Source organism: Amycolatopsis australiensis (assembly GCF_900119165.1).
In the GTDB taxonomy this organism is placed as follows: domain Bacteria; phylum Actinomycetota; class Actinomycetes; order Mycobacteriales; family Pseudonocardiaceae; genus Amycolatopsis; species Amycolatopsis australiensis.
The window spans coordinates 5406015-5459606 of the sequence record NZ_FPJG01000006.1; the positions used below are offsets into that span (position 1 = coordinate 5406015).

Below are 53592 nucleotides of genomic sequence, written 5' to 3' on the forward strand. Positions count from 1 at the left end.
GGCGCGACGGTCAGCGCGATGTTCCAGGCCCACACGTTCGAGGACCGCGTGCTCAAGATCGACCACGTGCACGTCGGCGCGCACTCGACCCTCGCCAACGCCACGGTCCCGTTGTACGGCGCCGACATCGGCGAGCACGCGTACGTCGCCCCGCACAGCGTGATCATGAAGCAGGAGCACCTGCGGCCGCGGCTGCGCTACGCGGGTGTCCCGACGCAGGAGCAGAAAGCGCCCTCGCGACGGTCGAATCCGGAGCCGGTGACGCACCCGTTCCGCCAGGCCCGCCGCGTCAAGGTCCCGGAGCCGCCGACGCAGGCGTTCTGGCGGTTCGAACGCACCTTCACCGTGCCCGGCGAGCAGCCGAGGGAGCCCCGCGGAGCCGCGGGACCCCCTCGGTAGGCCTTGCTCGAGGCCGGCGTCAGCTGGTCCGGTTCGCCCACCAGGCGCGCCCGGCCTCCGGCAGGGTCGAGATCGGGTCGTAGTACGGGTAGCGCCGCTGCAAGGCTTCCGGGTCGTCGCGCTCGATGCCCGTCCGGTAGTTCTTCGTCCAGTACGAGATCCCCAGCTCGCGGTCGTATTCGGCCAGCTGGTGCACCCACCGCTTCCCGACGTACGGCACGTCGCACACGATGCGCGGGGTCGCGTAGCCGGGCAGGTAGCCCATGATCGCGTGCTGCAGCTCCTGGGCCTCCCACACCGCGACCCGCCAGTGCTCGGCGTTCGGGATCATGTCGCACATGTAGAAGTAGTAGGGGAGGATGTTCGCCTCGCCCTGCAGCGCGAAGCACAGGTCCAGCAGCGCCGACGGTGTCGCGTTGACCCCGCGCATCAGCACGCCCTGGTTGCGGACGTCGCGGACCCCGACGTTCAGCGCCGTCTGCGCCGCCTCCGCCACCAGCGGCGTCACCGACTGGGCGTGGTTGACGTGCGTGTGGATCGCCAGGTTCACGCCGCGGCGCTGGGCGGTCACGGCGACCCGCTCCAGGCCTTCGACCACCTTCGGCTGGATCCAGTGCTGCGGCAGCGCCGCCAGTGCCTTGGTCGCCAGGCGGATGTCGCGGACGGTGTCGATGTCCATCAGCCGCATCAGGAACGACTCCAGCTGCGGCCACGGCACGTTCGCGACGTCACCGCCGGAGACGACCACGTCCCGCACGCCCGGGGTCTTCTTCAGGTAGGCGATCATCGCGTCCTGGCGGTCGACCGGCTTGAGCGTGAGCTTGTGCTTCTCGACCTGCTCGGTCGAGTTGCCGACCAGGTCCATGCGGGTGCAGTGCCCGCAGTACTGCGGGCAGGTCGAGATCATCTCGGCCAGCACCTTGGTGGGGTAGCGGTGGGTCAGGCCCTCCACGACCCACATCTCGGCCTCGTGCAGCGAGTCGCGCTCGGAGTGCGGGTGGCTCGGCCACGTCGCGTCGCGGTCGCTGCGGACCGGCAGCATGTAGCGGCGGATCGGGTCGGCGTAGAACGCCTCGGTCACCTTGGCCGGGTCCGTGCCGGCGGTCGGCGCCATCGTGTTGAGCATCTGCGGCGGCAGCAGCATCGACATCGTGGCCATCTCGCGCTGGTCGGCGAGCAGGTCCGCGTAGAAGCGCTCCTCGAGCAGGTCGCCCATGAGGGCGCGCAGCTGCTTGACGTTGCGGACGCAGTGCACCCGCTGCCACTGGGCGTCACGCCACTCGGCTTCGGTCACGTCGTGCCAGCCCGGGAACCGGCGCCAGTCGGGTTCGACCAGCTCGGCGCGGGCGTACTCGTAGGGCTGGTCGACAGCGGCGGCAGGCGTCACAGGTTCCTGGATCGCAGTCACTTGTACTCCTAGTCGTCGGGAACGCGTTAAAATATCCTGTCATATCGTCCTGACGGAGTAAATCTTCCTGCGTGTCGGCGTGGCTTCCCCCGGGTGGCGGCAGCCCGGCGGAGGCGGGGCAGACTCAGGGGCGTGACGCACGAACACACGACGCTCCTGCTCGGCGGGCGCATCTACACCCCCGCCGGCCCGGACGCCACGGCGATGGCCGTCACCGGCGGCACCGTCGTCTGGATCGGCCAGGACGCCCCCGCCCGCGCCCTGCACCCCGGCGCCGAAATCGTCGACCTGCACGGCGCGTTCGTCGCTCCCGCCTTCGTCGACGCCCACGTCCACGCCACCGCCACCGGCCTGCACCTGACCGGCCTCGACCTCACCGGCGTCCGCGACCGCGCCGAGCTGCTGGCCCGCGTCCGCGCCGCCGTCACCCCGGGCCAGGTCCTGCTCGCCCACGGCTGGGACGAGAGCGGCTGGACCGACCCGCGCCTGCCCAGCCGCGCCGAGCTCGACGACGCCGCCGCCGGCACGCCCGTCTACCTCAGCCGCGTCGACGTCCACTCCGCGCTCGTGTCCACCGCGCTCGTCGAGCTGGCCCCCACGGCCCGCGAGGCCGACGGCTGGTCGCCCGACGGCCCGCTGACCCGCGCCGCCCACCACGCCGTCCGCGCGGCCGTGCGCGCCGCGATCACCCCGCGGCAGCGGGAACGCGCCCAGCGGGCGTTCCTCGCCGAAGCCGCCGCGCACGGCATCGTCAGCGTCCACGAATGCGCCGGCCCCGACATCTCCGGCCGCGACGACCTCGCCGCCCTGCTCGCCCTCGCCGGCCCGGACACCCCCGAGGTCGTCGGCTACTGGGGCGAACCGGGCGCCGTCGACACCGCCCGCGAACTGGGCGCCCGCGGCCTGGCCGGCGACCTGTTCGTCGACGGCGCCCTCGGCTCCCACACCGCCGCGCTGACCGAGCCCTACGCCGACCACACCGGCTCCGGCACGCTCTACCTCGACGCGCACCGCATCGGCGAGCACCTGGCCGCCTGCACCGAAGCCGGGCTGCAGGCCGGCTTCCACGTCATCGGCGACGCCGCCGTCGCCGAGGTCCTGGAGGGCTTCCGCCTCGCCGAGAAACAGGTCGGCCGGCGCGCGCTGGCCGCCCGCCAACACCGCCTCGAGCACGTCGAGATGATCACCGCCGAGCAGGCCCGGCAGCTGGCCGGCTGGGGCGTCGTCGCCTCCGTGCAGCCGCTGTTCGACGCGCTCTGGGGCGGCCCGGAAGGCATGTACGCCGAACGGCTCGGCGCCGGCCGCGCAGCCGGGCTCAACCCCTTCGCCGCCCTCGCCGCCGAGGGCGTCCTGCTCGCCTTCGGCTCCGACGCCCCCGTCACGCCCCTGGACCCGTGGGCGAGCGTCCGCGCCGCCGCCTACCACCGGACACCGGGCGCGGGCCTGTCGCCGCGAGCGGCGTTCACCGCCCACACCCGGGCCGGGCACCGCGCGGCCGGGGCCAACGACGGCGTCACCGGCAGCCTCGTCCCGGGCGCGCCGGCCCACTACGCCATCTGGGACGCCACCGACCTCGTCGTCGCGACCCCGGACAGCCGCGTGCAGCGCTGGTCGACCGACCCGCGCGTCGGGGTGCCGCCGCTGCCGCGCCTGGAACCCGGCGCCACCCTCCCGCGCTGCCTGCGCACGGTCCGCGCGGGTGCGGTCCTCCACGACGCCATCACCTAGAGTCTCAGCCGTGGCAGTCACCGTCGCGGACCCCGAGCCGGGCACCCCGCACCACCCCGCGCGTCCCCGGCGGTTCCCGCGGGCCTGGCTGCTGCGCCTGGCCGCGGCGCTGGTGTCGGGGTTCGCGTACTACCTGAGCTTCGCGCCGCGCCCGCTGTGGTGGCTGGCGCCGCTGGCGTTCGCCGGGCTCGCCCTCGTGCTGCGTGGCCGCCGCCGTTTCTGGGGCGCGTTCGGCCACGGCTTCGCCTTCGGGCTGGCGTTCTTCCTGCCGCTGCTGACGTGGCTGCTGGACTTCCTGGGCCCCGACTTCGGGCCGTGGCCGTGGCTGGGCCTGTCGTTGGCACTGGCGCTCTACTACGGCCTCGCCGGCGGTCTCATCACGCTCGTCGCCCGCCTGCCCCTCGGCCCGCTGTGGGGCGCGCTGGTGTTCGTCGCGCTGGAGACCCCGCGCGCGTGGTTCCCGTTCGGCGGCTTCCCGTGGGGCCGGGTCGCGTTCAGCCAGCCCGAAGGCGCCTTCCTGCCCCTCGCCTCCATCGGCGGCGCCCCGCTGGTCGGGGTCGCCGTCGTCGGCACCGGCTTCGGCCTGGCCGCGCTCGCCGCCCGGCTGCGGGAGACACGCAAGCTCACCCGCCCGGCCGTCGTCGCCGCGGCCGGGACCGTTCTGCCTCTCGTCGCCGGGCTGGCGCTGTGGCCCACGATCGGCACCGGCCCGCAGGACGGCGAGCTGACCGTCGCCACCGTCCAGGGCAACGCCCCGGACATCGGGCTGGCGCTGCAGGGCGAACGCGACGTGCTGCGCCGCAACACGATCGCCGAGAGCGAACGGCTGCTGCAGGACGTCCGCACCGGCAAGGTGCCCCGGCCCGGCCTGGTGCTGTGGCCGGAGAGCGCCACCACCGTCACCGGCCCCGACCCGCAGGTCGACGGGCTCGTCGCCGGCTTCGGCGTGCCGGCCCTGGTCGGCGCGCTCTACGAGCTGCCGGACGGGCACCTGCAGAACTCCGTGATCGTCTGGGACCCGCGGACCGGGCCCGGGCAACGGTACGCGAAGCAGCAGCTGGTGCCCTTCGGCGAGTACGTGCCGGCCCGCAAGGTCGCCGAGCTGGTCACCCCGTTCCTCGATGCCGAGACCGTCGACATGGTCCCGGGCGACGGCGCGAACCAGACCATGGCCGTCGCCGGAACCCGGGTCGGCACGTTCGTCTGCTACGAGGCGGCGTTCGACTACCCGGGCCGTGACGCCGTCCGCGACGGCGCCGAGCTGCTGGTCGTGCCCACCAACAACGCCTGGTACGGCCGCAGCGAGATGAGCGTGCAGCAGCTGGCGATGTCACGGCTGCGAGCGGTCGAGCACGGCCGGGCCGTCGTCGTGTCGGCGGTCTCCGGCGTGAGCGCGATCGTCGCCCCCGACGGGACGGTGACCAGCTCAACGGGCCTTTTCACGGCGGACTCCCTGGTCGGGCGCGTGCCGCTGCGGACGCAGACTACGCTGTCGGATCGACTCGGTGCGTGGACGGAGTACGGGCTGCTGGCACTGGCGATCGCCGGGGTGGCCGGCGGGCTCGTGCTCCGTTTTCGCACCCGGCGCGCCAGCGCCGGCACGGCAGCAGGGGAAGCGGCGGACTGAGACGCCGCGGATATCGGAGGAAGACGGATGTCGCAGGCGCCGCGGGGGGCCCGGGAAATCGAGCCGGTGCTGGTGGTGATCCCGACCTACAACGAGCGGGAGAACCTCGGCCCGATCCTGGACCGCCTGCACAAGGTACTCCCGGACGTGCACGTGCTCGTGGTGGACGACGGCAGCCCCGACGGCACCGGTGAGCTCGCCGACGAGCGCGCCGCGGCCAACGACCGCGTCCACGTGCTGCACCGGACCGAGAAGGCCGGCCTCGGCGCCGCCTACATCGCCGGGTTCCGGTGGGGCCTGGCCCGGGAGTACAACACGATCGTCGAGATGGACGCCGACGGCTCGCACGCGCCCGAGGACCTGCCACGGCTGCTCGACGCGGTCGGCGACGCCGACCTGGCCATCGGGTCGCGGTACGTGCCGGGCGGTGCGGTGGTGAACTGGCCGCTCAACCGCCAGGTCCTCTCCCGCGGCGCCAACATCTACTCGCAGCTCGCGCTGGGCATGCGCACCCGCGACATCACCGCCGGGTTCCGCGCCTACCGGCGCCCGGTGCTGGAGAAGCTGGCGCTGGACGAGGTCAACTCGCACGGCTACTGCTTCCAGATCGACCTGACCGTCCGCACGGCCGACGCCGGGTTCGAGATCGTCGAGGTGCCGATCACCTTCACCGAGCGCGAGATCGGCGAGTCCAAGATGAGCGGCTCGATCATCCGCGAGGCGTTCCTGCGCGTCGCCACCTGGGGTGCCGAGCGCCGCTGGCAGCAGCTGCGCCGCTTGCTCAAGCGGCGCTGAGCCGCGCGGTCACGATCCACGTCCGGGCACCCAGCAGCACCCCGTCCGCGGTTTCGTGCGCGGCGAAGGCGTCCCGGAGCCGGCTGACGGACTGCTCGTCGCCCTGGGCGAGCAGCTGCTGCACGTCCTTGAGGCCGAGGGCGAACTCGCACGCCGTCGCGGCGTCGGGTCCGTAACAGACGGGGTCGCGCAGTCCGGTGAACTCCACACCGGTCAAGCCGGCACCCTCCAGCAGCGCCCGCGTGCGGGCCGGGTCGCCGAGCGAGAAGTGCGGGCCGGGCGGGGGAGCGACCGCGCCCGGCGCGATGGCGTCGCGGAGGATCGAGTACCACTCGTTGCGGTGCCGTTCCTGCCACACCAGCAGCACCAGCCGCCCGCCGGGCCGCAGCGCGCGGGCGAGGTTGGCGAACGCCGCCGCCGGATCGGCGAAGAACATCGCCCCGAACCGGGACAGCACCACGTCGAACGCGGCGGCCGGGAACGGGTGGGTCTGGGCGTCGGCCACCTCGAAGGCCGCCCCGCCCAGCTCACGGGCACGCGCGATCGCCTGCGCCGAGACGTCGACCCCGAGCGCGGTCGCGCCCGCCGCCGCGGCTTCCCGGGTGGACTCGCCGGTACCGCAGCCGACGTCGAGGACGTCCTCACCCGGCCGCACGGCGGCCGCGGCGCGGAACCGCTCGTTGTGCCGGCGCACCTCCGCGTCGAACAGCGCCGCGAACCGGACCCGGTGCTCACTCATCCCGGCTTCTCCCGCCATGGGGCCATCATGGGGCCATCATGGGGGCGATGACGACCATCGTGGCCTTCCACGCCCACGCCGACGACCCCGTCCTGCTCACCGGCGGCACGCTGGCCCGCGCCGCGGCCGACGGGCACCGCGTGGTGGTCGTCGTGGCCACCGACGGCCTGGACGCCGAGTACCCGACCGCGCGGTGGCGGGAGCTCGAGGCGAGCGCGGCGATCCTCGGCGTCCGGCGGGTCGTGCACCTCGGCTACGCCGACAGCGGGCACGGCCCCGCCCTGTTCCCGGACCCGCCCGGACGGCAGCGGTTCGCCCGCGCGGACACCGAAGAGGCCACGCACCGGCTCGCCGCCCTGCTGCGCGCGGAACGGGCCGACGTGCTGCTCGGCTATGACCCCAACGGCGGCTACGGCCACCGCGACCACGTCAAGGTCCACGAAGTCGCCCGGCGCGCCGCCCGGCTGACCGGGACCCGGCTGCTGGAGGCCACCCTGCCGCGGGACGTCGTCCTGCGGCTCGTCCGGGTGATCGGGGCCCTGCGGATCCCGCTGCGGTACGACACCGGCGCGCTGAGCCGCGCCTACAGCCCCTCGGCGGCCATCACGTACCGGTTCGACGTGCGGCGGTTCGCCGCGCGGAAGCAGGCGGCGCTGGCCGCCCACGTCTCCGACGTGCGCGGCACGGGACGGCTGTCAGCGGTGCTGCGGGTGCTCGTGTGGCTGCCGGCGCCGGTGTTCGGACTGGTCGCGGGCCGCGAGTGGTACGTCGACGTCACGCGGGCAGGATCGGCACACCCCGCTCTGCAAGTTTCTGCACGTTCTCCTCGGCGGCGTCGGTGATCACGCCGGCGACGTCGGCGAACGGCAGGACGGTGAACCTCGACGCCGCGCCGATCTTCTCGGCGCTGGCCAGGACGTAGGTGTCCGCGGCGCGCCGGGCCAGCGTGCGTTTCATCGCGGCCTCGTCGGCGTCGCCGGTGGTGAGCCCGGCGTCGGGGTGGACGCCGGTCACACCGAGCAGGAAGACGTCGGCGCTGACCGCCTGGGCGGCCTCGGCCGCGGCGGCGCCGCAGGTGACCGCGGAGTGCCGGAACAGGCGTCCGCCCAGCAGGAAGACCTCGATGCCGGCGTGTTCGAGCAGGGCGACGGCGACCGTGGGGCTGTGCGTGACGACAGTGGCCTCGAGGTCGCGCGGCAGGACCTTGGCGACGGCGAGGGTGGTGGTGCCGCCGTCGAGGATGACGGTCGAGCCGGGCCGGACCAGCCCCGCGGCGACGGCGGCGACCCGGTCCTTGCCGCCGACGGCGATCGAGGTCCGGGACGCGTAGTCGGCGACGGCGGGGGAGACGGGCAGTGCGCCGCCGTAGACACGCTGGCAGAGCCCGGCCGCGGCGAGGTCGCGCAGGTCGCGGCGGATGCTGTCCTCCGAGACGCCCAGCTCGGCCGCGACGTCCTTGGCCAGCACCTTGCCGTCGGCGGCCAGCCGGGCGAGCAGCAGTTCACGGCGTTCCCCGACCAACATGCACAATCCTCCTTGTTTCTTCCGAGTCATGCACATTATGGTCGGGTCATGACCTCTCCGACAAGGCTGGACCGCAACCCGCGGGTCCGGATCACCGACGTCGAACTGCTGTCGTCGGCCTGGTACGTGCTGCGCCGCACGACGTTCGACTACCAGCACCGCGACGGCCACTGGACGACCGAGCAGCGGGAAACCTACGACCGCGGCAACGGCGCGACCGTGCTGCTCTACGACCGCGCGGGCGCGACGGTGCTGCTGACCCGTCAATTCCGCTACCCGGTGTACGTCAACGACCACCCGGACGGCATGTTGCTGGAGACGGCGGCGGGCCTGCTGGACACCGACGACGCCGAGACGGCGATCCGCCGCGAGGCGCAGGAGGAGACGGGCGTCCGCATCGGCGAGCTGGAACACGTGTTCGACGTGTACACGAGCCCGGGCTCGGTGACCGAGCGCCTGCACTGCTACGCGGCCCCCTACGACCCGGCCGACCGCGGCACGGGCGGCGGCCTCGCCGAGGAAGGGGAGGACATCGAGGTGGTGGAGCTGCGTTTCGAGGACGCGATGAAGATGATCGGGACCGGCGAGATCGCCGACGCGAAGACGATCATGCTCCTGCAGTGGGCCGCCCTCCACGGGCCCTTCCGTCCGACGTCCTGATCGGCTGGAGCGGGCGACGCACCGGAAGCCGGCGCCCATTCGCGTACCCCAGCATTCGGAGAGGGGCGGCGCTCGCGTGCCGTCCCTGGGTGGTCGGCCCCAACGCTCCAGGGGGCCGGGTAGGCGAAAGGCCCCCGCGGGGGGAGGTCGCGGGGGCCTTTCCGTTGTGGTGGAAGCGGTGGCTACGGGCCGACGCCCGGAGGGTTCACGCGGACCGGGAGGTCCGGCGGCCCTTCAGCTCGGCGAGACGTTCGTTGAGCAGGTCCTCGAGCTCCGGGATCGTGCGCCGCTCGAGCAGCATGTCCCAGTGCGTGCGCGGCGGCTTGACCTTCTTCTGCTCGGGCTGCCCGCCATCGACGATCTCCGACTCACTCCCGTGCAGGCGGCACTCCCAGACCGTGGGGATCTCGGCGTCGTCGGAGAACGGCACCTCGAACTCGTGGTTCTTCGGGCAGGCGTAGCGCACGGTGCGGCGTGGGGCGAGGTCGTGGTTGCGGTCGGTCTCGTAGCTGACCGCTCCCAGCCGGCTTCCACGAAGAACACGGTCGGCCATGATGGGGTCCTTTCAGTCAGCTCCGGGTGGAGCCAGGGTGATGCTCACCCTATGCAACGACCTGGGGGCCCGGAGGATTCCCGGGACACCATGTCCTTGCTCACGATGAGCTGCGTCACCCAACGGCATCAGCTTCCTCTAGTAGGAGGCGTTTCGCGCTCCGGCGTGACGTCAATACGGCCTTCTTAGTGCGGATATCCCCCGGATGGGCTACTGGCCCTTGTCTCAGGTCAACCGTAACTGACCGTGACGACCAGTAACCGGCCCCAAGTCACCCGCTCGAAAGTGGCGGCGACACAATACCTGATAACGCACAGTAGCATTTTCGGCCTCAAAACCGGCCAAAGCTGAAGATTCAACTACGGATTGTTCGGTATCTGCGACCACGACGGTGTCCCCCTCGCGCACCACCTCGCCGTCGACGACCCGCGCGTTGAACCGCCCCGGCAGCCCGCACCAGCACAGCACCTCCACCTGAACCGGCTGCAGCTCGTCCGCCAGTTCGAACAGGCGAGCGGCTCCCGGGAACAGCCGGCTCCGGAAGTCCGTCGCGATCCCGAAGCAGTAGACGTCGATCTCGACCTCGTCGGCCAGCTCCGCCAGCTGGTCGACCTGCCCGGGGGAGAGGAACTGCGCCTCGTCCACCACCACGTAGTCCACGTGCTGCCCGCGCGCCCACTCCCGCCGCACCAGCTCCCGCACGTCGGTGTCCTCGCCGACCTCCACCGCCTGCCGCGTCAGCCCGATCCGGCTCGAGATCTGCGGCGCGCCCGACCGGTCGTGCCGCACCAGCACCAGCCCGCGCCGGCCCTGCCGCGCGTGGTTGTGGTCGATCTGCAGCGCCAGGGTCGACTTCCCGCAGTCCATCGGCCCGTAGCAGAACTTCAGCCTGCCCACCGGCGGCGTCCCGCGCCGCGAACCGGCCGCGGGAACCGACGACAGGGCATCGGTGGGGTCAGGGCCGACAGCGTCGTTCACCAAGGTCACGACGCCCGACCCTATCGGGCCGCTACAGCACCTCCGGCGGACGGTTGCCCGCCGCCACGATCGCCCGCCGCACCGGCACCAGCCACACCAGCACCAGCCCGGCCGCGAAGAAGATCACCAGCGCCACGATGGCCAGCCGGAACGACCCCGTCGCCTGTCCCACCCCCGCGAACACCAGCGGCCCCAGCCACGACGTCCCGCGCTCGCCCACGACGTAGAGCGAGTAGTACTGCGCGTCCTTGCCCACCGGGATCATCTGGCTGAACAACGACCGCGACAGCGCGTTCGTCCCGCCCAGCACCAGCCCGATCCCCACCGCCACCGCCACGAACTGCAGCAGCTGCTTCGGCTGCACGAAGTACGCCCCGGCCAGCACGACGATCCACAGCACCAGGCTGCCCAGGATCGTCCGCTTCGCCCCGACCCGCCGCGCCACCAGCCCGTGCAGCGTCCCGCCCAGGTACGCCACGAACTGGATCACCAGGATCGTCACGATCAGCACGCTGTCGCCGAACCCCAGCTCGTCCTTGCCGTACTGCGCCGACACCGTCACCACCGTGTTGATCCCATCGGTGAAGACCAGGTAGCTGCCCAGGAACGCCAGCGTCAGCGGAAACGCCTTCGCCGCCACGATCGTCTGCCTCAGCTCGGTGAACCCCGCCCGCAGCACCGACGCCCCGGGCGCGACGTCCACCGGAGTGTGGCGACGGGGGAGCGCCCGCACCGCCGGCACCGTGAACACCGCCCACCACAGCCCCGACGTCAGGAAACAGATCTGCACCGCGAGACCCTTGTCCACCCCGAACGCGTCATGCCCCAGGTAGAACCCCAGCTGCAACGCCAGCGCCAGCCCGCCGCCGAGGTAGCCGAACGCCCAGCCCTTCGCCGAAATGTCGTCCCGCTCGTCCGGCCCGCCGATGTCGACCAGGAACGAGTAGTAGATCACCAGCGAACCGCCGTACCCGATGTTCGCCACGACGAACAGCACCACACCCAGCTGCCAGTCCGAGCCCGCCAGGAAGAACATCGCCGCCGCCGCGGCCGCCCCCAGGAACGCGAACCCGCCCAGAATCCGCCGCTTGTTGTGGCTGCGATCAGCCACCGCACCCGCGATCGGCAGCACCAGCACCTGCACCACCGTCGCCACCGACAGCAGGTACCCCCACACCGAACCGGCGGGGAAGTGCAGCCCGAACAACGTCACGTCGCAGTTGTGCAGCGTGTCCGCCCGGCCCGCCGCGTCCGTGCACGGACGGTCCCCGTTAAGGGTGAAGTTCGTCTTCGCGTCCGCCGCCGCGATCGAGCTCATCGACAGCGCACCGAACACCGTCGTCGTCGACGAATAGAACGGCGAATTCGCCCAGTCGTAGAAATACCAGCCCCAGCGCTCGCGCCTGGTCGAGCGCGTCCCGGCCAGCGTCATCCACGGCTCCTCACCTCGGAAAGTTCCAGGTCAGCGCGGACACTACTGGCCCGTGACGACACCGGTGAGCCACCCGCCGAAACCGTGTCCGGTTCGTCGCCACGTGATCAACCCCCACTTCCGGGCGAATCACGGTCCACCGCCCACGGCGTGTCGCTCACCGGCCCGGAAGACGTTTCATGTGAGACTGGAGCGCTCAGTGTGTCTCTTGTGGTCAAAGAGGCACACTCCTACTGTGCTCCCATGATCCAGAACCGGAGACGCGCCACCGCGAGAGTCCTGCTCCTCGTCTTCGCCGCCATGGGTCTGCAGCTGACCGTCCCCGCCATCGCCGCCGCCGACCCCACGCCGGCCACCTGGGCCAAGCTGCGCATGTGCGAATCGAGCGACCGCTACACCACCAACACCGGCAACGGCTACTACGGCGCCTACCAATTCGACCTGCCCACCTGGCGCAGCGTCGGCGGACAGGGCCGCCCCGACCAGGCCGCCCCCGCCGAACAGGACTACCGCGCCCTCTACCTCTACCGCATGCGCGGCTGGCAGCCCTGGCAGTGCGCCGGCATGCTCAAGCTCGCCGCCGACGCCGACGCCCGCAGCAAACGCATCCCCACCTACGCCGAATCCGCCTACATCGGGGGAACACCGACCCCGCCCGGCAGCGGCGCCAAACCGCCCTGGCCCGGCGTCGTCTACTCCTACGGCGACTGCGCCGCCCCGCTCAAGGCCTTCCAGCTCCGCATGAACGCCTTCGGCTACGGCTTCACCGGCACCGGCTGCTACTACGACAAGACCCGCACCGCCGTCCTCGACCTCCAGCGCGCCAACGGCATCAAGGACAGCGGCCTGCTCGGCCCCAAGACCTGGGACGCCGCCTGGAACGGCAAGCCACCCCGCTGACCCCTCACCCCTCCTGCGACCGCCGCCAGGCACCCCGCTCGATCAGCACCTCACGCAACAGGTCCGGCCGATCCGTCACGATCCCGTGCACCCCCAGGTCCAGCAGCATCCGCATCTCCGCCGGATCGTCGATCGTCCACGTGTGCACCTCGATCCCGGACCGCCCCGCGATCGACAGGAACGCCTTGTCCACCACCCGCAACGCCCCCTGCCGCACCGGCACCTGCGCCATCGCCCCCAGCACCAGCCGGCCCAGCGGCAGCAACGGCAGCTTCCCGCGCGCCCACAACGCGAACGCCGACCGCGGCCCCATCGCCGTCACCAGCTTCGGCCCCGCCAGCTTCCGCAACCGCACCAGCCGCGCATCCGAAAACGCGGCCGCCGCCACCCGGTCATGTGCCTTCGTCCGCTCCAGCACCTCGACGAACGGCTCCACCGCCCGATCGGCCTTCACATCCACGTTGAACCGCGCGTCCGGCAGCTCCTCCAGCACGTCCTCCAGCCGCGACAGCGGAACCTTCCCACCCACCTTGACGTGCTTCAGCTGCGCCCACGTCTGCGCCGCGATCGGCCCCGACCCGTCCGTCGTCCGGTCCAGGTTCGCGTCGTGGTGCACGACGACCACCCCGTCCGCCGTCGCGTGCACATCCGTCTCGAGGTAGCGGTACCCCTCCGCGCACGCCCGCCGGAACGCCGGCAACGAATTCTCCAGCCCCTCCAGCTCGTCGAGGTGCCACCCCCGGTGCGCGAAGGCACGGGGAACCGGATCGGCCAGGTACGGAAACGACGCCTGCATCCCCCAAGTGTGCCCTTCCGGCATGACCCCGGCATGAGCGGACGATGGCCAGCTAGGGTCTCCCGGGTGAGGGAAGCCGCCGAACTGACCCAGCTCGAACCCGCCCCCGCCCGCCGCGGCGCCCCGAAGCACTGCGGCTGGTGCGGCCGCCGCCTGCCCGAAGCCGGCAACGTCGGACGCCGCCGCCGCTACTGCGGCCAATCCTGCCGCCAACGCGCCTACGAACGACGCACCGCCCTGCAGCGCAGCGGCCTCCCCGAAGACGCCGTCGTCCTCTCCGACACCGAAATCGCCGCCCTCCAGGACCGCCTCTTCCAGCTGCGCTGCGCCGCCGAAGACATCGTCACCGCCGCCGACGACGGCGCCGACCCCCGCGAACTGCGCGGACTCGCCCAGGAAATCGCCCGCGCCGCCAAGGACCTCGAACAGCTGCGCTGACCACCCGCACGGGGGAGAAGCAACCGCTCAGCCCAACCCGTCCAGCGCCCGGTACGTCCGGTTGCTCGCCGCCGCCGCCCGCTGCTCCCGGCCCGTCGCCTCGATGTAGTTCTGGCTCGTCGCCAAGCTCGCGTGCCCCAGCAACGCCATGATCTCCGACGCCGTCGCCCCGTCCTCCGCCAGCCGCGTCGCGAACGTGTGCCGCAACGCGTGCAGATTCGCCCCCACCGGCACCCGGTCGTGCAACCCCGCACCCCGGTAACACGACTTCACCAGGTACTCCAGCGCACCCCGCCCGATCGGCTCACCCGCCCGATCCAGCAGCAACGGCGAACCAGGGGAGAACCGCGCGTTCGGGAACCGCACCCGGCACGACTCGCGGTACCGCTCGATCAGCTCCGCCAGCACCGGCTGCACCGGAATCGACCGATCCCGGCTGCCCTTGCCCTTCACGTGCAACCGCAGCTCACCGGCGCGCCCCACGAGCGAACGCGCCGTCAACGCGCGCATCTCCGCCGCCCGCAACCCGGCCACCAGGCCCAGCGCGATCACCAGCACGTCCCGTTCCGGCCACGGGTCCCGCGCCCGCCGCGAACCCGCGGCCGCCGCCGACAGCAGCTGCTCCGGGGTTTCCTCACCGCGCAACGGCTTCGGCGTCAACGCCGGCGTCCGCGGCCGCGCCACCGCACCCATCGGATTGCCCTCCAGCAACCCGTCCGCCACGCAGAACGTCAGGAACTGGTTCCACGTCGACCAGGCACGCAGTACCGAACTCTTCGCGTGCCCGTCCGCGAACGCGCCGAACGCCGCCCGCAGCGCCGGACCCGTCAGGTCCGCGACCTCCAGGTCCTCGGCCGGGCGGCCCAGCTCCGAAACCAGGAGAGCGGTGATCCCGGCAAGGTCCCGGCGGTAGGCGTCGGTCGTGTGCGGGGAGTCCTTGCGGGGACGGCGGGCGGCGAAGAAGGCTTGCTGGGCCTCGGAAACCTTCATGTGGATCTTGTACCGCACACCACCGACAATTCCGGGCCCCGGGTCCACCGCAGCATTTCATGCATAATGTTGATTATGCATGAAATGCCTGGTTAGCCCGGTTTCCGTGCTCGGGGGATCCGGGACCGCTCGGGGCCGCCGGATCGAGTCGTTCGAGCCTCTCTGAGGCCGTCTTTGCGGGGATGCGCACGCATGTTCGAGCAGACCCAGGAGACTTGCCTGTCCAGCCGGGCTGGCTGGCCGGACCGCAGTGTGCCGGAGGCTTCGCCGTATCGCCGACGTTCGGGCTCGGGATCACTCAGCCCGATTTCGTCACAGTGACGTTTTATGGCCGGGTGACAGCGCCTCGGGTCCTCCGCTCCAGGGGACGTCCCGACGGCTCGCTCAGGGCAGCTTCCAGGCGGAGAGGCCAGCGGCCGGCGAGGAAATCTCAGCAGGAGCCGTCCTGGCGAAGCGGAAGATCCCTCCGTCGTCAGGAAGGATCTTCCGCCCCTCTCGGCTCGCGCCGCAGCACGTGCCCGAGTGCCGATAATGGACATTATGTTAAGTAACGTCAGTGCCAGTCGCTGATCATCACGTCCCGCGGCGACGGGGCGCCTTCCCCGGTCTCGACGAGCTGCTTGAGGCTCATCAGGTAGATCGCCCACTTGGTGCTGCAGTGGTGCATGAATTCGACGACCTCGCGCCAGCCTTCGTGCTTGAACAGGACGATCGTGTAGTCGTCGCGCTGCTCGATGACCCAGCGGATCGTCGTGCCGATCCACTCCGGTGGCCCGTCGACGACCTCCCACCGGACGAGCCGGCCCGGGTCGAGCTCGGTGACCTTCATGTCGAAGCCGCCCGGGATGAAGCGGAACGCGATGACGCCGCCGAGCCCGGTCTCCCCTTCGGTCTTCTCGGTCCACCAGCCGGCGAGGCCGTCGATCGTGGTGAGGGCCTCGTAGACCTTCTCCGGTGTGCTGTCGCGGATGCCGATGCGGTGCAGGATGTCCATGGTCTAGCGGTTCCTTTCGATGGTTTCGGCGATGCGCTTGATGCGGCGGAGCCGGGCGTCCCAGGCGTTGCCGACGTCGGTGAGCTGGGCGACGGCGCGGGCGAGCTGGGTTTCGTCCACGCGGAACTGTTTTTCGCGGCCCGTGGTGCGGGCGTGGACGAGCCCGGCGCGGTCGAGGACGGCGAGGTGCTTGGCGACGGCCTGGCGGGTCACCGGGAGGTGTTCGCTGAGGCTGGTCGCCGTGGCGGCGCCTTGGCTCAGCAGCAGGTCGAGCAGGCGGCGGCGGGTGGGGTCGCCGATGGCCGACCAGAGGTCGTCGTCGACGGCGGTGCTCACCGGGTGGCTCCGACCCCGGTGGCGTAGGCGGGCAGCCGGGACAGGAAGTGGTCCCAGCCGTCGGCGTGGTCGGCGTACTCGGCGGCGATCTTGGCTTCGTCCCAGCCGCGTTCGCGGTAGCCGCTTTCGGTCATGCGCAGGCGGGTTCCGGTGCCGTCGGCTTCGAGTTCGAAGACGACGAGGAACGAGTTGCCGGGCGCGGCGGTCTCCCCTTCGGGGTGGGTCCAGCGGAAGGAGAAGAGCTTCGGCGGGATCGCGTCGACGACGGTGAACTGGACCCACTGGCCGCCGAAGCCGATGCGGCCCGCTCCCCCGGGTTCGACCGGGTACTCGGCTTCGTCGGGCCACCATTCGCGGACGTGCTCAGGGCTGCTGACGACGTCGAAGACCACTTCGGGGGTGGCGTCGATGTGGATCTCGCGTTCGAGGGTGCCGTGGTCCATGCGGTCTCCTTGTGCAACGTTTGGTTGCGTTTCACGTTAGCTCAGGCGGCGGAGATGTGCAACCTTCAGTTGCACGAAGGTCTTTCTGGACCCAGGCGACGTCGTGCCAGGCGCCGTGCTTCCAGCCGACGCGGCGGTAGACGCCCGCCGGCTCGAAGCCGAGCGCGCGGTGCAGTCCGGCGCTGGCTTCGTTCGGGAGGGTCATGCCGGCGAAGGCTCGGCAGAACCCCTGTTCCTGCAGCCGCTGCAGCAATGTCTCGTAGAGGGCGCGGCCGGCGCCGGTGCGGCGGCGGCCGCGTTCGAGGTAGATGCTCGTTTCGCACGACCATCGGTAGGCGGCGCGTTCGGCGAAGCGCTGGGCGTAGGCGTAGCCGGCGATGTGGCCGTCGGTTTCGAGGACGAACCAGGCGTGGGCGCCGGCGATGCGGCGGGCCATCTCGGCGACGCCGGGTGGCTCGGTTTCGAAGGAGATGACGGTGTCGGTGACGTAGGGCGCGTAGAGGGCGGCGCAGGCGGCGGCGTCGCTGGGGGTGGCGTCGCGAATCATGGCTCGCATGGTAGTCATACTGGTTCCTATAGTATCCAGATTTATGACCGATCCATTGACGGCCCGGCTGGCCGCCACCGTGCACGCCGCTCGCGCGTCCCGGGGTCTCTCCTCGGCGGCTCTGGCCGAGCAGTCCGGGGTTTCGCGGGCGATGATCGGCAAGATCGAGCGGGGTGACGTGCAGCCGACGGCGGCGTTGCTGGCGAAACTGTCGGCCGCGCTGGGCATGACGTTGTCGGAGCTGATCGCGCGGGCGGAGGGTGACGAGCGGCGGCTGGTGCGTGCGGCGGAGCAGCCGGTGTGGGTGGATCCGGACACGGGCTATCGCCGTCGGGCCGTCTCCCCCGCCGGCGGGCGTCCGCTGGAGCTGGTGGAGGTCGAGCTGCCCGCCGGCGCGGAGGTGCCGCTGGCCGCGGGGACGTATGCGTTCCTGCACCAGCAGATCTGGGTGCTGGCGGGGCACCTGAGGTTTCGCGAGGGCGGGCAGGTGCACGAGCTGGACGCCGGGGACTGCCTGCAGCTGGGTGCGCCGGCGGACTGTGTCTTTTCGAACCCGGGGCCGTTGCCATGCCGGTATCTGGTGGCGTTGGTCAAGCATGCGGCCTGACGAGGCAGCCGTTGACTGAAGCAATGAATCAGTGCTTCACTTCTTGGCGTGCCCTACCGCCGCACCGCGAAAGTCCAGGAACGCCTGGACGCCCAGCGCGAGACCATCGTCGCCGCGGCGACGCGCCAGCTGGCCGAACACGGCTACAGCGGCTGTTCGGTCGCCGCGGTCGCCGAGCGTGCCGGGGTCGCCGTGGGCAGCGTCTACCGCCACTTCCCCACCAAGGCCGAGCTCGTGGTGCACGTGTTCCGGGAGGTCGTGACGCGGGAGGTGGAGGCGGTCCGGGCGGCGTCCGCGCGGCCGGGTGAGCCGGCCGAGCGGGTCCTGGCGGTGTTCGAGACGTTCGCCCAGCGTGCGCTGAAGGCGCCTCGCCAGGCGTATGCGCTGCTGGCCGAGCCGGTCGACCCGTTGATCGACGCCGAGCGGCTGGAGTTCCGGCGGGCGTTCACCGAGGTCGTCGCCGAGCACGTCGCTGCCGGGGTGCGCCAGGGGGCGTTGCCGCCGCAGGACGGCCGGTTGACCGCGGCGGCGCTGGTGGGTGCCGCCGCCGAGGTTCTGATCGGGCCGTTGACCAGCGGGAACGCTGGTGACGTCGCCGAGCTTCGCACGTTTGTCGTCCGCGCTCTAGGAGGTTCCGATGCCCGCCACGCATGAGGTCACCAACCAGGTTCCGCCGTTCGCCGGTCATGACGTGGCGGACGATCCGGCGTTGCTGTCCGGGCTGGAGCGGGCGGGTGCCGGGTGGGCGGCGGCGGAGGTGCACGAGCTGGGCCGGCTGGCCGGGAGCGAGCAGGCCCAGGAGTGGGGCCGGCTGGTCAACGAGAACGAGCCGGTGCTGCGGACGCACGACCGGTACGGCCACCGGATCGACGAGGTGGAGTTCCACCCGTACTGGCACGAGCTGATGAAGGTGGCGGTGTCGCACGGGCTGCACGGCGCGCCGTGGCGGGATTCGCGTGCCGGGGCGCACGCGGCGCGGGCGGCGAAGTTCTACGTGTGGGGCCAGGTCGAGGCCGGGCACAGCTGCCCGATTTCGATGACGTACGCGGCGGTTCCGGCGTTGCGGGCGAATCCGGAGCTGGCGGCGCGGTACGAGCCGCTGCTGGCGGCGACGGAGTACGACTTCGGGTTGCGTGAGCCCAGCGGCAAGCGTGGCTTGATCGCGGGGATGTCGATGACCGAGAAGCAGGGTGGCTCGGACGTCCGCGCGAACACGACGACGGCGACGCCGTCGGCGGACGGCAGCTACACCCTGGTCGGGCACAAGTGGTTCACGTCGGCGCCGATGTCGGACATGTTCCTGACGCTGGCGCAGGCGCCCGGCGGGTTGTCGTGCTTCCTGCTCCCCCGTGTCCTGCCGGACGGCTCGCGCAACGCGATCCGGCTGCAGCGGCTGAAGGACAAGCTGGGCAACCGGTCGAACGCTTCGTCGGAGGTCGAGTACGACGATGCGGTCGGCTGGCTGGTCGGCGAGGAGGGCCGCGGGGTGCGGACGATCATCGAGATGGTGAACAACACGCGGCTGGACTGCACGCTGGGCAGTGCGTCGGGGATGCGGCTGGGCGCGGTGCGCGCGGTGCACCACGCGACGCACCGGCGTGCGTTCGGCAAGGCGCTGGTCGATCAGCCGTTGATGGCGAACGTGCTGGCGGATCTGGTGGTCGAGTCGGAAGCGGCGACGACGGTCGCGATGCGGCTGGCGGCGGCGGGTGACAAGCCGGGTGACGCGCAGGAGCAGGCGTTCCGGCGGCTCGGGCTGGCGGTGTCGAAGTACTGGGTGTGCAAGCGGGCGCCGATGCACGCGGCCGAGGCGCTGGAGTGCTTCGGGGGCAACGGGTACGTCGAGGAGTCGGGCATGCCGCGGCTGTACCGGGAGGCGCCGTTGTCGTCGATCTGGGAGGGGTCGGGCAACGTGGCGGCGCTGGACGCGTTGCGGGCGATGGGCAAGCAGCCGGAGTCGGTGGCGGCGTTCTTCGCCGAGGTGGAGCAGGCGGCCGGTGGCGACGCGCGGCTGGACGACGCGGTGGACCGGGTGCGCAAGGAGCTGACGGACCTCGGCGGGATCGAGTACCGGGCGCGGCGGCTGGTCGAGTCGCTGGCGTTGGTGCTGCAGGGATCGTTGCTGGTGCGCCACGGCCACCCGGCGGTGGCGGACGCGTTCTGCGCGTCCCGCTTCGGTGGCGACTGGGGTATCGCGTTCGGGACGCTGCCACCGGGGGTGGACACGGGCGCGATCGTCGAGCGTGCGGTGGTGGGCTGACTTCAGCCCAGTGCGTCCAGGGCCGCGGCGACCGCCGCGGCCCTGAGCTGCTCGACGGGGGCGTCGGGGAACTGCATGCAGACGTCCTGCAGCCCGCCGAGGGCGAGGATGGCGCGGGCCTGTCGCTCGAGGGTGGGTTCGGGGCCGCAGATGAGGGCCGTCAGCCGGGTGCGCCAGCCGAGGGCCTTGTCGATGAGCCCGAGGTCGGCCAGGGTCGGCATCTCCGCGAGCAGCATGATCACGTCCGCGCGATGGCGGTAGTTGAAGTCGAAGAACCCTTCGATGAGTTCGCGGACGGGTGCGTCGCCGCGGGCTTCCTGGGCGAGGAGGAACTGCTCGCCGTCGTCGAGCATCGGCTGGACGATGCTGCGGACCAGGTCGTCGCGGGACGGGAAGTGGTAGTAGAGCGCGGGCTTGGTGATGCCGAGGCGGTCGGCGATGTCCTGCAGGCTGGTGCGCTGGACGCCTTGGCTGGTGAACAGGTCGCGAGCGACGTCGAGGATGCGCTGCTTGGTGTCGGAGGGTTTCGGCACCGCCCCAGCATAACTGACTTAACGATAGGTAAGGAGCTGTGGTACAACTTACCTACCGTTAAGTCAGGGAGGTCTTCATGCGGATTCTCGTCTCGGGCGCCAGCATCGCGGGTCCGGTGCTCGCCTATTGGCTCAGCCGGTACGGCTTCGAAGTCACCGTCGTCGAGCGCGCCCCCGCGCTGCGCAAGACCGGCGGTCACGCCATCGACCTGTTCCGGCCCGCCATGGACATCACCGAACGGATGGGCGTGCTCGACCGCGTCGAGGCGCGCGCGACCGGGACGACCCGGATGACGCTGCACCGGGAGGGCGCGCGGCGGCCGGTGCGGGTGGACCTGGCCAAGATCTACCGCGCGACCTCCGACCGGCACGTCGAGATCATGCGCGACGACCTCAGCGAGATCTACTTCGACGCCGGCCGCGACGCCGTCGAGTACCTCTTCGGCGACTCGATCACCGCCGTCTCCCCCGACGGCGACGTCACCTTCGAACACGCCGCACCACGGAAGTTCGACGTCGTCGTCGGCGCGGACGGGCTGCACTCGAACGTCCGGCGCCTCGTCTTCGGCGAGGAAGCCGGGATGACGAAGTTCATCGGCGCCTACCTGGCCGTGCTGTCCCTGCCGGACACCCTTCGCCTCGACGGCGAAACCGTCACCCACCTCGGCCCCGGCCGCACCGCGGGCATCTACAGCGCCCGGCACCTCGACGAAGCCCGCGCGGTGTTCCTGTTCCGCCGTGCCGAGCCGCTGGACTACCACCACCGCGACACCGCACGGCAGAAGGAACTCCTGCGCGCGGCGTTCGCGGGGATGCACCCGCAGGTCGACGGCTGGCTGGCCGGGCTGGACGGGCCGGGCCCGTTCTACTTCGACTCGATCACCCAGCTGCGCCTGGACACGTGGTCACGCGGGCGCGTGACGCTGGTCGGCGACGCCGGCTACTGCCCCGGGCCGGCGGTCGGCGGCAGCACCAGCCTCGCGGTGCTCGGCGCGTACGTGCTGGCCGGGGAGCTGGCCGCGGCCGGCGGCGACCACACGCGCGCCTTTCCCGCCTACGAACGGGAGATGGCCGAGCTGGTGCGCAAGAGCCGCGCGTTCGCCGAAGGCGCCGCCCGGGGCCTGATCCCGGGTTCCCGCGCCGGGGTGTGGGCGCTGGCGCGCGGCGGCCAGCTGGTCTCGGCCCTGCCGTCGCGGGTCAGCACGGCGCTGGCGAAGCTCAACACCGCCGGCGTCCGGATGCACGACTCGATGCCGGTCAAGGACTACCCGGTCACCTCCGTGCGCTGAGGCGCGTCACCTCGGCCGGAACGGCTCGGCCGCATCCCGGACCCGCGCCAGGTACCGGTCCCACCAGGCGGCGTCGCCGATGTCGTCGTGGTCGGGGCCCGGGCGGCCGTCGATCAGCTCGCGGACGACGTCCGCGTGGCCCGCGTGGTGGGCCGTCTCGGCGGTCGTGCGCACCAGCAGCGAGCCGAACGTCGTCCGGCGGCGCTCTTCCGGCCACCACGGCACCGTCGCCGGCGCGTCCAGCGGGAGCAGCTCGATCGTCTCGTCCGTGTGCCGCCACGCCGTCCGGTACAGCTCGACCAGCTCCTCGCGGGACTCCTCCGCCGTGGCCCACATGTCCGCGCCGTCCCAGATCGAGCCGTCCTCGACCCACGGCAGCCGGACCGGGGCCGGGCGGCCGACGCAGTCGCCGAGGGTGCCGAATTCAATCCCGATCAGGTGCTTGACCAGGCCGAGCAGGTTGGTCCCGGTCGGCGTCAGCGGGCGGCGGACGTCGTACTCGCCCAGCCCGGACAACGACGCGAGCACGCTCTCGCGTTTTTCCTGGAGGTAGCGGTGCAGATCACCGGCGAGAGCGTCCATGCGCGCAGGCTAGCGGCGGGCACCGACAAGACCGGGCGGGCGCACGGGTTCCCCCCGCACCCGCGCGCCCGCACCCCCAGTGGCCCGGCGGCTCCCCCGCCGACGCGGACAGGAGGCAGCGGGGAGCGCGCTGGATACCGGCCGATACTCCGAAAATCCCTGTCCCGGCATCGGTTGACGGCGTGAAGAAGGGTCAGCCGAGCAGCAGGCCCGGGTCGGGCTCCGGCGGGCCCGCCGGCCACCACTCGCCGCCCTCGCGCCGGTACGGGTGCCACCGGCCGGCCCGGTCCAGCCGGATCTGGACGTCTCCGGCGGTGCACCGGTTGCGGTCGAACACCGGCTCCTCGTCGGTGAGTGCGGCCCGCGCGGCCGCCATCGCCGCCTTCGGCGGGGTCCACGGCGCGTCGAGCACGTCAAGCCCCGCCTGACCCCCGTACGTCCACGCCGCGACGGCCCGGTCGAACTCCGGCCCCTCGCCCAGCCGCGAAGCCACCTCGGGGAACTGCGCGGCGAGCCGCACGGTGTCCTGCCGCCGTCCCGGCCACGGCTGCCCGGCCAGCATCGCCCGGGCCTGCGCCGCGGCGTTGGCGGCCAGCAGGGCGAACGCCTCGGCGGGCACGCCGGGCGCGGCGGGGACCGCCGGCGCGCCGGACGGCGTGAACTCCGTCAGGTCCGGCACCGGCCCCGGGACGCGGTCTTCGACCTCCTCGGCCACCTCCGGCGCGGTCCGGCTCGCCAGCTCCGCCCGGATCTCCCCCTCGGCCTTGCCGCGCATCAGCAGCAGTACGAACGGGTCCGCGTCCAGCAGCCACGACGCCTGGAACGACAGCGCCGCCGCGTGCCGGCACGGCAGCTCCCAGCCCGGGCAGTCGCACTCCGGGTCGAGGTCGGCGATTCCGGGCAGCAGCTGCACGCCCGCGTCGGCGGCCGCCTCGACCAGGTCGTGCGGCATGTCCCGGTCCAGCAGCGCCGCCAGGTGCCCGGCCCGCGAGGCGACCCGGTCGAGAAAACGCGTCCAGTCCGCTTCGGACAGTTCCGCCAGCCTCAGCTCGGTGCGGTACGGGCCGCCGTCGACGTCGTCGACCACCGCCGCGATCCGGCCGGGACTGACCGTGATCGGCCCGACCAGCCCGGCGGCGGCGTACCGGCGGCCCGCCTTGAGCTGCCGCTGGTCCAGCGCCGTGTCCTCCATCGCGCTCAGCCACGCCCGGCCCCACCAGGAGCGGGCGAACCGCCCGTGTCCCCCGGTGCGCCCGAACGCGGGGAACCCGCGCACCCGCTCGTCGTTCATCCGCGGCTCCTCAGCTCGACGAGCTCCGCGAGCTCGGTGTCCGACAGTTCCGTCAACGCCGCTTCGCCGCCGGCCAGCACCGCGTCGGCCAGCGCCCGCTTCTCCCGCAGCATCGCCGCGATCCGGTCCTCGACCGTGCCCTCGGCCACGAGCCGGTGCACCTGCACCGGTTTGGTCTGCCCGATCCGGTAGGCCCGGTCGGTGGCCTGGTCCTCCACCGCCGGGTTCCACCAGCGGTCGAAGTGCACGACGTGGTCGGCCCGCGTCAGGTTCAGGCCCGTGCCCGCCGCCTTGAGCGACAGCAGGAACACCGGCACCTCGCCGTCCTGGAACCGCCGGACGAGCTCTTCGCGGCGGGCCACCGGCGTGCCGCCGTGCAGCAGCTGGGTTCCGATCCCGCGTCCGGCCAGGTGCTTGCCGAGGATCCGCGCCATGGCGACGTACTGGGTGAACACCAGGACCGCGCCGCCTTCGGCGAGGATGGTGTCCAGCAGCTCGTCGAGCAGCTCCACCTTGCCCGAGCGCCCGCCCGGCTGCTTGTGGTACTGCGCCGGGTGGTTGCAGATCTGCTTGAGCGCGGTCAGCAGCTTGACGATGCGGCCCCGCCGGGTCATGCCGTCGCTCGCCGCGATCTCGGCCATCATCTCCCGCACGACCGCCTCGTACAGCGCCACCTGCTCGGGGCCGAGCGCGACCGGCCGGTCGGTCTCGGTCTTCGGCGGCAGCTCCGGCGCGATCCCCGGATCGGACTTGCGCCGCCGCAGCAGGAACGGCCGCAGCAGCCGGGACAGCCGCTGCGCCGCGGCGGGGTCGCCGGCCTCGATCGGTTTCGCCCAGCGCGTCCGGAACTCGGTCAGCGAACCCAGCAGTCCCGGCGCGGTCCAGTCGAGGATCGCCCACAGCTCCGAGAGCGTGTTCTCCACCGGCGTGCCGGTCAGTGCCACGCGCGCGGCCGCGGGCACCAGCCGCAGCGCCCGTGCCGTGCCCGAGCGGTGGTTCTTGACGTGCTGGGCCTCGTCGGCGACCAGCAGGCCCCACCGGACCCCGGACGGCGGCGCGGATCGGCGCGCAGCGTGCCGTAGGTGGTCAGCACGAATCCACCGAGGTCCTCGAGCGAGCGGGCGGAGCCGTGGAAGCGCCGCACCGGCACGCCCGGGGCGAACCGGCGGATCTCGCGCTCCCAGTTGCCCAGCAGCGACGCCGGGCAGACGACCAGCGTCGGCCCGGCCGCCAGGGACGCCCGGTGCAGGTGCAGCGCGATCACCGTGACCGTCTTGCCCAGGCCCATGTCGTCGGCGAGGCAGCCGCCGAGCCCGAGCCCGGTGACGGTGGCCAGCCACTGCAGCCCGCGCAGCTGGTAGTCCCGCAGGGTCGCGGCCAGCCCGGCCGGCGGGGACTGGGGTTCCGGCGGCGCCGACAGCCGGTCGCGCAGCCGCGCGAGCCAGCCTTCGGTGACGACCTCGACCGGCTCGCCGTCGACCTCGGTGGTGCCGGTGAGCACCGCGCCCAGCGCGTCGACCGGCGTCAGCGGCTTGAGGGTCCGCTCCCGCGCCTTCGCCGCCAGCGCCGGATCGACCAGCACCCAGCGGTCGCGCAGCCGCACCACCGGGCGGCGGGCCTCGGCGAGCGCGTCCAGCTCCGCCTCGGTCAGCACCTCCCCGCCCAGTGCCAGCTGCCAGTCGAAAGCCAGCGCGCGGCCGCCGCCGAAGAACGACGGCAGATCGCCGGGCGCGTCCCCGGCGTTCACCACGGCCCGCGCGGTCAGCGACCGCGCCAGCTCGCCGGGCCAGTGCACGTCGACCCCGGCCGCCGCCAGGCGCGGCGCGGCGGCCGCGACCAGCTCGCTGACGTCGTCCTCGCCCAGCTCCAGCTCGTCCGGCACCGCGGCGGTCAGCAGCGGGCTCAGTGCCGGCCACACCTGCGCCGCCCGCCGCAGCGCCAGCACGACGTCGATGCGTGCCCGCGGCCCGAACCGCCCGGTCGCCCACAGCTGCGCCGCGTCGGCGACCTCGCCCGGGTCGGCGAGGCTGTGGACCTGGACGACGGCGTGGTAGACGCCCGTGTCGAACCCGCCGGGCGCCTCGATCCGCAGCGACACGCGGATCCCCGAGTCGAGGCCCGCGGCCAGCTCGCCCGCCCAGTCCCGCACGGCTTCGGCCCGTTGCGGCGCGACGGCGGCGAACAACCGCGTCCCGGCGGCCTTCGCCGCGGCCGGGGTGCGCGGCAGCGTGTCGGCGACGGCGTCGAGGAACGCCCGCAGCAGCGGCCCCGGCGCCCGCTCGCCGGGCGGCATCGCGGCGGCCAGCTGCCGCAGCCACGCGGCTTCCACCGGTCCGAGCGGTCCGACGCGCCAGGCGTCGTGGCCGGCCTCGGTGACCCCGGGCAGCAGGCGTCCCGCCGCGACCAGTCGCAACGCGGCCTTGGCCGCGGTCGCCCAGAACGCGTCGGTGCTTTCCAGCAGTTTCGGCAGGCCGTCCCGGATGGACAGTGCTTCGCCGTCGATGACCAGGCGGCCCGCGCGCGGCGGTTCGCCCGGCCGGAAGTCCACGTTCAGTTTCCCAGCCTCCTGTACCGGCGCACGGACAACGGGACGAACACCGCGAGCAGCACCAGCGGCCAGGCCACCGCCATCGGCACCGCGTGCGCGCTCACCCAGGACGTCCCGGCCGCGCCCGGGTTGCCGAACAGCACCCGGGCCGCGGTCACCGTGGACGACAACGGGTTCCACTCGGCCACGGTTCCCAGCCAGGGCGGCATCGTCGCGGTCGCCACGAACGCGCTGGAGAGGAACCCGAACGGGAACTCCAGCGTCTGCGCCAGCGTGACCATCGACGCGTCGGAGGTCAGCAGCCCCAGGTAGATCCCGGCCCACACCAGCGCCGTCCGCAGCAGGAGCAGCAGCGCCAGCGCCGCGCACGTTTCGCCGAAGCTGCCGTGCGGGCGCCAGCCGACGGCGAACCCGCAGCCCAGCAGCACCGCCAGCGCGAGCACCGCGTTCATCAGGTCCGCGGCCACCCGCCCGGTCAGCACCGCCGACGGCGCCATCGGCAGCGACCGGAACCGGTCGGTGACGCCCTTGGCGGCGTCGTCCAGCACCGCGATCATCGTCCCGGACAGCCCGAACGCCATGGTCATCGCGAACATCCCCGGCATCAGGAACTCGCGGTAGGACCCGCCGCCCGGCACGCTCATCCCGCCGCCGAGCAGGTAGGCGAAGATCAGCACCATCAGGATCGGGAACGCCACCACCGTGGCCAGCCGCGCCGGCCGCCGCGCCAGGTGCGCCAGGTAGCGCTGCGTCAGCGTCCAGCCGTCTGCCAGTGCCCACCTCATCGCGCCGCCTTTCCGGTCAGCTCCAGGAACACCTCGTCCAGCGTCGGGTGCCGCAGTGCCACGTCGGCGACCGCCAGCTCGCTCGCCGCCAGCTCGCGGACCAGATGGGTCAGCATCGACGGCTCGGCCGGGGCACTGACCCGCAGCTCCTCGGCGACCGGCTTCGCGCCGGTGACCCTGGCCAGCAACGCCGCCGCCGCGCCGAGGCCGTCCGGATCGGTCAGCGCCAGCTCGATCCGGGTCGCCCCCAGCGACCCCTTCAGCTCGGCCGGGGAGCCTTCGGCGATCACGCGGCCGTGCTCCACCAGCGAGATCCGGTCGGCCAGCCGATCGGCCTCCTCCAGGTACTGCGTCGTGAGCAGCACGGTCGTGCCGTCGGCGACCAGCGACCGCACCGCCCGCCAGACCTCGATGCGGCTGCGCGGGTCCAGACCGGTCGTCGGCTCGTCCAGGAACAGCACCCGTGGCGCCGCCAGCAGCGACGCGGCCAGGTCCAGCCGCCGCCGCATCCCGCCCGAATACGCCGAGACGGGCTTCGCGCCGGTGCCGGCGAGCCCGAAGCGCTCCAGCAGCTCGTCGGCGCGCCGTTCGGCCGCTCGCCGGCCGAGGTGGTGCAACCGGCCGAACAGCATCAGGTTCTGCCGGCCCGACAGCAGCTCGTCCACCGCGGCCTGCTGGCCGACCAGCCCGATCGACGCCCGCACCTTCGCCGGTTCGGCCGCGACGTCGAACCCGGCCACCCGCGCGACACCGCCGTCGTGGCGCAGCAGCGTGGACAGCACGCGGACCGCCGTCGTCTTGCCGGCGCCGTTGGGTCCCAGCAGGCCGTGCAGCGACCCGGCCGGGACGGAGAGATCGAACCCATCGAGAGCCTGCGCGTCGCCGTAGCGCTTGCGGAGCCCCTCGGCGTGGATCTGCGGTGTCATCCTGCCCCTTAACTCTGTACAGTGTACGAAGAACAGGTTAGCACAACTCTGTACAACGTACGAGGAACCGGGTGGGCAGAATGAGCGGCGTGCACACCGAGGACACCGGCGACGCCGACCCGCGACGGACGATCGAGCTGCTCTGGGGCGTTTCGGCCGCCCCGCGCCGCGGCCCGAAGCCGAAGCTGACCACGGCCGACGTCGTGCGCTCGGCCGTCGCGCTCGCCGACGCCGACGGCATCGAAGCCGTCACCATCCGCGGGATCGCCGAGCAGCTCGGCGTCTCCCCCATGTCGCTCTACACCTACGTGCCCGGCCGGGCCGAGCTGCTGGACCTGATGATCGACCACGCCCACGGCGAGCTGACCGCCCCCGAACCCGGCCTCGGCTGGCGCGACGCGCTCACGGCGATCGCCGAAGACCAGTGGTCGCTGTACCACCGCCACCCCTGGCTGCTGCAGGTCACCACCAGCCGCTCGGCGCTCGGCCCGCACAGCTTCGCCAAGTACGAGAACGAACTGCGCGCGGTCGACGGCATCGGGCTCGACGACGTCGAGATGGACGCCGCCGTCGGTCTCGTCACCGGCCTGGTCCGCACCACCGCGCGCAGCTCGCTCGGCGCCGCCCGCCTGGTCCGCGCCAGCGGCATGACCGAGGCGCAGTGGTGGGAGCGCGCCGGGCCGGTACTGGCCGGCATCCCGGCCGCCGCCCCCGAGCACTACCCGATCGCCTCCCGGGTCGGCCAGGCCGCGGGGGAAGCCCACAACGCCGCCGAGGACCCCGCCTACACCTTCCGCTTCGGCCTGGCCCGCGTCCTCGACGGCATCGAGGTGCTGGTGTCAGAGCGTCAGCAGTAGCCGCGCCGGCCGCCACGTGCCGCCGTCGGGTGCCCGCGGCACATCGTCGGTGGCCAGCGCCAGATCCGGGAACCGGGTGAACAACGCCGAGAGCGCCACCTCGGCCTGCACCCGCGCGATCGATGCGCCGAGGCAGAAGTGCGGGCCGTGCGAGAAGCCCAGCTGCGGCGGCCCGGACCGGGTGACGTCGAGCCGGTCGGGGCCGGCGAACGCGCGCGGGTCCCGGTCGGCGGCCACCATCGCCGCGGTCACCCGCTCACCGCGGCGGATCAGCTCGCCGTCGACCTCGACGTCCTCGCGCGCGAAGCGGGGCGTGGTCAGCAGCTGGGGGCCGCAGAACCGCATCAGCTCCTCCACCGCCCCCGGCCACCGTCGCGGGTCCTCGCGCAGCAGCTCCAGCTGGTCCGGGTGCCGCAGGAGCGCTTCCACGGCGTTGGCGATCAGGTTCACCGGCGTCTGCCCGGCCAGGACCAGGTGCCAGACGAGGGTGACCAGCTCGGTGTCGGTGAGCCGGTCCCCGTCCTCGGCCTGCGCGCGCACCAGGTCTCCGATGAGGTCGTCGCCCGGTTCGGCCCGGCTCCGGGCCACCGCCTCCTTCGCGCCCTCGATGATCGCCGGGACCGCGGCGGCGAAGTCCGCCCCCGCCCCGGCGGCGACCGCGGCACCGTGTTCGCGCCAGCGGGCCCGGTCGGCGGCCGGGATGCCGGTCAGCTCGCAGATGACGTCGATCGGCAGCGGCCGCGCGAAGTGCGCCACCAGGTCGACACGGCCGTCTTCGGCGTGCGCCGGCAGCTCGTCGAGCAGCCGCCCGGTGAGCGCGACCAGGCGCGGCCGCAGCTGCGCGGCTCGCTTCGGGGTGAAGGCCGGCGCGACCAGCCGGCGCAGCCGCAGGTGATCGGGCCCGTCCCGCTCGGCCATCGTCCGCATGTACTCGAGGCAGTGCTCGGGAATGCCCGGCGGGCGCAGGAAGCTTTCGGACCGGACCTCGAACCGCGGGTCGGCCAGCATCGCGCGGGCCTCGGCGTACCGGGTCAGCGCCCAGAACGGGCCGAAGCCGGGGATGACGAGCTTGGCCACCGCGCTCACTTCCCGCGCCCGGTCGTAGGCGGTGAACGGGTCGGCGAGCACCTTCGGGTCGGTCAGGTCGATCTCGGGGGTCATCCGCCACTCCAGATGTTGAAATCAGATGTTCTTATCATTTCAGTGGTCACGGTATCTTGACCCGGCAGGCCGCGACAAGGAGGACGATGGTCAGGCTCAGCAGGGCGGAAACCCAGGAACGCAACCGCGCCAAGGTGCTGGCCGCCGCCCGGGACGAGTTCGCCCGCCGCGGCTTCCGCGACGCGAAGATCGACGTCATCGCCGAACGCGCCGAGCTCACCCGCGGCGCGGTCTACTCGAACTTCCCCGGCAAGCGCGCCCTGTACTTCGCCGTCCTGGCCGACCTCGCCGAACGCGCACCCCGGCCCGCCACCCCGCCACCGCACCCCACCGCGTCCGACGCGCTGGCCGCCTTCGCCCGCGCCTGGGTGGCCCGGCTGCCCCTGGCCACCGACACCGACAGCGACGAAGCCCGCCTCGCCCGCGACCTGCTGCCGGAAATCCTCGCCGACGAGCACACCCGCCGTCCGTTCGCGCAGCTCATGCGGGTCGACGCGATCCTGCTCGGCCTCGCCCTGGAACGCCTCCGCCCGGGACGGCGCCTGGTCCGCGTCGCCGAAGCCGCCCTCACCACACTGCACGGCGCGAGCCAGCTCGCCGCCGCCGCGCCCGGCTTCGGCGAGCCCTTCCACATCGTCACCGCGTGCGCCGCACTGCTCGACCTGGACCTCCGCGACGACTGGCCGCCCGTCCCGCCGATCGCCGCCCAGGCCCGGCCCGCCGACACACCGTGGACCCCACCAGCGGCCACCGACCTGCTGACCGGCGAAACCGTGCGGCCCGGCGACGGCGTGGTCACCGTCCTCGGCCTGCACCGCGCGTCCGCTTTCGAAGAAGCCGTCCGCGCCGGCGCCGACGTCACCGCCGTGCTCGTCACCAGCGACCCCGGCGAGCTCGCCCCGCTGACCCGGCTCACCGTCGCCGGCCTGCGCACCTGCCTCGACCAGGCGATCGCCCCACCCGGACGGCCCCGGCTGCGGATCGTCTGCGACGCCACCGGCGCGCTCGCCGCGGCCGCCGGCGTCACCGCGGTCAGCGACGCGACCGAGACCGCCGTCCGCGTCGAACACGGCCGGATCGTCGCCCGCGCCGAAGGCTTCGGCGCCTGCCACGCGGCGGCTGTCGGTCCCGGCCCCGCCCGTTCGTCGGACGGGTGACCGGTACGGCGGAAGGAGCGGTGGTGGACGTCGAGACCGCGGTCGCCGAGGCGTTCCGCGAAGAGTGGGGCCAGGTCGTGGCCACGCTCATCCGGATCACCGGCGACTGGGACCTCGCCGAGGAATGCGCCCAGGAGGCGTTCGCGCTCGCCCTGCGCACCTGGCCCCGCGACGGCATTCCCCACCGGCCCGGCGCGTGGCTGACCACCGCCGCCCGCAACCGCGCCACCGACCGGCTCCGCCGCGACGCCCTCGGCGCCGCCAAGCTGCGGGAGGCCGCCCAGATGTCCGTGCCCGACGACCCCGGACCCGACGACAGCGGCGTCACCGACGACCGGCTGCGGCTCATCTTCACCTGCTGCCACCCGGCACTGGCCACCGAAGCCCAGGTCGCGCTCGCCCTGCGCACCCTCGCCGGGCTGTCCACCGCCGAAATCGCCCGCGCCTTCCTCGTCCCGGAAGCGACCATGTCGCAGCGGCTGGTCCGGGTGAAGCGCAAGATCCGCCACGCCGGCATCCCCTACCGCGTCCCGCCCGCGCACCTGCTGCCCGAACGCACCGCCGCCGTCCTCGGCGTGCTCTACCTGACATTCAACGAGGGCTATTCCGCCAGCGCCGGACCCGACCTGCTCCGCCCCGACCTCGCCGCCGAAGCCATCCGCCTCACCCGCGTCCTGGCCCGGCTCATGCCCGACGAACCCGACGTCCTCGGCCTGCTCGCGCTGATGCTGCTGCAGCACGCCCGCCGCGCCACCCGCGTCGGCGCCCACGGCGAGCTCGTGCCGCTCGAAGAACAGGACCGCACCCGCTGGGACCACGGCGAAATCGCCGAAGGCACCCAGCTGCTGGAGACCGCACTGCGCCGCCGCCGTCCCGGGCCCTACCAGATCCAGGCCGCCATCGCCGCCTGCCACGCCACCGCCGCCCGGCCCGCCGACACCGACTGGGCCCAGATCGACGGCCTCTACGGCGAGCTGCGCAAGTTCGTGCCCAGCGCGGTCGTCGAGCTGAACCGGGCCGTCGCGGTCGGCATGGCCCGCGGACCCGAAGCCGGGCTCGCGCTGCTCGACGGGCTGACGATGGACGGCTACCACCTGCTCCCGGCCACGCGCGCCGACTTCCTCCGCCGCCTCGGCCGCCACGCCGAAGCCGCGCGGTGGTACGCCGCCGCCCGCGAACTCGCCCCCACCGACGCCGAACGCGCCTACCTCGCCCGAAGAATCTCCGAAGCGATGTCGGTCCCGGACGAGCCCGCTCGTCGGTCGGGCGAACCACCGACACCGGAGGAACGCCCATGACCACCCTCGCCGTCCCCGGCGCCACGATCACCTACGACGTCACCGGCACCGGCCCGGCGCTGCTGCTCGTGCCCGGCGGCCCCGCCGACGCCGCCGTGTTCACGCCCATCCGGCCGCTGCTGGCTGCCGGCCACACCGTCATCACCTTCGACCCCCGCGGCCTGTCCCGCAGCCCCATCGACGGCGAACCCGGACCCGGCACGCTGCGCCGGCACGCCGAGGACCTCCACCGGCTGCTCGCCGAGACCGGCCCCGCCGACGTCCTCGCCTCCAGCGGCGGCGCCATCACGATGCTCGACCACGTCGTCCGCCACCCCGGCGACGTCCGCACCGTCGTGCTGCACGAACCCCCCGTCACCCGCTACCTGCCCGCCACCGCCCTCGACGGCCCCGACATCCCCGCGATCTTCCGCGACCAGGGCCTCCGCCGCGCCTACACCGCCTTCACGGCACTGATGGGCCTCGATCCCGCACCTCCGCTCGACCCGCGCGCGGAAGCGAACTTCGCCTACTTCTTCGGCCACCTCATGCCCGCCACCGGCACCTACGACCCCGACCTCGACGCGCTCCGGGCGACCTCCGCGCGCCTGGTCGTCGCCGTCGGCGAGAAGTCCGCCGGGCAGCCCGCGCACGAAGCCGCCCTCGGCCTCGCCGCCGACCTCGGCCTGCACCCCGAACCGTTCCCCGGCGACCACGGCGGCTTCGCCGCCGAACCGGACACCTTCGCCGCGCACCTGCGCGAAGTCCTGAAAGGACACTGAATGCGGTACCTGCTGCTCATCGCCGGCGACGAAAGCGCCGCCGAACACCAGTACGACGGCTGCGAAGGCTGGGGAGAGGACCTGGCCCGCCGCGGCAAGATCCACGGTGGCGGCGGCCTGCGCCCACCGGCGGAGGCCACCACCATCCGCGTCCGCGACGGCGAAGTGCTGCTCACCGACGGGCCGTTCACCGAGGCCAAGGAACAGGTCGGCGGCTACGTCATCCTCGACTGCGACGACCTCGACGAAGCCCTCGAAATCGCGGCCCGGCACCCCGCCGCCACCTACGGCAGTATCGAAGTGCGCCCGATCCTGACCCCGGAGGAACCCTGATGCCGTCCATCGTGGACCGACCCGCCCAGCGCTACGTCGCCGAGCGCGCCACCCTCGGCATCGAGGAGTTCCCCCGCATCGCCGACCGGATCCCGCCGCTCATCGGCACCCTCGCCGGCCACGGCATCGCTCCCGCCGCAGCGCCGTTCTTCCGCTACCGCGTCCTGCACCCGGGCATGCGGTTCACCGTCGAGGCCGGCGTCCCGCTCGACGCCGGCTTCACCCCGGCCGCCCCGGCCTTCCTCGACGAGGTCCCGGCCGGCAAGTACGTCCTCGAAACCTACGTCGGCGCCCCCGACGGCCTCGCCGCCGCCACCGAGGCCGTCCTGGCCTGGGGTGCCGCCGAAGGCCTCACGTGGGATCGCACCGACCTCGCCGGCAGCGAAGAGTGGGGCGGGCGCCTGGAGGTGCTGCGCACCAACCCCCTCGAAGTGCCCGACCCCGCCCAGTGGGTCACCGACCTGCTCTTCCGCCTCGCCGGCTGAGCGTTCACCCGCGCCGGGTGAGCACGGCCGCGACCAGGCAGCCGAAGCCCGCCGTGCTCACCAGAGCGCGCACGGCGTTCCAGCGCACCCACACCGCCTCGAACCGCGCCCGCAGCGCCGCGTAGTCGTCGCCGCTGTCCAGCGCGTTGTTGAGCGGGATGTTGACCACGCCGGTGACGACCACCACCGCGACCAGGAGCACGAACCCGGCGATCACCCACGGCCGCGGCCCCGGGTCCAGCAGCGCCGCCACGCCCGCCAGCAGCGGCGCCCCCAGGAACGTCACCAGGAAGACCGGGTTGACGATCGCGACGTTGATGCCGCGCATCGCCGTCACGAACGTCTCGTCGTCGCCGCGCGCGAGACCCGGCATCACCGAACAGGCGTAGGCGTAGAACAGTCCCGCCACCAACCCGGCCGCGACCAGCGCGGCCACCAGCACCACCTGGGAACCCGTCTCGGAAGTCATGGCGCCCAGTCAAGCCCCGGGACATGAGACTCTCCATAGCTCACCGGCTGGATCGCATGTTCCAGCGTCTACAGTTCGCCGGCATGGACCCGCTCGCCGCGCTCCTCGACGGCCCCCGCGCCCACCGTGCGTTCCTGCTCCGCTCGGTGCTGACCCCGCCGTGGTCGCTGCGCATCGAAGACCGCGCACCCCTGACCGTCATGTCGGTCGTGCGCGGCGAAGCGTGGATCGTGCCCGACGCCGGTGAAGCCGTGCTGCTCGGCGAAGGTGACGTCGCCATCGCCCGCGGCCCCGACCCGTACCTGGTCGCCGACCACCCGCGGACGCCACCACAGGCCCTCATCCTGCCCGGCCAGGAATGCCGCACCCCCGACGGCGGCCACCTCACCGGCTACGCCGAACTCGGCGTACGGACCTGGGGCCACGGCACCGGCGGCCCGGTCGTGCTGCTCACCGGCACCTACGGCATGGCGGGCGAGATCAGCAGGAAGCTGCTCGCGGCGCTGCCCACCCTGATCGTCCTGCGTGCCGCCGACTGGCCCACCCCGCTGGCCGGCCTGCTCGCGGCCGAGATCGGCAAGGACCTACCCGGCCAGGAAGCCGTCCTCGACCGGCTGCTCGACGTGCTGCTCATCGCCGCCCTGCGCGCCTGGTTCGACCGGCCCGGTACGCCAGCGCCGTCGTGGTACCGCGCCCACGACGACCCGGTCGTCGGACAGGCGCTGCGGCTGCTGCAGCACCAGCCCGCCGAGCCATGGACGGTCGCCAAGCTCGCCGCCGGCACCGGTGTCTCCCGGGCCGCCCTGGCCCGCCGTTTCGCCGCCGCCGTCGGCGAGACGCCGATGGCCTACCTCACCGCCTGGCGCCTGGCGCTCGCCGCCGACCTGCTGCGCCAGGAACCCGGCGCCACCATCGCCGCGGTCGCCCGCCGGGTCGGCTACGGCAGCGCGTTCACCCTCAGCGCGGCCTTCAAACGCGAATACGGTGTCAGCCCGCAGCGGTACCGGTCGGCTTGAGCGCCATCAGCGCCGCGCCGGTCGCGCCGTCGAACGGCACCGAACTGTGCTCGTGCACGACCTTCCAGCCGTCCTCGCCCCGGCGGAACCCGACAGTCGAGCGCACCCACATCCGCACCTCGGTGCCGTCGGTCATGGTGCCACCGACGTGGAACAGGTAGTGCGCGAACGCGACGTCGCCGCCCTCGACCACCTCGAGGTCGTGGATCCGCAGGTCGATCGCGGACCGGTAGGCGGCGAACCACGTCCGCAGCCGGGCGCGCTCGGCGTCCCGGCCCGTGTCGCGCAGCGTGTCGAGCGCGTCGAACAGCGTGACGTCCTCGGCGTACTGGGCGACCAGGGTCTCGATGTCCTTCGCCGCCACCGCCGCGGTCCGGGCTTCGACGAGCGCGGCCGGTCCGGCGCTCACTTCAGCTCCTCGCCGAGCCGGTCCAGCCAGTCACCCGTGCCCTGCTCACGCCACGCCGGCTCCTCGGCGCCGTCGAGGAAGGTGCCCTGTTCGGTCAGGACCAGGCGGGTCGCCTCGCCTTCGCCGGCCAGCTCGACCGTGGTGATCGAGACCGTCGCGAGCGCGTCGGCGCCGCTGAGCGTCGTCGAGTAGACGATCCGCCGCTCCGGCACGATGTCGTGGTAGATCGAGAGCACGGCCAGCGGCGTGCCGTCCGGACCCGCCGCGTGCACGGTTTCCCGGCCACCGACCCGGAAGTCCAGCTCGTGCTCACCGCCGGGGACGAACCAGCGCCGTTTGGCGGCCGGGTCCGCCCACGCGGCGAACACGCGGGACGGCGGGACGGGATAGGTGCGCTCCAGGGTGAAGGTGGCGTGCTTGACGGTCATGCCGGGCTCCCTTCCGAGGTGCCGGGCCCGGCGAGGAAGTCGCCGAGCCGGTCGAGCCTGCTTTCCCACGTGGTGCGCTGACGCCCCAGCCACTGCTCGCCGGCCCGCAGTGCGTCCGGCTCGATCCGGCAGGTGCGCACGCGGCCGGTCTTCTCCGACCGCACGATCCCGGCGGCCTCCAGCACCTGCAGGTGCTGCACCACCGCCGCGAGCGACATCGTCAGCGGCTCGGCCAGCTCACTCACCGACGCCGGGCCGCGCACGAGCCGCTCCACCAGCGCCCGCCGCGTCCGGTCGCCCAAGGCGCGGAACACCAGATCCAGCTCATGGTCAAGCATGTACTTAAGTTACGTCCGCGCCAGCGAAATAGTCAAGTAGCTACTTAAGCATTTTCGCGACGTCGTCGGGCAGCTCCAGGCCCGGAACGTCACGCAGCACCGCCGAAACCCTGGTCAGCGCACGCTCGGCGTGGTCGGCCCGCGCCGTGCACGCCCGCAGTTCGGCACCCAGGTTCGTGACGGTCTCGTGCATCGACCGGACGGTCTGCTCGTGCACGGCCTGGACTTCGGCCAGCCGCTGGTCGAACCCGGCACGCCGGCGCTCGGCCTCCGCACGGGCGTCCTCGAGGGCGGCCTGGTGCGCGGACGCCGCAGCGGCCAGCTGGGCCCGGGCGGTGTCCAGCCGTCCTGCGGCCGCGTCCGCGCGGGCTTCAGCCGCGTCCGCACGCGCCTCGGCTGCCTCGGCGCGCAACACGGCGTCGCGGACATGGCCGCGTTGCTCGTCCAGCGCCGTACGGGCGGCGGCCAGCTCGGCGGTCAGGGTGGCGATCGCCGCGGCGCGCTCACCGGCCAGCCCCGCGGCGGCGTCGGCCCGCTCGGCCACCCGGGCCAGCTCGTCACGGACGGCGGCCAGCTGCCCTTCGGCACGTTGCCGCTCCTGCACCGCGGCCCGCCGGGCGGCGCGCTCCTCGTCGCGCTCCCGGACCGCCGCGAGGCGTTCGCGCTCGGCGGTGGTCGCAGCCTGGACTGCCTCTTCGGCGGTCTCGCGGGCTTGTGCGGCCTCGGCTTCGGCGAGGCCGCGCCGCCGGCGGTGCTCGTCGGCCTCACCCAGGGCGGCATCGCGCTCGGCAAGCGCGGCGGCCGTCGTCGCTTCGAGCTGGTGTCGCAGTGTCGTGAGGGTCTCGACGAGCCCGCGCGCCGGTTCCAGCACCCGGTCGACCTGGCCCGCCAGCGCGGTGACGGCCGTGTCGTCCAGCTCGGTGTCGCTTTCCCGCAGCGACTCCGCGTCCGACAGGACCGCTTCGGCGTCACGGCAGGACAGGTTCCGGCGGCCCCAGGTCTTCCCGTCCTGGCAGAACCGCGCCCGGCTTCCCCGCCCCACCGCCGGCGGCAGCGGCGCCCCACAGCGCCGGTACTCGCACACCCGCAGCTGGCCAGCATCTTCCGTCATGATCGAGACCCTATCAAAGCTTCTGATTAGAAGTAAAAGCTACTGTTCAAAATCAAAACAGAAGTAAGCACAGGGCTGACTTTGGATAAGGTCACATATCGCAACTCAGGACGCCGCTGGAATCCGGGAGATGGCGAGAGCCCTGTTGGGTCCTCCGAAAACTGGGACCCTCGGAATGTCAACCGCGAGTTGACGCTGCGGCCCGTTTCCGTTCCAGGAGCGCCCTCTCGGCGGAGTTGCGGGTCAGCTCGATCGCGGTGGTGTAGGCGGCGACCGCTTCCCCGCTCCGGCCCAGCCGCGCCAGCAGGTCCGCGCGGATGGCGTGGAACAACGCGAACCGCGGCAGATCCAGGGCCTCGACCAGCGGCAGTGCCGCCGCCGGGCCGTCGGCCTCGGCGACCGCCACCGCCCGGTTCAACGCCACCACCGGCGTCGGCGTGACCGCCAGGAGCTGGTCGTAGAGCGCCTTGACCTGCGTCCAGTCCGTGGGCGGGTCGGTGTGCACCGCCTGGATCGCCGCCTGGATCTGGTACGGGCCCGGCCGGCCGCGACGCAGGCAGCGGCGGACGATCTCGTGGCCCTCGGCGATCAGGGCCGCGTCCCACCGCGACCGGTCCTGATCGGCCAGCAGCACCGGCTCGCCGTCGGCGGTCACGCGGGTCGCGCGGCGCGCGTCGATGAGCAGCATCAGCGCGAGCAGGCCCCACGCCTCGGGCTCGTCCGGCATCAGCCCGGTCAGGACGCGGGTGAGCCGGATCGCCTCGCGGCACAGGTCGTCGCGGATCAGGTCCGGGCCCGCACTGGCCGTGTAGCCCTCGTTGAAGATCAGGTACAGCACGCCCAGCACCGCGGCGAGCCGCTCGGGCAGGTCCGCGTCCCGCGGGACGCGGTACGGGATGCCCGCGTCGCGGATCTTGTTCTTCGCCCGCACGATCCGCTGGGCCATGGTCGGCTCGGGGACCAGGAACGCCGACGCGATCTCCGCGGTCGTCAATCCGCCGAGCAGGCGCAGGGTCAGCGCGACCTGGCTCGCCCGGGCGAGCGCCGGGTGGCAGCAGGTGAAGATCAGCCGCAGCCGTTCGTCGGGCACGGCACCCTCCTCGGCGGGTTCGGCTTCGGCGTGGAGCAGGGCGGCCTGGGCGTGCTTGTCCTGGCGGGCGGCTTCGCGGCGCAGGCGGTCGATCGCGCGGCGGCGCGCGGTGGTGATGATCCAGCCGGCCGGGCTCGGCGGGAGCCCGGCGGCCGGCCACCGCCGGAGCGCCTCGGCGAACGCGTCCTGCACCGCTTCCTCGGCCACGTCGATGTCGCCGAAGACCTTCACCAAAACCGACACCGCGCGGCCGTACTCCGCGGCGAAGACCTCCTCGACGGTCATCCGCGGAACGGCCGCACCTCGACCGGCAGCGGCGCGACGGCGTCCGCGAGCCGGCCGGCCCAGGTGAGTGCCGCGTCGAGGTCGGGGGCGGTGATGACGGTGAACCCGCCGAGGTGCTCCTTGCCTTCGCTGTAGGGCCCGTCGGTGACGACGGTGCCGCCGTCGGCCGCCCGCAGCACGGTCGCGGACGACGGCGGGTGCAGCCCGCCGGCGAACACCCACGCCCCGGCGGCCTTGAGGTCGGCGTTCAGCGCGTCGAGCTTCCGCGCGATGCCGTCGAGCACCTCCGGCGGCGGGGTCGGGCCGTCGGGCTGGTAGATGCTGAGCAGGTACTGCTTCACGTCGGCTCCTTTCGCTGTCTCGCCCCTCATACGAACGGCGCCCGGCCGGATCGACAGCGGCCCGCGACGGATTTTCCGTGGACCCCCCGGAAGGATCAAGCCGTGCGGCTCCACCCTTCCGAAGGGTGTTCGCCAACGGCCTCCGGTCCGCGGAGACCGGCATCCCGTAACCTCGGCGCGTGCCCGAGCTCGAACCGGTGACCGACGCCGTCCTGGCCGCCGCGAGCCCGCAGGACCGGCTCGCCCTGCTCGACGCGGCCGCCGTCCGGCACGTCGAGGGGCAGCGGCCGCCCAACACGCTCAAGGCCTACGCCCAGGACTGGCAGGTCTGGCAGGACTACACCGCCGAAGCCGGGATCCCCGTGCTGTCGGCGTCGATCGGCGCGCTCACCGGGTTCGTCGTGTGGCTGGAACGCGGCCGCACCCTGCGCCCGGAGGAACGGGCCGTGCCCGAGGTGCCGGAACGCGCCGCGCCGGCGGCGCCGTCGACGATCGAGCGGCGGCTCACCGGGGCGCTCGCCGGGCTGCGGCACCACAAAGTCGTCATCGACCCCGAGGCGAGCCGCGCCGCGTGGCGGGCGCTGAAGGGGTACCGGCAGCGGCTGGCCCGGGAAGGGATCCAGCGCGGCCGCGGCAAGGCCACCATGGTCACCCTCACCGACCTGCGGGCCATGTCGCGGGCGTGCCCGGACACGCTCGCCGGCGCCCGCGACCGGGCGATGCTCCTCATCGGGTTCCCGATCGCCGCACGGTGCTCCGACCTGGCGAACCTGCTCGTCACCGACGTGGAGCCGGTCGACGATCGGGGCCTGGCGGTGACCGTGCGGCACGGCAAGAGCACCGGCGGCATGGTCGTCCCACGGCGCGAAAACCCCGACACCGATCCGGTGCGGGCGTGGCACGCGTGGCGCTCGGGCGCCGGGATCACCGACGGACCGGCGTTCCGCCGCGTCGACCGCCACGGCAACGTCGGCGAGGCGGCGCTGAGCACGGCCGGGGTCAACCAGATCCTCACCCGCGCGGGTGTGCGCGCCGGGCTGCCGTACCCGGTGACCGGGCACTCCCTGCGGTCGGGTTTCGCCACCGAAGCCCGCCGGGCCGGTGCCGACGACGTCGCCATCGCCGACCAGGGCCGCTGGGTGCGGGGCAGCCGCGCGCTGTACGAGTACATCCGGCGGGTCGACCAGTGGAACGACAACGCGGCGGGTGTGCTCGACCTCTGATTCACCGGGTCGGCCGTGCGCGGGTCGCGCCGACGATCTCACCGTCGAGGCGGGCGAGCCAGCTGCCGCAGACGCAGCGCACGTAGTCGAGCTGGCGGGTGACGGGCTGGGTCGCGGTCGCCGGCAGTTCGGCGAGCGGCCAGCCGCAGCGGGGGCAACGGTTCCGGTCCATGCCCCGATCGTGGTGTAATGGCTCAGTGCACTTCAACCCTTACGGTGGCCCGGCCGCGCTGGTGGCCGCCGACCTGGTCAACGCCGGTTCGGCGAGTGAGCTGCTGGACGGGATGGTCCGCAACGGCATGTCCATCGCGGCGCTGACCGAGGACGAAGCCGCGCGGATCGGCGAGTGGGCCGGGCGGCTGCGGCCGGTGTTCGCCGCGGCCCCGGCGGCCCGCCCGGACCTGGTCAACGCCTTGCTCGCGGAGGCGGCCTGCCGCCCGTACATCACCACCCACGACGGCAAGCCCCCGCACCTGCACTACTCCGCCGAAGACGCGGGCCCGGTCGGGCGCGTCCGCGCCTACACCGCCGGCGGCCTGGCCCACCTGGTGTGCGAGGCGCCGGACCGCCTCGGCATCTGCGGCCGCGAAGGCTGCGACACCGCGTACGTGGACACCTCCCGCAACGGCCGCCGCCGGTTCTGCTCGACCCGCTGCGCGACCCGCGTCCACGTCGCCGAACACCGGGCCCGGCAGCTCACGGCGTAGGGGTGGCCGACGGATTTCGCGGCGGCCCGGCGCCTAGACTGACGACATGAGCAAGCGCTTAGTGGCTTTGGGGGACTCGTTCACCGAAGGGGTCGGGGACGACGATCCCGCCGCCCCGAACGGGGTCCGCGGCTGGGCCGACCGCACCGCCGAACAGCTCGCCGCCCGTGAGCCGGACTTCCGCTACGCCAACCTTGCCATCCGCGGCAAGCTGCTGCCCCAGGTGCTGGCCGAGCAGCTCGAGCCCGCGCTGGCCATGGCGCCCGACCTGGTCACCCTCTACGCCGGCGGCAACGACCTCATGCGACCCAAGGTCGACATCGACGCGCTCATGGTCGGCTACGAAGCCGCCGTCGAGAAGATCCGCGCGACCGGCGCCGAGCTGGTCCTGTTCACCGGCGTGGACGGGGTCGAAGACGCGCTGTTCCGCAAGATGCGCGGCCGGGTCGCCATCTACAACGAGCACGTCCGCGGCATCGCCGCCCGCCACGGCGCGCGGCTGGTGGACATGTGGGCGATGCGGCAGCTGCGCGACCGGCGGCTGTGGGCACCCGACCGCCTGCACCTCAACCCCTACGGTCACACCGAGGTCGCCATCGCGGTCCTGGCCGCGCTCGGTGTCGAACACCCGCTGAAGGGTGTCGAACTGGGGCCGCGGGAGGTGCTCAGCCCGGCCGCGCGGCGCAGCCAGAACCTGCGGTGGGCGCAGGAGCACGCGTTGCCGTGGGTGCGCCGGCGGCTGCGCGGGCAGTCCTCCGGCGACACCATGACCGCGAAACGCCCGACGCTGGAGCCGGTCGGCTCAGTGCCGCTCCCCCGCTGACGCGCGCGGCCGGAGGCCGTCGAAGAGGATCGCCACGGCCCGCTCGCGCAGGCGCGCGTCCGGGCCGGCGTACTCGGCGGCTTTCGCCACGCCGATGATGACCGTGATCAGCTCGCCCGGGTCGAGGTCCTCGCGGACCGCGCCGGCGGCCTGGGCCCGCGACAGCAGCACACCCAGTGCCTTCAGCAGCCGCGCGCCGATGTCGGACTTCGCCTTCGGGACGCTCACCCCGGCCGCCGCAAGCGCCTCGAAGTAGGCGTTCTTCGCGCTGGACATCTCGATCCAGCTGGTCAGGAACGAGAAGAACGTCGCGCCCGGATCGGCCGAGCCGGCCTCGGCGACCGACTCGGCTTCGTCGGCGAACCGGTGCAGCCGCGCGATCAGCACGGCTTCCAGCAGCGCTTCCTTCGTCGGGAAGTGCCGGAACACGGTGCCGATGCCGACGCCGGCGGCGCGGGCTACCTCCTCGGTGGGGGCCCCGGTGCCCTTGGCGGCGAACACGCGCTCCGCCGCCTCCAGCACGCGTGCCCGGTTGCGCCGGGCGTCGGCGCGCAGCGGTTTCGGCGCATGGGGATCAGTCGCGGCGGGGGTCACCTCCCGATCGTAACGGGGCCGGGTCGGCGAGGGTGTCCAGCAACCGGGCCAGCGCCCGCGGGACGTGGGAGCGCCAGCCGCCGCCCATGATCCGGCGGGACACGCGCTGGAACTCGTCGTCCGGGTCGAAGCCTTCGTGGCTGAGGAACAGCCGCGTGCCGGTGCCCTCCGGCGCCAGCCGCCAGGTGACCGTCCACTGCGGACCCCAGCGGATGCTGAGCTTGCGCTCGGGCTCCACTTCGAGGACTTCGCAGTCGACCGGCCCGCCGGCGAACCCGGCCGCGGGCACCGGCTCGGCCAGCAGCCGGAACCGGTGCCCCACCACGGGCTTGATGTCGTTCGGCATGTTCAGCCAGCGCTCCAGCAGGTCCGGCTCGGTGAGCGCGCGCCAGACCTTGCGCGCCGGGTGGGCGAGGAACTGGTCCACGTGGATCGCGGTCGGGTCGTCGCCGGTCACAGGTCCTCCTCGTCGAGCAGGTCACGCAGGTCGGTCAGCTTGCGGCGCCAGAACCGCTCGTACGGGGTGAGCCAGTCGGCGACCTCCTCCAGCGGGCCCGCGTCGAGGGTGTAGACGCGGTTGCGGCCCTGCCGCCGCTCGCTGACCAGGCCCGCCTCCCGCAGCACCCGCAGGTGTTCGGACAGGCTGGGCCGGGCCATCGAGAAGCGGTCGGCGATGGCGCCGGCCGGCAGCGGGCCGTCCAGCAGCAGCCGCAGCACCTCCCGCCGCGCCGGGCTGGCCAGCGCGGCGAACACGTCGTCGTTGACCGGCATCAGCGCGGGACGGCGCCGAAATCCGACGGCTGGAGCAGGCCGACGACGTGGCCGTCGAGGTCGGTGAACGAGGTCGCCCGCCCCCACGGCCACTCCCGCGGGTCCCCGACTTCGACGCCGGCCGCCCGCAGCGTGGCGACGTCGGTGTCGAGGTCGGTGGACTGCAGCTGGAAGTGCCGCGGGCCGGCGTCGGCCCCGGTGACCGGCTGGTCGGTCAGCACCACGCCGGTCTTCGCCCCCTTCGGCGCGACCATCACGAACCGGCCGCCCTCGGGCGTGCGGCGGTCGACGAGCGCTTCGAAGCCGAGCTTGCCGACGTAGAAGTCGCGCGCGCGGGCGTGGTCGGCGACGGGCAGGGTCAGGAACTGCACGTGGGTGATCGTCATGCCCACGACAATACGTAGGAGATTTCCTACGCGTCAAGCGGGAGGCCGAACCACCGCTCCAGAGCCGAACGCAGCGACTTGCGTTCGGTGTCGTCGGGCGCGGCCGAGCTCGACGCCCAGGCGACGTAGCCGTCGGGGCGGATGAGCAGCGCCGTCGCGTCGGCCTCCGCCTTGCCGGTGACCAGGTCGACGCGGTCGGCCCAGCCGCGCACGTCGTCGCCGAGCGTGCCGGTGAAGTCCAGCAGCAGCGGCCGGGCCGTCCGGGTCAGCTCCGCGAGCCGGCGACCGTCCTCGAGGACCAGGTCCGGGGCCCACCGGCCGTCGAGCGGGTGGGCGGTCGCCGCCGTGTAGCGGATGTCGGCACCCGACATGGTGTTCGCGATGTGCCGCACGGTCTCGGGCAGCCGGAGCAGCTCGCCGAACAGCTCGCGCAGCGCGGTCACCGGGCGGCCCGGGCCGATCAGCGCGGACTGGGCCTGGGTGTGCATGACGACCCGTTCGGCGGCCGGGCGGCGTTCGGCTTCGTAGGTGTCGAGCAGCCCCGGCGGCGCCCAGCCGTGGATCTGCGCCGCGAGCTTCCAGCCGAGCCCGATCGCGTCCTGCATGCCGAGGTTGAGCCCGGGGCCGCCGATCGCGGAGTGGACGTGCGCGGCGTCGCCGACCAGCAGCACGCGACCGTCCCGGAAGCGCTCGGCCAGCCGCGTGTTGCGGCCGTGCAGCCGCCGCGCCAGGTGCGGGCCGTCGCCTTCGGGCGGGCCCAGCGGGACGTCGGCGCCGAGGACGCGGCGGACGCTGGCGCGCAGCTCGTCGACGGTCATGGCGGTGTCGTCGCCGGTGTCGTCCGCGACCCACTCGATGGTGGTCACCGACGTGCCGGTCTCCAGCGTCGCGTAGACGAACAGCCCGGTTTCGGTGCGGTAGTGCGACAGCGGCGGGATGACGCCGTGACCCGGAACGCGCAGGCCGCCGGTGTGCGGGTCGACGATTTCCGGCGGGACGGTGACGTGCGCCGAGCGGGAGACGCTGTGCTCCTCGGTGACGCCCGGGAAGCCGATGCCGGCCAGTTTCCGCGTGACGCTGTGGCCGCCGTCCGCGCCGACGAGGTACCGGGCCTCGAGGCTGTAGGTGCCGTCCGGGCCGGCGACTTCGGCGGTGACGCTCTCCTCGTGCTGGTCGAGGCCGGTGAGCTCGTGGCCGTGGCGGATCTCGACCCCGAGCTCGGTCGCGCGCTCGGTCAGCATCGCCGCGATCCGCCGCTGCGGGACGGGCAGCACGTGCAGCGGGGCGTCCGGCGCGAGCGTGAGGTCGAGCGGCATCGCGCCGAAGACGAAGCGGGGCAGCGGACGGCCGAGCGGGCCCGCGAGCCGTTCGTGCAGGCCGCGGCGGTCGAGCATCCGGACGACCTGGCCGACCATGCCGTTGGCGCGGTGCTCGGTGGTCGGCTCGGGGAGCCGTTCGAGGACGAGGGGCCGGACGCCGGCGAGGCTGAGCTCGCAGGCGAGCATGAGACCGTTCGGGCCGGCTCCGGCGATGACGACGTCGTGCATGGCGGAACTCCTTGGGGTGGCAGGAAAAGGGCAGGACGAATCCGCCCGGCGGGTGCCGGGCGCCCTCAGTGATCCGAGCGTGATTCGGGTAGGGGTCAGTGCGGGGCGGGCAGCCCCGCGGCGAGCCGGCCGAAGACGTCGCGCAGGAGGTCGGCCATCGAGCCCGTCGGGCCGGCGTGCAGCCACTGCTGGATCACGACGTTGAACGCGGCGACCACGGTGGCCGCCAGCAGCTGCGGGTAGATGTCCTTCGTGGCGTCGGTGCCGGTGCGTTCGGCGATCGCCTCGGCGAACTCGGTTTCGGCCGCCGCGGCGGCTTTCGCGAACTCGCTCTGCAGCGCGGGTTCGGCGACCATCAGCCGGATCCCGCTGAGCCACTGCTCGTCGGGGACCAGCTTTTCGGGTGTGCCCTCGCTGAGGGCGAACCCGGCCAGGGCCGCCTCGGTGACGGCGGTCCAGATCGGCTCGCCGGCGGGGCGCTGCCGCAGCTGCGCGGCGATCGAGCGGGCCCGCTCGAAGTGCCGCGCCGCGATCGCCTCGCCCTTGGTGGCGAAGTAGTTGCTGAAGGTGCGGGTGGACACCCCGACCTCGGCGGCGATGTCTTCGATCCGGACGTTGTCCAGCCCGCGTTCCACCGCGAGCCGGATGGCCGCCCAGCTCAGCGCGATGCGGGTTTCCCGCTTCTTGCGTTCCCGCAGACCGCCGTCGGTGTCCATGCCACGACCATACCGAATATTGCAGATTCTGCAAAGTTTCGATATCTGCAAGTTTCTCGGGCGCTCGGCGGACGACTTCGTGGTCAACGATCGCCGAATCCGTCGACGGGCGTCACACTGTTGTGTGACATCGGTCACCGGAGGTGTTGCAAGATGGTCTTGGGCGACAACGGCGTCACGCACAAAGTCGAGCCGGAAAGCAGATCAGGACGGGTACAGGTCCGGCGCGCCGCGCTGGCGAGCGCGATCGGCACCACGATCGAGTGGTACGACTTCTTCCTCTACAACACCGCGGCCGCGCTGGTCTTCCCGCACCTGTTCTTCCCCGCGTCGAGCGCCTACGCGGGGGCGATGCAGTCGTTCGCGACCTACGCGGTCGGGTTCGCCGCCCGCCCGGTGGGGGCCGCGATCTTCGGGCACTGGGGTGACCGGATCGGCCGCAAGGCGACGCTGATCGTCACGCTGCTGCTGATGGGCATCTCCTCCGGCGTGGTCGGGATGCTGCCGGGGACGTCGGCGATCGGGATCGCCGCCCCGCTGGTCCTGGTGCTGCTGCGGCTGGTGCAGGGCATCGCGATCGGCGGCGAGTGGAGCGGTTCGGTGCTGCTGGCGATGGAGTGGGGCGACCAGCGCAAACGCGGCCTGCTCGCCAGCTTCGCGCAGGTCGGTGTCCCGGTCGGGCTGGTGCTCGGCACCGGCGGGATGACGCTGCTGTCGGCGACCCTCTCCCCCGCGGCGTTCGACTCCTGGGGCTGGCGTATCCCGTTCCTGCTCAGCCTGGTGCTCGTCGCGGTCGGCCTGGTGATCCGGCTGAAGATCCTCGAGACGCCGATGTTCGCGAAGCTCGTCGAGAACCGGCAAACCGCGCGGACGCCGGTGCTGGACGCGATCCGGCAGCACTGGCGGGAGATCCTGCTGTCGGCCGGGGTGCGCTTCAGCGAGCAGATGCCGTTCTACCTGTTCACCAGTTACGTGCTGATCTACGTGGTGGCGCGGCACGAGTTCAGCAAGACGTTCGTGCTCAACGCGGTCCTCGTCGGCGCGGCGTGCGAGCTGGCGATGATCCCGGTGTTCTCGATGCTGTCGGACCGCGTCGGCCGCAAGCGGGTCTACCTGGCCGGGGCGGTGCTCACCGGCGTCATCGCGTTCCCGTACTTCACGATCCTCGCGCACGGCAGCCACGCGCTGGTGTTCGTCGCGGTGGTGGTGTCGTTCGTCCCGCACGCGCTGCAGTACGGCCCGCAAGCGGCGCTGATCGGCGAGAGCTTCCCGACCCACCTGCGTTACGGCGGCGCCGGGCTGGGCTACCAGCTGGCCTCGGTGTTCGCGGGCGGGCCGGCGCCGCTGCTGGCGACGTGGCTGCTGCACACGACCGGGACTCCGTACTCGATTTCGGCGTACATCGTCCTGTCCGCGGTGGTGACGATCCTGTGCGTGATCTTCCTGCGGGACCGCTCGAAGGCCGACATCGACGACCTGAGCGTGTACCAGCGGAGGTGACGCGACGAGGGCCCTCCCGCCGGGCCGGCGGGAGGGCCCTCGTCAGGTCTCAGCGACGCGGGCCGCCGAAGGGCGGCTGCTGCGGGAACGGGCCGCCGCCCGGGTTCTGCTGCGGGCCGCCGAACTGGCCCGGCGGCGGGGACTGCGGCGGCGGGCCCTGGTACTGCCCGCCCGGAGGCGGGCCGGCCGGGGCCTGCGGCTGGGGCAGCTGCTGGCCGCTCTGCGGAGTCGGCGGCTGCTGCGGCGCGGCCGTGACCTCGGTGCCGCGCTCCTCGTCGGCCGGTTCGGGCGCCGGCTGCTGCACCGGGCGCGGAATCGACGGCCGCGCGGGCGTGGCCGCCGGGGCACCGAGGGCCGGGACCTCCTTGCGGGCGACCGCTTCCGCGGCGGCGACGGCCTCGGCGACCTTCGGGTCGCTGGAGGTGTCGAACCAGCCCTGGACCTCTTCGTCTTCCAGTTCCGGCTTGTCCGTCGGCTCTTCCTTCGGCGGCTCGTAGCGGAACACGCCGTCGTCGCCGGGGGCGCCGAGTGCGCGGGCGAAGCCTTCGAGCGCCTTGCCGTAGTCGCTGGGGATCATCCACACCTTGTTGGCGTCGCCCTGCGCCATCTGCGGCAGCGTCTGCAGGTACTGGTAGGCCAGCACCTCCGGGGTCGGGCGGCCGGCCTTGATCGCGGCGAACACCTTCTCGATCGCCTTCGCCTGGCCCTGCGCCTGCAGGTACCGCGCGGCCCGCTCACCCTGCGCGCGCAGGATGCGGGACTGCCGCTCGGCTTCGGCGGCGAGGATCGCCGCCTGCTTCGAGCCCTCGGCGGCGAGGATCTGGCTCTGCTTCTGGCCTTCCGCGGTCTTGATCGCGGACTCCCGCTGACCTTCGGCGGTGAGGATCATGGCGCGCTTCTCCCGGTCGGCGCGCATCTGCTTCTCCATCGAGTCCTGGATGGACGGCGGCGGGTCGATCGCCTTCAGCTCGACACGCGCGACACGGATGCCCCAGCGGCCGGTCGCTTCGTCGAGCACGCCGCGCAGCTGGCTGTTGATGGAGTCACGGGAGGTCAGCGTCTGCTCGAGGCTCATGCCACCGACCACGTTGCGCAGCGTGGTGGTGGTCAGCTGCTCGACACCGACGATGTAGTTGGAGATCTCGTACACCGCGGCGCGGGAGTCGGTGACCTGGAAGTACACGACGGTGTCGATGGACACCGTCAGGTTGTCCTCGGTGATGACCGGCTGCGGTGGGAACGAGACAACCTGCTCGCGCAGGTCGATCCGGGCGCGCACCTTGTCCAGGAACGGCACCAGGAAGGTCAGGCCCGGCGACGCCACCGTGCGGAACCGGCCCAGCCGCTCGATCACCGCCGACTGCGCCTGCGGTACGACCATGATCGCCTTGGCTACCGTGATGATCACGAAGAGAGCCAGTAAGACGACCACGACGATCGCTACTGTGGTGGTCAAGAGATCTTCCCCTTACCTAGTACCATTCCTGCGCGGTTGATGGAGTTGCGGGCGCCGCGGACGGGCGCACCGCGAGCGTCAGCTCCATGGCGGTGATCCCCCAGCGGCCGGTGGTGTCGTGCAGGACCGTCCACACTGTACGGTGCAGGTCCCCCGGCGCGGTGACGGCGCGCTCGGCCGTGGTCAGGCTCGCTTCCTGCCGCAGCGCGGCGCGGGTCAGCTGCTCGATCGCCAGGCCGGGGTCGGCGATCTCGTAGGTCGCCCGCCGCGGATCCGTGATGGCGAAGACGACCTCGAAGCCGATCGAGACCTCCTTGCCGTCGCCGGTCCCGGCGAGCCGGGGCGGCGCGGACAGCAGCTGCTCGCCGAGGTCGACGCGGACGCGGACCCGGTCGGCGAACGGGAGCACGAGGTGGCGGCCGGGGCCGAGCACGGCACGGAACTTCCCGAGCCGTTCGATCACCGCGGCCCGGCCTTCGGGGACGGTGACGAGTCCCAGGCTCACGGCTCGGCCGACACGACGGCGGTGGCGCCGGAGATCTCGACGACGGTCACCGGCGTGCCGGGCTGGATCGGCGGGTGGTGCTCCGAGAGGCTGCGGGCCGACCAGACGTCGCCGGCCAGCTTCACCTGCCCGGCCTCGAAGTCCACTGTGGACACGACGACGGCGCGGGCGCCGATCAGCGCGTCGATGCCGGTGTGGTGGGTCGGCCCGGCCAGGAGCCGGCGCTTGAGCGCGGGCCGGACCAGCACCAGCATCCCGACGGAGGCGACGGCGAACACGGCGACGTCGACGAACAGGTTCCCGGTGAGCACGTCGGCCCCGGCGCCGAACAGCGCGCCGACCCCCAGCGTGATCAGCACGAAGTCGCCGGAGACGACTTCGGCGATCATCAGGGCGATGCCGACGATCAACCAGACCAGTGCCCAGGACATGGCTTCATGCTCTCAGATCGCGCCGGTTCGCACCGGCACAGTGACGGGACGTAACCCACGCGTGACCTTGGACAAATCGGACATTCAGCCCTCTTCCGCCGGCTCGGTGACGAAGTCGATGAGCCGTTCCACGGCCCCGATGAGCGGGGTCTCGAGGTCGCGGAAACTGCTCACCCCGCTCAGGACACGTTGCCAGCCCTCGAAAGGTTGCCCCCAGCCGAGCGCGTCGCAGATTCCCTGCTTCCACTCCGTGCCGCGCGGGATCTTCGGCCACGCGTCGATCCCGACGGCCGCGGGTCGCACCGCCTCCCAGACGTCGATGTAGGGATGCCCGGTGACCAGCACGTTCTCGTCGCGGATGGCCGCCACCAGCCGGGACTCCTTGCTGCCGGGGACCAGGTGGTCGACCAGCACGCCGAGGCGGCGGCCGGGGCCGGTGCCGAACTCGGCGATCCGGTCGGCGAGCACGTCGACACCGTCGAGGGGCTCGACGACGACGCCTTCGACGCGCAGGTCGTGGCCCCAGACGCGTTCGACCAGCTCGGCGTCGTGCTTGCCTTCGACCCAGATGCGTGAATCGCGGGCGACGCGGGCCTTCAGGCCCTGCACTTTCACCGACCCCGATGCCGAGACCTGCCGGGCCGGCGCCTTCGCGGGGGCGCGGCAGGGCACGAGCGTGACCGGCTTGCCTTCCAGCAGGAACCCGGCGGGCGCGAGCGGGAACACGCGGTGGCGGCCCTTGGCGTCCTCGAGCACGACGTTCCCGTACTCGATCTTCACCACCGCGCCGCAGTAGCCGCTGACCGGGTCCTCGACCACGAGACCGGGTTCGGCGGGGACCTCCGGCACCTTCTTGCGGCGCGGGCCGGCGAGCACGTCGTCATAGGAGTGGGAGCGCACGACCAGGCAACCTAGTGGTGATCGGGGTCCGGGCGGGTCATGCCACGCCGGTCAGCGCGCCATCTCCAGCAGGGCGTCGGTGAACGGCGTGTGCTCGCCGCGGCGCAGCGGCGCGTGGGCGGCCAGCGGCGCCAACGCGACGCACCACGCCCGGGCCCGTGCGGGGTCGAGGCCGGGCAGGTGGGGGCGGAGTGCCTCGATGCCGTCGTCGAGCGTGCCGCCGGCGGCGAGCGGCAGGTAGAGCCAGTCGGCGAGGTCGAAGGCCGGGTCGCCGACGCTCGGGCGCGGGTCGATGGCGACCAGGCCGCGGCGGGGCCCGGCGTCGAGGACGTTGCCCGGGTGCAGATCGCCGTGGACGACGGCCAGTGGTCCGTCCTCGGCGAGGGCGAGCGCACGGCCGCGGGCGCGCGCGAGCAGTTCGGGAGTCAGGTACGGCTCGACGGGCGAGCCGGGGAGGTTGCGTTCGGTGATGTCGAACATGAACCTCACGCGGTCGGTCAGCGGTGGCAGATCCGCCGGGGGCGCGACGCCGTGCAGCTCGGCGAGCAGGGCGCCGATCTCCGGCCACGGGACGTCGCGGCCGCGCAGTTCGGTGCCGGGGACCAGCCCTTCGAGCAGGATCGCCCCGGCCGCCAGGTCGCTGTCGAGGACCTGCACCGCGCGCGGGCACCCCGCCCAGGCTCGCAGCCCGGCGAACTCCAGGCGGGCGACGTCCGGATCGGGCGTGAGCTTGAGGACCTGCAGGTCGCCGCGCGGGCCGGTGCACAGCAGGGTGCGGCCGGTGTTGCCGGGGCGGGTCTCGCGGACGGTGACTCCCCACCGCGCGCACAAGCGGGCCACCAGGTCCGGCAGCGCGTCGCACCAGGGCCCGGCCAGCTCGGCGCCGAAGCGGGCGGCCAGCCGGGCGCGGGCGGCGGCGTCGATCAGAACAGGGGCCACGGGATGGCGCGCCAGTCGTCGCCCGGTTCCGGGAAGATGCCCTCGGCCAGCAGCAGGTCGGTGCGTTCGGCCAGCGCCCGGATCTCGAACGTCGTGATGTGCTCCGACAGCGTCTCGCCGAGGCCGCCGTCCAGCTCCGAGCGCAGCTTGCGCAGTTTCTCGACGGTGTCGGGCGGCACCGGTTCGCCGATCCAGCCCCACAGCACGGTCCGCAGCTTGGGGTCGGTGTGCAGGCAGATGCCGTGGTCGACGCCGTAGACGAGCCCGTCGACCCCGGGCAGCAGGTGCCCGCCCTTGCGGTCGGTGTTGTTGACGACGATGTCGAGCACGGCGAGGTCGCGCAGCCCGGCGTGGTCGGCGTGGGCCAGCACCGCCGGCTCGCCGAGCCGGTCGTGGGCGTGCAGGACCGGACGCCAGCCGTCGGGGACTTCGTCGGGCGGGAGCACCTCGACGAGGTCCTCCTCGGTGGTCTCGATCCACAGCTGGACCATGCCGGGCCCGAAGGGCCCGTCGCGCAGCACGGTCGGCGGGACCGCGCCGATGCCGGCGGTGTCGCTGATGATCGCGGTGGCGACTTCGCGCCCGGCGAGGGTGCCGTCGGGGAAGTCCCACAGCGGCCGCTCCCCCGACACCGGCTTGTACACGACCCGGCCGGTGACGCCGTCGAGTTCGATGGCGCAGAACAGCGTGACGTTGGAGGCGTCGACCAGGCGGCCTTCGACGTCGATGCGGCCGTGGGTGACCAGCTCGCGGGACGCCGGGTCGGCCGGATCGGGGGTGGGGGCCATGGTCAGTCTTCGTCCGCGTCGGTTTCGCGCCGGTAGCCGTTCTGCCGGGGGCAGATGTGCCCGGTCGGGTCGAGTGGCTCCCCGCACAGCGGGCACGGCTTGCGGCCGGCGTTGACGACGCGGTCGGCGCGTTCGGCGAAGGCGCGGGCGGCGGCCGGGCTGAGGAAGACGCGGACGGCGTCCGGGCCCTCCTCGGTGTCGTCGAGCACGACGGTTTCGTCGACCTCGCCCTCGGTGATGGCGAGCAGCTCGATGACGACCGCGCTGCTGTCGGCGTCCCAGCCCAGGCCCATGGTGCCGACGCGGAACTCCTCCTCGACCGGGACGGTGAGGGGGTCGACGTCGACGAGGTCCTCCGGGACGTCGTCGGGCACGTCGGCGCCGAAGCGGCTGGCGACCTCCTCCAGCAGCGAGCTGAGGCGCTCCGCGAGGACGACGACCTGCTGTTTTTCGATGGTGACACTGATCGTGCGCACGTCCTCGGACGCCTGGAGGTAGAACGTGCGATCGCCGGGCTCGCCGACGGTGCCGGCGACGAACCGATCCGGCTGGCGGAAGACGTGGATTACGCGAGACATAGCACTACCGACCCTAGGCCACCGGCGCATGATCGGCATCCGCCGCCCCACCTTCGCGGGCCGCTAGCCTCGGGGGGTGTC

At 72.8% G+C, this 53592-nt stretch carries 63 protein-coding genes and 1 pseudogene (2 of these 64 running past the window's edge); 24 read left to right on the top strand and 40 right to left on the bottom strand.

Features of this window, described 5'->3' with window-relative positions:
• On the top strand, positions 1 to 399 hold the 3' portion of the coding sequence (locus BT341_RS26630; RefSeq protein ID WP_072482194.1) for a non-ribosomal peptide synthetase. 3708 nt of this gene lie to the left of the window's left edge; only the last 399 of its 4107 coding nucleotides appear in the window; its start codon lies off the left edge, out of view; it ends in the stop codon at positions 397 to 399.
• A 19-nt stretch (positions 400 to 418) separates the two neighbouring features.
• On the opposite strand, the gene BT341_RS26635 is transcribed toward BT341_RS26630, so the two are convergent.
• Positions 419 to 1807: a KamA family radical SAM protein gene (locus BT341_RS26635; RefSeq protein ID WP_177328899.1), complete on the bottom strand. Its 1389-nt coding sequence runs from the start codon at positions 1805 to 1807 to the stop codon at positions 419 to 421.
• A gap of 132 nt (positions 1808 to 1939) precedes the next feature.
• Here BT341_RS26635 and BT341_RS26640 point away from each other — a divergent pair, with 132 nt between their 5' ends.
• From BT341_RS26640 to BT341_RS26650, 3 genes are read left to right on the top strand one after another with little or no spacing between them, the layout of a single operon-like run.
• Positions 1940 to 3535: an amidohydrolase gene (locus BT341_RS26640; RefSeq protein WP_072478878.1), complete on the top strand. Its 1596-nt coding sequence runs from the start codon at positions 1940 to 1942 to the stop codon at positions 3533 to 3535.
• A 10-nt stretch (positions 3536 to 3545) separates the two neighbouring features.
• Entirely contained in the window at positions 3546 to 5162 is a 1617-nt protein-coding gene (lnt, locus tag BT341_RS26645) for an apolipoprotein N-acyltransferase (RefSeq protein ID WP_072478879.1), read from the top strand.
• A 27-nt stretch (positions 5163 to 5189) separates the two neighbouring features.
• Positions 5190 to 5957: a polyprenol monophosphomannose synthase gene (locus BT341_RS26650; protein WP_072478880.1), complete on the top strand. Its 768-nt coding sequence runs from the start codon at positions 5190 to 5192 to the stop codon at positions 5955 to 5957.
• On the opposite strand, the gene BT341_RS26655 is transcribed toward BT341_RS26650, so the two are convergent.
• On the bottom strand, positions 5944 to 6696 hold the full coding sequence (locus BT341_RS26655; protein ID WP_072482195.1) for a class I SAM-dependent methyltransferase: 753 nt from the start codon (positions 6694 to 6696) through the stop codon (positions 5944 to 5946). The two genes, BT341_RS26650 and BT341_RS26655, sit on opposite strands and share 14 nt — an antisense overlap.
• Positions 6697 to 6743: 47 nt before the next feature.
• On the opposite strand from BT341_RS26655, the gene BT341_RS26660 reads away from it, so the two are divergent.
• A complete protein-coding gene (locus tag BT341_RS26660) occupies positions 6744 to 7538 on the top strand; it encodes a PIG-L deacetylase family protein (protein ID WP_072478881.1) in 795 nt (264 codons plus the stop codon).
• Here the strand turns inward: BT341_RS26660 and BT341_RS26665 are convergent.
• A complete protein-coding gene (locus BT341_RS26665) occupies positions 7471 to 8220 on the bottom strand; it encodes a DeoR/GlpR family DNA-binding transcription regulator (protein WP_072478882.1) in 750 nt (249 codons plus the stop codon). The genes BT341_RS26660 and BT341_RS26665 overlap by 68 nt on opposite strands.
• Positions 8221 to 8268: 48 nt before the next feature.
• Here BT341_RS26665 and BT341_RS26670 point away from each other — a divergent pair, with 48 nt between their 5' ends.
• Positions 8269 to 8880: an NUDIX domain-containing protein gene (locus tag BT341_RS26670; RefSeq protein ID WP_072478883.1), complete on the top strand. Its 612-nt coding sequence runs from the start codon at positions 8269 to 8271 to the stop codon at positions 8878 to 8880.
• Positions 8881 to 9085: 205 nt separating this feature from the next.
• On the opposite strand, the gene BT341_RS26675 is transcribed toward BT341_RS26670, so the two are convergent.
• From BT341_RS26675 to BT341_RS26685, 3 genes are all read right to left on the bottom strand, one after another.
• Positions 9086 to 9433 (bottom strand): RNA polymerase-binding protein RbpA, encoded by a 348-nt coding sequence (locus BT341_RS26675; RefSeq protein WP_003081521.1) that lies wholly within the window; start codon positions 9431 to 9433, stop codon positions 9086 to 9088.
• Between the two features lie 225 nt (positions 9434 to 9658).
• The gene (locus BT341_RS26680) at positions 9659 to 10420 is read right to left on the bottom strand and encodes a thymidine kinase (protein ID WP_072478884.1); all 762 of its coding nucleotides are present in this window, start codon (positions 10418 to 10420) and stop codon (positions 9659 to 9661) included.
• Between the two features lie 22 nt (positions 10421 to 10442).
• On the bottom strand, positions 10443 to 11843 hold the full coding sequence (locus BT341_RS26685) for an MFS transporter (protein WP_072478885.1): 1401 nt from the start codon (positions 11841 to 11843) through the stop codon (positions 10443 to 10445).
• A gap of 243 nt (positions 11844 to 12086) precedes the next feature.
• Between BT341_RS26685 and BT341_RS26690 the strand changes: the two genes are divergently transcribed.
• Positions 12087 to 12743: a transglycosylase family protein gene (locus tag BT341_RS26690; RefSeq protein WP_072478886.1), complete on the top strand. Its 657-nt coding sequence runs from the start codon at positions 12087 to 12089 to the stop codon at positions 12741 to 12743.
• Positions 12744 to 12747: 4 nt separating this feature from the next.
• On the opposite strand, the gene BT341_RS26695 is transcribed toward BT341_RS26690, so the two are convergent.
• Complete coding sequence (locus BT341_RS26695) at positions 12748 to 13539, bottom strand: glycerophosphodiester phosphodiesterase family protein (RefSeq protein WP_072478887.1); 792 nt, start codon at positions 13537 to 13539, stop codon at positions 12748 to 12750.
• A gap of 66 nt (positions 13540 to 13605) precedes the next feature.
• Here BT341_RS26695 and BT341_RS26700 point away from each other — a divergent pair, with 66 nt between their 5' ends.
• The gene (locus tag BT341_RS26700; protein WP_072478888.1) at positions 13606 to 13977 is read left to right on the top strand and encodes a hypothetical protein; all 372 of its coding nucleotides are present in this window, start codon (positions 13606 to 13608) and stop codon (positions 13975 to 13977) included.
• 27 nt (positions 13978 to 14004) lie between these two features.
• Here the strand turns inward: BT341_RS26700 and BT341_RS26705 are convergent, their stop codons facing one another.
• The 5 genes from BT341_RS26705 to BT341_RS26725 form a co-directional block, all read right to left on the bottom strand.
• Positions 14005 to 14985, bottom strand: coding sequence for a tyrosine-type recombinase/integrase (locus tag BT341_RS26705; RefSeq protein ID WP_072478889.1), 981 nt, complete (start codon positions 14983 to 14985; stop codon positions 14005 to 14007).
• 535 nt (positions 14986 to 15520) lie between these two features.
• Positions 15521 to 15961, bottom strand: a complete 441-nt coding sequence (locus tag BT341_RS26710) for an SRPBCC family protein (RefSeq protein WP_072478890.1) — start codon at positions 15959 to 15961, stop codon at positions 15521 to 15523.
• 3 nt (positions 15962 to 15964) lie between these two features.
• Positions 15965 to 16297 (bottom strand): ArsR/SmtB family transcription factor, encoded by a 333-nt coding sequence (locus BT341_RS26715; RefSeq protein ID WP_072478891.1) that lies wholly within the window; start codon positions 16295 to 16297, stop codon positions 15965 to 15967.
• Positions 16294 to 16740, bottom strand: coding sequence for an SRPBCC domain-containing protein (locus BT341_RS26720; RefSeq protein WP_072478892.1), 447 nt, complete (start codon positions 16738 to 16740; stop codon positions 16294 to 16296). The genes BT341_RS26715 and BT341_RS26720 overlap by 4 nt, the downstream gene beginning before the upstream one ends.
• Positions 16741 to 16771: 31 nt before the next feature.
• Complete coding sequence (locus BT341_RS26725; RefSeq protein ID WP_072478893.1) at positions 16772 to 17287, bottom strand: GNAT family N-acetyltransferase; 516 nt, start codon at positions 17285 to 17287, stop codon at positions 16772 to 16774.
• A 43-nt stretch (positions 17288 to 17330) separates the two neighbouring features.
• Between BT341_RS26725 and BT341_RS26730 the strand changes: the two genes are divergently transcribed.
• From BT341_RS26730 to BT341_RS26740, 3 genes are read left to right on the top strand one after another with little or no spacing between them, the layout of a single operon-like run.
• Positions 17331 to 17894, top strand: a complete 564-nt coding sequence (locus BT341_RS26730) for a helix-turn-helix domain-containing protein (protein ID WP_072478894.1) — start codon at positions 17331 to 17333, stop codon at positions 17892 to 17894.
• Between the two features lie 48 nt (positions 17895 to 17942).
• Entirely contained in the window at positions 17943 to 18548 is a 606-nt protein-coding gene (locus BT341_RS26735; RefSeq protein WP_072478895.1) for a TetR/AcrR family transcriptional regulator, read from the top strand.
• Positions 18532 to 20154: an acyl-CoA dehydrogenase family protein gene (locus BT341_RS26740; protein WP_072478896.1), complete on the top strand. Its 1623-nt coding sequence runs from the start codon at positions 18532 to 18534 to the stop codon at positions 20152 to 20154. The genes BT341_RS26735 and BT341_RS26740 overlap by 17 nt, the downstream gene beginning before the upstream one ends.
• Positions 20155 to 20156: 2 nt before the next feature.
• On the opposite strand, the gene BT341_RS26745 is transcribed toward BT341_RS26740, so the two are convergent.
• Positions 20157 to 20687 (bottom strand): TetR/AcrR family transcriptional regulator, encoded by a 531-nt coding sequence (locus tag BT341_RS26745; protein ID WP_072478897.1) that lies wholly within the window; start codon positions 20685 to 20687, stop codon positions 20157 to 20159.
• 77 nt (positions 20688 to 20764) lie between these two features.
• Between BT341_RS26745 and BT341_RS26750 the strand changes: the two genes are divergently transcribed.
• A complete protein-coding gene (locus tag BT341_RS26750; RefSeq protein WP_072478898.1) occupies positions 20765 to 21976 on the top strand; it encodes an FAD-dependent monooxygenase in 1212 nt (403 codons plus the stop codon).
• Between the two features lie 6 nt (positions 21977 to 21982).
• Here BT341_RS26750 and BT341_RS26755 read toward each other — a convergent pair whose 3' ends face one another.
• From BT341_RS26755 to BT341_RS26775, 5 genes and pseudogenes are all read right to left on the bottom strand, one after another.
• Positions 21983 to 22558, bottom strand: a complete 576-nt coding sequence (locus BT341_RS26755) for a DinB family protein (protein ID WP_072478899.1) — start codon at positions 22556 to 22558, stop codon at positions 21983 to 21985.
• Positions 22559 to 22751: 193 nt separating this feature from the next.
• On the bottom strand, positions 22752 to 23849 hold the full coding sequence (locus BT341_RS26760) for an SWIM zinc finger family protein (protein WP_072478900.1): 1098 nt from the start codon (positions 23847 to 23849) through the stop codon (positions 22752 to 22754).
• Positions 23846 to 26358 (bottom strand): annotated as a pseudogene (locus BT341_RS26765) (DEAD/DEAH box helicase). Before BT341_RS26765 ends, BT341_RS26760 begins: the two are co-directional and overlap by 4 nt.
• Positions 26359 to 26399: 41 nt before the next feature.
• Positions 26400 to 27182, bottom strand: a complete 783-nt coding sequence (locus BT341_RS26770; protein ID WP_072478901.1) for an ABC transporter permease — start codon at positions 27180 to 27182, stop codon at positions 26400 to 26402.
• Complete coding sequence (locus BT341_RS26775; RefSeq protein ID WP_072478902.1) at positions 27179 to 28108, bottom strand: ATP-binding cassette domain-containing protein; 930 nt, start codon at positions 28106 to 28108, stop codon at positions 27179 to 27181. Before BT341_RS26775 ends, BT341_RS26770 begins: the two co-directional genes overlap by 4 nt.
• Before the next feature lie 80 nt (positions 28109 to 28188).
• Here BT341_RS26775 and BT341_RS26780 point away from each other — a divergent pair, with 80 nt between their 5' ends.
• The gene (locus BT341_RS26780) at positions 28189 to 28965 is read left to right on the top strand and encodes a TetR/AcrR family transcriptional regulator (protein WP_072478903.1); all 777 of its coding nucleotides are present in this window, start codon (positions 28189 to 28191) and stop codon (positions 28963 to 28965) included.
• Here BT341_RS26780 and BT341_RS26785 read toward each other — a convergent pair.
• A complete protein-coding gene (locus tag BT341_RS26785) occupies positions 28948 to 30126 on the bottom strand; it encodes a cytochrome P450 family protein (RefSeq protein WP_072478904.1) in 1179 nt (392 codons plus the stop codon). The two genes, BT341_RS26780 and BT341_RS26785, sit on opposite strands and share 18 nt — an antisense overlap.
• 86 nt (positions 30127 to 30212) lie before the next feature.
• On the opposite strand from BT341_RS26785, the gene BT341_RS26790 reads away from it, so the two are divergent.
• Genes BT341_RS26790 through BT341_RS26810 form a run of 5 tightly spaced genes read left to right on the top strand, consistent with a single transcriptional unit; the run spans position 30213 to position 34160 of the window.
• On the top strand, positions 30213 to 31283 hold the full coding sequence (locus BT341_RS26790) for a TetR/AcrR family transcriptional regulator (RefSeq protein WP_072478905.1): 1071 nt from the start codon (positions 30213 to 30215) through the stop codon (positions 31281 to 31283).
• 23 nt (positions 31284 to 31306) lie between these two features.
• Positions 31307 to 32581, top strand: a complete 1275-nt coding sequence (locus BT341_RS26795; RefSeq protein ID WP_072478906.1) for an RNA polymerase sigma factor — start codon at positions 31307 to 31309, stop codon at positions 32579 to 32581.
• On the top strand, positions 32578 to 33342 hold the full coding sequence (locus BT341_RS26800) for an alpha/beta fold hydrolase (RefSeq protein WP_072478907.1): 765 nt from the start codon (positions 32578 to 32580) through the stop codon (positions 33340 to 33342). The genes BT341_RS26795 and BT341_RS26800 overlap by 4 nt, the downstream gene beginning before the upstream one ends.
• Complete coding sequence (locus BT341_RS26805; protein WP_072478908.1) at positions 33343 to 33675, top strand: YciI family protein; 333 nt, start codon at positions 33343 to 33345, stop codon at positions 33673 to 33675.
• The gene (locus BT341_RS26810) at positions 33675 to 34160 is read left to right on the top strand and encodes a GyrI-like domain-containing protein (RefSeq protein WP_072478909.1); all 486 of its coding nucleotides are present in this window, start codon (positions 33675 to 33677) and stop codon (positions 34158 to 34160) included. Before BT341_RS26805 ends, BT341_RS26810 begins: the two co-directional genes overlap by 1 nt.
• A 4-nt stretch (positions 34161 to 34164) precedes the next feature.
• Here BT341_RS26810 and BT341_RS26815 read toward each other — a convergent pair whose 3' ends face one another.
• A complete protein-coding gene (locus BT341_RS26815; protein WP_072478910.1) occupies positions 34165 to 34629 on the bottom strand; it encodes an anthrone oxygenase family protein in 465 nt (154 codons plus the stop codon).
• Positions 34630 to 34712: 83 nt separating this feature from the next.
• Here BT341_RS26815 and BT341_RS26820 point away from each other — a divergent pair, with 83 nt between their 5' ends.
• Positions 34713 to 35645 carry an AraC family transcriptional regulator gene (locus BT341_RS26820; protein WP_072478911.1) on the top strand — a complete coding sequence of 311 codons (933 nt, stop codon included), beginning with the start codon at positions 34713 to 34715 and terminating at the stop codon, positions 35643 to 35645.
• On the opposite strand, the gene BT341_RS26825 is transcribed toward BT341_RS26820, so the two are convergent.
• The 6 genes from BT341_RS26825 to BT341_RS26850 all read right to left on the bottom strand — a co-directional run bounded on the left by BT341_RS26825 (position 35617) and on the right by BT341_RS26850 (position 39647).
• Positions 35617 to 36054 (bottom strand): YybH family protein, encoded by a 438-nt coding sequence (locus tag BT341_RS26825; protein WP_072478912.1) that lies wholly within the window; start codon positions 36052 to 36054, stop codon positions 35617 to 35619. The genes BT341_RS26820 and BT341_RS26825 overlap by 29 nt on opposite strands.
• Entirely contained in the window at positions 36051 to 36482 is a 432-nt protein-coding gene (locus BT341_RS26830) for an SRPBCC family protein (RefSeq protein WP_072478913.1), read from the bottom strand. Before BT341_RS26830 ends, BT341_RS26825 begins: the two co-directional genes overlap by 4 nt.
• Positions 36479 to 36820: an ArsR/SmtB family transcription factor gene (locus BT341_RS26835; protein WP_084743004.1), complete on the bottom strand. Its 342-nt coding sequence runs from the start codon at positions 36818 to 36820 to the stop codon at positions 36479 to 36481. Before BT341_RS26835 ends, BT341_RS26830 begins: the two co-directional genes overlap by 4 nt.
• A gap of 40 nt (positions 36821 to 36860) precedes the next feature.
• Positions 36861 to 37931 carry a coiled-coil domain-containing protein gene (locus BT341_RS26840; protein WP_245805112.1) on the bottom strand — a complete coding sequence of 357 codons (1071 nt, stop codon included), beginning with the start codon at positions 37929 to 37931 and terminating at the stop codon, positions 36861 to 36863.
• 178 nt (positions 37932 to 38109) lie between these two features.
• Positions 38110 to 39306, bottom strand: coding sequence for an RNA polymerase sigma factor (locus tag BT341_RS26845; RefSeq protein WP_072478914.1), 1197 nt, complete (start codon positions 39304 to 39306; stop codon positions 38110 to 38112).
• The gene (locus tag BT341_RS26850) at positions 39303 to 39647 is read right to left on the bottom strand and encodes a YciI family protein (protein WP_072478915.1); all 345 of its coding nucleotides are present in this window, start codon (positions 39645 to 39647) and stop codon (positions 39303 to 39305) included. The genes BT341_RS26845 and BT341_RS26850 overlap by 4 nt, the downstream gene beginning before the upstream one ends.
• 179 nt (positions 39648 to 39826) lie before the next feature.
• Between BT341_RS26850 and BT341_RS26855 the strand changes: the two genes are divergently transcribed.
• A complete protein-coding gene (locus BT341_RS26855; protein ID WP_072478916.1) occupies positions 39827 to 40870 on the top strand; it encodes a site-specific integrase in 1044 nt (347 codons plus the stop codon).
• Between the two features lies 1 nt (position 40871).
• Here the strand turns inward: BT341_RS26855 and BT341_RS45505 are convergent, their stop codons facing one another.
• On the bottom strand, positions 40872 to 41042 hold the full coding sequence (locus BT341_RS45505) for a hypothetical protein (RefSeq protein WP_177328900.1): 171 nt from the start codon (positions 41040 to 41042) through the stop codon (positions 40872 to 40874).
• A gap of 25 nt (positions 41043 to 41067) precedes the next feature.
• Here BT341_RS45505 and BT341_RS26860 point away from each other — a divergent pair, with 25 nt between their 5' ends.
• Both BT341_RS26860 and BT341_RS26865 read left to right on the top strand, forming a co-directional pair.
• Positions 41068 to 41577: a CGNR zinc finger domain-containing protein gene (locus BT341_RS26860; protein ID WP_072478917.1), complete on the top strand. Its 510-nt coding sequence runs from the start codon at positions 41068 to 41070 to the stop codon at positions 41575 to 41577.
• A 46-nt stretch (positions 41578 to 41623) separates the two neighbouring features.
• Entirely contained in the window at positions 41624 to 42400 is a 777-nt protein-coding gene (locus tag BT341_RS26865; protein ID WP_177328901.1) for an SGNH/GDSL hydrolase family protein, read from the top strand.
• On the opposite strand, the gene BT341_RS26870 is transcribed toward BT341_RS26865, so the two are convergent.
• The 6 genes from BT341_RS26870 to BT341_RS26895 form a co-directional block, all read right to left on the bottom strand.
• The gene (locus BT341_RS26870) at positions 42380 to 42994 is read right to left on the bottom strand and encodes a TetR/AcrR family transcriptional regulator (protein ID WP_072478919.1); all 615 of its coding nucleotides are present in this window, start codon (positions 42992 to 42994) and stop codon (positions 42380 to 42382) included. The genes BT341_RS26865 and BT341_RS26870 overlap by 21 nt on opposite strands.
• Positions 42975 to 43451 (bottom strand): SRPBCC family protein, encoded by a 477-nt coding sequence (locus BT341_RS26875; protein WP_072478920.1) that lies wholly within the window; start codon positions 43449 to 43451, stop codon positions 42975 to 42977. Before BT341_RS26875 ends, BT341_RS26870 begins: the two co-directional genes overlap by 20 nt.
• On the bottom strand, positions 43448 to 43765 hold the full coding sequence (locus BT341_RS26880; RefSeq protein WP_072478921.1) for an ArsR/SmtB family transcription factor: 318 nt from the start codon (positions 43763 to 43765) through the stop codon (positions 43448 to 43450). The genes BT341_RS26875 and BT341_RS26880 overlap by 4 nt, the downstream gene beginning before the upstream one ends.
• Positions 43765 to 44151 (bottom strand): VOC family protein, encoded by a 387-nt coding sequence (locus BT341_RS26885; protein ID WP_072478922.1) that lies wholly within the window; start codon positions 44149 to 44151, stop codon positions 43765 to 43767. The genes BT341_RS26880 and BT341_RS26885 overlap by 1 nt, the downstream gene beginning before the upstream one ends.
• Before the next feature lie 26 nt (positions 44152 to 44177).
• Positions 44178 to 45698, bottom strand: a complete 1521-nt coding sequence (locus BT341_RS26890) for an FAD-dependent monooxygenase (RefSeq protein WP_072478923.1) — start codon at positions 45696 to 45698, stop codon at positions 44178 to 44180.
• A gap of 95 nt (positions 45699 to 45793) precedes the next feature.
• The gene (locus tag BT341_RS26895; RefSeq protein ID WP_072478924.1) at positions 45794 to 46414 is read right to left on the bottom strand and encodes a TetR/AcrR family transcriptional regulator; all 621 of its coding nucleotides are present in this window, start codon (positions 46412 to 46414) and stop codon (positions 45794 to 45796) included.
• 153 nt (positions 46415 to 46567) lie between these two features.
• Between BT341_RS26895 and BT341_RS26900 the strand changes: the two genes are divergently transcribed.
• Positions 46568 to 47914, top strand: coding sequence for an MFS transporter (locus BT341_RS26900; RefSeq protein WP_072478925.1), 1347 nt, complete (start codon positions 46568 to 46570; stop codon positions 47912 to 47914).
• A 49-nt stretch (positions 47915 to 47963) separates the two neighbouring features.
• Here BT341_RS26900 and BT341_RS26905 read toward each other — a convergent pair whose 3' ends face one another.
• The 7 genes from BT341_RS26905 to BT341_RS26935 form a co-directional block, all read right to left on the bottom strand.
• Positions 47964 to 49295: an SPFH domain-containing protein gene (locus BT341_RS26905; protein ID WP_245805351.1), complete on the bottom strand. Its 1332-nt coding sequence runs from the start codon at positions 49293 to 49295 to the stop codon at positions 47964 to 47966.
• Between the two features lie 91 nt (positions 49296 to 49386).
• The gene (locus BT341_RS26910) at positions 49387 to 49875 is read right to left on the bottom strand and encodes an SPFH domain-containing protein (RefSeq protein WP_072478927.1); all 489 of its coding nucleotides are present in this window, start codon (positions 49873 to 49875) and stop codon (positions 49387 to 49389) included.
• On the bottom strand, positions 49872 to 50306 hold the full coding sequence (locus tag BT341_RS26915; protein ID WP_072478928.1) for an NfeD family protein: 435 nt from the start codon (positions 50304 to 50306) through the stop codon (positions 49872 to 49874). The genes BT341_RS26910 and BT341_RS26915 overlap by 4 nt, the downstream gene beginning before the upstream one ends.
• A gap of 84 nt (positions 50307 to 50390) precedes the next feature.
• Complete coding sequence (locus tag BT341_RS26920) at positions 50391 to 51206, bottom strand: DUF3097 domain-containing protein (protein WP_072478929.1); 816 nt, start codon at positions 51204 to 51206, stop codon at positions 50391 to 50393.
• A gap of 51 nt (positions 51207 to 51257) precedes the next feature.
• Positions 51258 to 52145, bottom strand: a complete 888-nt coding sequence (locus BT341_RS26925; RefSeq protein ID WP_072478930.1) for an aminoglycoside phosphotransferase family protein — start codon at positions 52143 to 52145, stop codon at positions 51258 to 51260.
• Positions 52130 to 52933, bottom strand: a complete 804-nt coding sequence (locus BT341_RS26930; protein ID WP_072478931.1) for an SCO1664 family protein — start codon at positions 52931 to 52933, stop codon at positions 52130 to 52132. Before BT341_RS26930 ends, BT341_RS26925 begins: the two co-directional genes overlap by 16 nt.
• 2 nt (positions 52934 to 52935) lie before the next feature.
• A complete protein-coding gene (locus BT341_RS26935; protein WP_072478932.1) occupies positions 52936 to 53511 on the bottom strand; it encodes a DUF3090 domain-containing protein in 576 nt (191 codons plus the stop codon).
• Between the two features lie 76 nt (positions 53512 to 53587).
• On the opposite strand from BT341_RS26935, the gene BT341_RS26940 reads away from it, so the two are divergent.
• Positions 53588 to 53592, top strand: the start of a protein-coding gene (locus BT341_RS26940; protein ID WP_072478933.1) for a prolyl oligopeptidase family serine peptidase. 1915 nt of this gene lie beyond the right edge of the window; the window shows 5 of its 1920 coding nt (coding positions 1-5); its start codon is at positions 53588 to 53590; its stop codon lies beyond the right edge, outside the window.

Excerpts from the sequence above, each read along its gene's own strand:
- BT341_RS26650 (WP_072478880.1), top strand. The coding sequence starts at position 5,190 with ATGTCGCAGGCGCCGCGGGGGGCCCGGGAAATCGAGCCGGTGCTGGTG.
- BT341_RS26655 (WP_072482195.1), bottom strand. The coding sequence starts at position 6,696 with ATGAGTGAGCACCGGGTCCGGTTCGCGGCGCTGTTCGACGCGGAGGTG.
- BT341_RS26660 (WP_072478881.1), top strand. The coding sequence starts at position 6,744 with ATGACGACCATCGTGGCCTTCCACGCCCACGCCGACGACCCCGTCCTG.
- BT341_RS26665 (WP_072478882.1), bottom strand. The coding sequence starts at position 8,220 with ATGTTGGTCGGGGAACGCCGTGAACTGCTGCTCGCCCGGCTGGCCGCC.
- BT341_RS26670 (WP_072478883.1), top strand. The coding sequence starts at position 8,269 with ATGACCTCTCCGACAAGGCTGGACCGCAACCCGCGGGTCCGGATCACC.
- BT341_RS26675 (WP_003081521.1), bottom strand. The coding sequence starts at position 9,433 with ATGGCCGACCGTGTTCTTCGTGGAAGCCGGCTGGGAGCGGTCAGCTAC.
- BT341_RS26685 (WP_072478885.1), bottom strand. The coding sequence starts at position 11,843 with ATGACGCTGGCCGGGACGCGCTCGACCAGGCGCGAGCGCTGGGGCTGG.
- BT341_RS26690 (WP_072478886.1), top strand. The coding sequence starts at position 12,087 with ATGATCCAGAACCGGAGACGCGCCACCGCGAGAGTCCTGCTCCTCGTC.
- BT341_RS26695 (WP_072478887.1), bottom strand. The coding sequence starts at position 13,539 with ATGCAGGCGTCGTTTCCGTACCTGGCCGATCCGGTTCCCCGTGCCTTC.
- BT341_RS26710 (WP_072478890.1), bottom strand. The coding sequence starts at position 15,961 with ATGGACATCCTGCACCGCATCGGCATCCGCGACAGCACACCGGAGAAG.
- BT341_RS26720 (WP_072478892.1), bottom strand. The coding sequence starts at position 16,740 with ATGGACCACGGCACCCTCGAACGCGAGATCCACATCGACGCCACCCCC.
- BT341_RS26725 (WP_072478893.1), bottom strand. The coding sequence starts at position 17,287 with ATGATTCGCGACGCCACCCCCAGCGACGCCGCCGCCTGCGCCGCCCTC.
- BT341_RS26730 (WP_072478894.1), top strand. The coding sequence starts at position 17,331 with ATGACCGATCCATTGACGGCCCGGCTGGCCGCCACCGTGCACGCCGCT.
- BT341_RS26740 (WP_072478896.1), top strand. The coding sequence starts at position 18,532 with ATGCCCGCCACGCATGAGGTCACCAACCAGGTTCCGCCGTTCGCCGGT.
- BT341_RS26750 (WP_072478898.1), top strand. The coding sequence starts at position 20,765 with ATGCGGATTCTCGTCTCGGGCGCCAGCATCGCGGGTCCGGTGCTCGCC.
- BT341_RS26755 (WP_072478899.1), bottom strand. The coding sequence starts at position 22,558 with ATGGACGCTCTCGCCGGTGATCTGCACCGCTACCTCCAGGAAAAACGC.
- BT341_RS26760 (WP_072478900.1), bottom strand. The coding sequence starts at position 23,849 with ATGAACGACGAGCGGGTGCGCGGGTTCCCCGCGTTCGGGCGCACCGGG.
- BT341_RS26770 (WP_072478901.1), bottom strand. The coding sequence starts at position 27,182 with ATGAGGTGGGCACTGGCAGACGGCTGGACGCTGACGCAGCGCTACCTG.
- BT341_RS26775 (WP_072478902.1), bottom strand. The coding sequence starts at position 28,108 with ATGACACCGCAGATCCACGCCGAGGGGCTCCGCAAGCGCTACGGCGAC.
- BT341_RS26780 (WP_072478903.1), top strand. The coding sequence starts at position 28,189 with ATGAGCGGCGTGCACACCGAGGACACCGGCGACGCCGACCCGCGACGG.
- BT341_RS26785 (WP_072478904.1), bottom strand. The coding sequence starts at position 30,126 with ATGACCCCCGAGATCGACCTGACCGACCCGAAGGTGCTCGCCGACCCG.
- BT341_RS26790 (WP_072478905.1), top strand. The coding sequence starts at position 30,213 with ATGGTCAGGCTCAGCAGGGCGGAAACCCAGGAACGCAACCGCGCCAAG.
- BT341_RS26800 (WP_072478907.1), top strand. The coding sequence starts at position 32,578 with ATGACCACCCTCGCCGTCCCCGGCGCCACGATCACCTACGACGTCACC.
- BT341_RS26805 (WP_072478908.1), top strand. The coding sequence starts at position 33,343 with ATGCGGTACCTGCTGCTCATCGCCGGCGACGAAAGCGCCGCCGAACAC.
- BT341_RS26810 (WP_072478909.1), top strand. The coding sequence starts at position 33,675 with ATGCCGTCCATCGTGGACCGACCCGCCCAGCGCTACGTCGCCGAGCGC.
- BT341_RS26815 (WP_072478910.1), bottom strand. The coding sequence starts at position 34,629 with ATGACTTCCGAGACGGGTTCCCAGGTGGTGCTGGTGGCCGCGCTGGTC.
- BT341_RS26820 (WP_072478911.1), top strand. The coding sequence starts at position 34,713 with ATGGACCCGCTCGCCGCGCTCCTCGACGGCCCCCGCGCCCACCGTGCG.
- BT341_RS26830 (WP_072478913.1), bottom strand. The coding sequence starts at position 36,482 with ATGACCGTCAAGCACGCCACCTTCACCCTGGAGCGCACCTATCCCGTC.
- BT341_RS26835 (WP_084743004.1), bottom strand. The coding sequence starts at position 36,820 with ATGCTTGACCATGAGCTGGATCTGGTGTTCCGCGCCTTGGGCGACCGG.
- BT341_RS26840 (WP_245805112.1), bottom strand. The coding sequence starts at position 37,931 with ATGACGGAAGATGCTGGCCAGCTGCGGGTGTGCGAGTACCGGCGCTGT.
- BT341_RS26845 (WP_072478914.1), bottom strand. The coding sequence starts at position 39,306 with ATGACCGTCGAGGAGGTCTTCGCCGCGGAGTACGGCCGCGCGGTGTCG.
- BT341_RS45505 (WP_177328900.1), bottom strand. The coding sequence starts at position 41,042 with ATGGACCGGAACCGTTGCCCCCGCTGCGGCTGGCCGCTCGCCGAACTG.
- BT341_RS26865 (WP_177328901.1), top strand. The coding sequence starts at position 41,624 with ATGAGCAAGCGCTTAGTGGCTTTGGGGGACTCGTTCACCGAAGGGGTC.
- BT341_RS26880 (WP_072478921.1), bottom strand. The coding sequence starts at position 43,765 with ATGCCGGTCAACGACGACGTGTTCGCCGCGCTGGCCAGCCCGGCGCGG.
- BT341_RS26885 (WP_072478922.1), bottom strand. The coding sequence starts at position 44,151 with ATGACGATCACCCACGTGCAGTTCCTGACCCTGCCCGTCGCCGACCAC.
- BT341_RS26890 (WP_072478923.1), bottom strand. The coding sequence starts at position 45,698 with ATGCACGACGTCGTCATCGCCGGAGCCGGCCCGAACGGTCTCATGCTC.
- BT341_RS26895 (WP_072478924.1), bottom strand. The coding sequence starts at position 46,414 with ATGGACACCGACGGCGGTCTGCGGGAACGCAAGAAGCGGGAAACCCGC.
- BT341_RS26900 (WP_072478925.1), top strand. The coding sequence starts at position 46,568 with ATGGTCTTGGGCGACAACGGCGTCACGCACAAAGTCGAGCCGGAAAGC.
- BT341_RS26905 (WP_245805351.1), bottom strand. The coding sequence starts at position 49,295 with ATGGTCGTACCGCAGGCGCAGTCGGCGGTGATCGAGCGGCTGGGCCGG.
- BT341_RS26915 (WP_072478928.1), bottom strand. The coding sequence starts at position 50,306 with ATGTCCTGGGCACTGGTCTGGTTGATCGTCGGCATCGCCCTGATGATC.
- BT341_RS26930 (WP_072478931.1), bottom strand. The coding sequence starts at position 52,933 with ATGGCCCCCACCCCCGATCCGGCCGACCCGGCGTCCCGCGAGCTGGTC.
- BT341_RS26935 (WP_072478932.1), bottom strand. The coding sequence starts at position 53,511 with ATGTCTCGCGTAATCCACGTCTTCCGCCAGCCGGATCGGTTCGTCGCC.